Raw genomic sequence first — 57,671 nt, 5'->3', positions numbered from 1 at the left:
TGCGCGCAGAAGTTCGCCCGGATACCGGAAAGAAAGTCTTTGATTTTCCAACGGGAATTTCGTTATTATTATTTTATGCTTTTGCCATGCAGTGTGCCAGCACCCTGGCAATTACGAAAAAAGAAACCAATTCATGGAAATGGCCTGCAATGCAGTTGGTTTTTATGAGTGCTTTAGCTTATTTTGCTGCATTGATTGCATATCAACTTTTAAAGTAAAAAGTCATGATTCAGGAAATAATTGCCTTTACGATATTAGGATTAGCAGTCGCTTTTTTAATCAAAAAATTCTTTTTTAAATCTAAAAAGAAAAAGGATTGCGGTGATGGGAATTGCGGTTGCAGTTAGTTCAGAAAGATTTCACAGAGATTATAAAAAAAACAAAGCTTCACAGAGATTTTTAATTTCTTTGTGAAGCTTTGTTTTTACTTTGGCTTTGTGAGCCGATCAGCTATTTGATACCCTCCCACTCTGCATAAAACTGTGAAAGGAATAATTCCATAAAACGATGTCTTTCTGCAGCAATTTGTTTTCCTGTTTCGGTATTCATTTTATCTTTCAAAAGTAAAAGCTTTTCGTAGAAATGATTTATCGTTGGGGCGTTGTTCTTTTTGTACTCTTCTTTTGTCATATTGGTAATCGGGGCAATTTCGGGATTGTATAAAGTCCTGTCTTTAAAACCTCCATAATTAAATGCTCTCGCAATTCCAATTGCGCCAATTGCATCCAATCGGTCTGCATCCTGAACAATATCTAATTCCGCAGAAGAGAATTTCTTTTCAAAATTGCCGCCTTTATAGGATATGTTTTCAATGATGTTTACTACATGTGTGATGATATCTTCGGAGACATTTTCAGATTCCAGAAATATACGGGCTGTTTTGGGCCCTATTGTTTCATCTCCGTTATGAAATTTGCTATCTGCAATATCATGTAGCAAAGCACCTAATTGAACCACTGTAATGTCACAATTCGTGTTTTTAGCAATCAAAAGTGAATTCTTATACACACGCTCAATATGAAACCAATCGTGCCCTCCTTCGGCGTTATTTAATTTTTCTTTGACAAAGGCAATTGTTCTGTCTATTAATTCTGTATTACTCATAAGAAATTTTAAATTTTGTACCTCCGCAAACCTGAAATAAAATCATATACATTTCCCGGATTTGAACAGTGTACAATGTTGCATTAAGAAATTGGTAGAAATTTTGCCATAAAAAAAATGTTGATTGTCAAAGATTTACCAGCTTCTTCAGTCAACATTTTTTTATTTGCAATATTGTTGCGTTAAATCACGCTATTATATTTATCCTGAAAAAAATTCAGAATAATCCATACTCTATAATTTCGCAGGTTCTACCCATTTGAAAATATGAGACTCCTGAGGAATCACTAAACGTTCAGAAATTTTAGCCATACGCGCCGGTAATCTCATCAGATAATCACGGGCTTTTTCTGCTTCGTCAGTTAAATTAGAGATTTTATCAATCTCCCATTTATCAATTAATTTTTGCATGATATCAACATAATCACTTGCGGTATAAACACCAATACGCTGAGCAGAGTCAGAAAATTGTTCGAAGGCAGTGCTTATCTTTTGACCAGACTCTCTCAGGAAATGAGCCGGCATCACGATTTTCTGTTTCATCATATATTGAAATGCCAACATCATTTCGCTAGGATCAACCTGAAAAATTCTGGTAACAAATTCACTATAGGCATGATGATGGCGCATTTCGTCACCAGCAATCATTTTACACATTTTAGACAATTTATTATCGCCAAACTTCTTAGCCATCTGAGCTACTCTGTTATGTGATACATAAGTTGCCAATTCCTGAAAACTGGTATATACAAAGTTTTTGTAAGGATCAGATCCAGTCCCAATATCAAAACCGTCGTTGATTAAATGCTGTGTCGTCATTTCGATTTCACGCATATTAACACGACCAGACAAATACAAGTATTTATTTAGTAAATCTCCGTGGCGGTTTTCTTCTCCGGTCCATTGACGAATCCATTTAGACCAGCCATTTCCACCATCTTCCACCTGATTTATTCCTTCTACATCCATTAACCACGATTCGTAAGTTGGCAAGGCTTCTTCTGTGATGGTATCACCGACAAGCGTAACCCAGAAATCATATGGTAATTCTTTGGCAATTTCACGTAGCTCTTTTACCTCTTCAAAGAAGTTTTCTCCCTGAGAATTTGGTAAAAAGTCAGTAGGCTGCCAAATTTTTTCCACTGGAATTAAATACTGTTCAACGAAGCTATCCACGTTTTTCTCCAAAAACTGCATTACTTCTAATCTAATGTTTTTTATAGACATTACTTATTTTAGATTTGGGATTTAAGATTTAGCTTTCGCTAAAGCAAAAATCTATTTATATTCATTTACTCCTTCTACTACTGCCTTTTCAGTCAATGCCATTAATTCGGCAAAATCATAATCTTTCACTGCCAAAGCTTTATGAACGGTAAAGGACAGGCGATTTCCTAAACCTACAGGGAACATTCCGTATCTAACCATTTTCCATGAATTGTTAATACTTACCGGAACCACATACGCAGATGGCGCATATTTACATAAGATTTTTAAACCACTCTGAGCAAACTCTTTTGGTTTTCCGGTTTTACTTCGTGTACCTTCGGGGAAAATAACGGCAGATCTGGTATGTTTTTCGATATATTCAGACAAGCCTTTGATTACGGGAATCGCTTGTTTAGGATCTTTTCGGTCAATCAGTACAGAACCTCCATGTCTCAAATTAAAAGAAACACTTGGAATTCCGCTTCCTAACTCTTTCTTACTTACAAATTTACAATGAAATCGTCTAAAATACCAAATCATTGCTACGATATCGTACATACTTTGGTGATTAGACACAAATATCAAGGGAACTCCCACAGGAATTGTTTCCCTGTTCTCGATTTTATAAGTTGTTCCCACCAGATTTGTACATCTTAATAGGAAGAAATTTAAATAGTCAACACTCTTTTTATGAGCCTGATAACCAAAAACTTTTAGGCAAAACCATTGTATTGGATGAAAAACAGCCAAACACAATCCAAAACATAAATAATAAATTACGGATATGGGATACGAAATTATCTTCTGCATGCTTAAAAAAATTAAAGGCCAAAAGTAATAAATATATTTTTAGCGGTATTAAAATTAAAAACAATAACCGTTTTTCTGGTTTAATTGTACCTTTGCCCTATAAATTTGCAACTTTTTTCTGAATTAAATGAACTTTACCTATCCAAAAAACGAACGCTTAAAAAGTAAAACAACGATTGGCTTACTTTTTTCTGAAGGAAAATCGGTATCTAAATATCCGCTGCGTTTGGTTTATCGCGATGAAAAAGGAGAAGTTGATGAAAAAATTAAAATTGGAGTCTCGGTTTCTAAGAAATATTTCAAAAAAGCAGTAGACCGAAATTACTTCAAACGTGTTCTAAGGGAAACATACCGGTTAAACAAACATTTGCTTTGGGATAATCTGGAAGAGCCTTATTCTATTATGTTTTTTTACCAAAGTAAGGACCGTTTATCCTATGAAGAAATCAACACAAAAACCATTCAGTTGTTTGAGAAATTTCTTCAACAAGTAAACAAAACAAACGAATCTCAGAACAAAACAGATTTGTAAGTCCTGAAAGACAAGTTTGTTTGTCAAATTAGACAGAAAATTATAAAAAAATTGTAGTTTTAGCTCTAAATTGAACTTTATGCGATATATTTTTTCTGTAAACTTATTTTTAGTTCTTTTTCTTTTGTCCTGCAGTAAAACAGCAAACGAAGAGGCTTATTCCACCACCGAAGCAATTCAGGTTTCAAATGCTCCTCTTTCAGAAAGTAAGGATGAAAAGATTACTGCAACTATTCCGCAGAAAATAATTAAATCGGCAAGTTTAAGATTTGAAAGCAATGATTTAGAAGCTACCTACAAGCAAATTCAGGCAGCGGTCAAAGAAAGTCATGCTACTATACAATCGGATTCTGAAGGAAAAAATGATTATTCTCTTTACAGAAACATAATGATTCACGTTCCGAGTCAAAATTTTGATGTTTTTTTGCAATCCGTTTCAAAGGGTGTTTCTTATTTTGACCAGAAGGACATTTCATCTGAAGATGTAACGGCACAATATATTGACCTGGATTCAAGATTTAAAACAAAGCGTAAACTCGAAGAACGGTATTTGGAAATTTTAAAAAAAGCCAATAAAATCAGCGAGATACTAGAAATAGAACAACAGATTTCTCTTATCCGTGAAGAAATAGAAGCAAAACAAGGTCAGCTCAGGTATCTTGAAAGCCGCGTTTCGGAAAGCCGTATCTCTATAGAAATTTATAAACCTATTGCCGAAAAAGAAGGCGTTAAAATATCATACGGATCAAAAATCTGGACAGCCATAAAATCCGGATTCTTCAGCCTGTCTGAATTTTTAATTTCAATCATCAGTATTTGGCCGTTTATCATTATCATTTGCGTATTAGCCTATTTTATTAGAAAAAGATTTAAAAGAAAAAAACAATAGTCATGTATCCTTATTTAAAAAAGAAGTTTGTCATACCAGCCGTTGCTGCAGGATTTTTATTTGTCGGAACCAGTTTCAAGGATGATTTTTTTGAAATAGCCAAACAAATCGAAATTTTCACGACTTTATTCAAAGCTGTAAACACAAATTATGTAGATGAAACAAATCCGGGAGATTTGATGGACAAAGCCATTAAAAGCATGCTGGGAAGTTTAGATCCTTATACCGTTTACTTTAACGAGCAGGATGTTGTAAATTTTAAAATCAACAATACCGGAGAATATACCGGGATTGGTGCCATGATCGCGAGAAAAAAAGACCGCCTGATTGTACGCGAGCCTTATAAAAATTATCCTGCCGATAAAGCGGGATTAAAAGCAGGTGATGAAATTATACAGATTGGAGATATTCTGGTTGCTGATTATAAAGAGGATACCTCTCAGTTATTGAAAGGAACCAAGAATACTAAAATCAATATAAAATACCTTCGTCAGGGAAAACCTTACACTACGGTTCTTGTTTTGGATGAGGTTGATATTAAATCGGTTCCGTTTTATGGAAAAATAGATGACAAAACCGGTTATATAGTTTTAGCACATTTTAGCAGAAAAGCTTCTGCCGAAGTAAAAGATGCTTTGGAAAAACTAAAAGCAGACGGAGCTAAGCAAATTGTTCTGGATTTGAGAGGAAATCCGGGAGGTTTATTAAACGAAGCCATTGATATCTGTAACTTGTTTGTTGCGAAAAATGAAGTGATTGTAACTACAAAATCCCGAATTGAAAAACACAACAATACTTATAAAACACAAAACGAACCAATTGATACGGAAATCCCTCTGGCGATTTTAGTAAACGGAAGAAGTGCTTCTGCTTCTGAAATTGTTTCGGGTGCTTTACAGGATCTGGATCGTGCTGTTATTTTAGGAAGCCGCAGTTTTGGAAAAGGTTTGGTTCAGCGTTCTGTTGACCTGACTTACGGAACTCAGCTAAAAGTAACCATTTCGCGTTATTATACCCCTTCGGGTCGTTGTATCCAGGCTTTGGATTATGCTCACAAAGATAAAAACGGAGTTGCCGTACGAACAGATGCTAAAAACTTCAATGCCTTTAAAACCAGAAAAGGAAGAACGGTATATGATGGTGGTGGTGTTTTGCCGGATATTGAACTGGAGGAAACTAAAATGAGTCCGATCACCAATGCGTTATTAAAAAACGACGGTATCTTTGACTATGCCACAACTTACTATTACAAAAATCCAAATTTAGGAGATAAAATCCCTGTTTTGACTGATGCAGATTATGCAGGATTTAAGCAATATCTGAAAACAAACAAAATCAGTTTTGACACTGAAACTGAAGTAGCGCTGAGAAATACTCTTGCTGCAGCAAAAAATGAAAAAATAGACGAAACGATCGCAACGGAATATCAACAATTATTAAATGCCTTAGAAAAAAGCGAAACCACTTTACTTGACAAAAACCAAAAGGAAATCAAGGGACTGATTCAGGAGGAACTTATTAAGAGATACCAATATCAGGAAGGTTTGTATCAATTTTACATTAAAAACAATTCAGAAATCAAAAAAGCCGTGAACGTTTTGAATAATCAGACTGAATATAAAACGATTTTAAAAATGTAAAAAATGAAAATTTGTAAGGCAATATTTCTTTTCTCTATTTTGAATTTGTCCGCTCAGCAAAAGCCAATTGAAACCGTATATTTTGATTTTGACAAATATGATCTTAATGAAAAGCAAACAGAGATTGTTACAAATTTTTTAAAAACAATTGATACTTCAAAAATAGAATCGGTACAGATTTACGGCTATTGTGATGACCGCGGAAACGATCAGTACAATTTCAGGTTATCCAGAAACCGGGTCAATACAATTCAGCAGCTTTTGATTTCGAAAGGTTTTAACCAGAGTAAAATCATTATTTTGGAAGGCAAAGGCCGTGTTGTTATAAAACCGGATACAGTAGAAAATTTGACGGAAACCCGTTCTCAAAACCGGCGTGTTGATTTAATCGCAGTAAAACGAAACAGTTATGGCCGGGAAATTAGCAGTTCTTTTAAGAACAAACTAAAAATCGGCGACAAAATCTGTCTGGAAAATATCCTGTTTGATATCGGAAGTTCTAAACTAACCCACAGTTCAAAAAAAGAATTGGATAAGATTGCCAAACTCCTTCAGGAAAAAAAGACTCTCCAGTTCGAAATTCGCGGACATGTCTGCTGCACTCCCGAAATATACACTGACGGAATTGACAGGGCAACCAAAGAAAGAAGGCTTTCCTGGAACCGTGCTAAAAACGTTTTTATCTATTTACTGGATAAGAGAATATCTATAAACCGAATGACTTTTCAGGGGTGCGGAAATAAATATCCACTGGGCAGAGGTGATAATTTAGACAGACGGGTTGAGTTTGTGATTACAAAGATTTAGTCCTTTTTCTTAACCACGCTGCATTTCGATGTGCTCAATATCATCTTCCAGATACATCTCACTGGTTTGAACAAATCCGTGGCTCTCGTAGAATTTCTTCAAATATAACTGCGCACCGATTGTGATTTTATCTTTACCAAAGTTTGATTTAATTGCCGATATGGCTTCACGCATCAAATCGTGACCCCATTTTCTGTCACGGTAATTGGCATCTACCACTACCCTTCCTATTGAAGCATTATCAAAACTAATTCCGGAATCGAACAACCGTGCATACGCCACAACTTTACCATCATATTCGCCGATAAGGTGCAATGCAAGTTTATCTTTGCCGTCAATGTCCAGATAAACGCAGTTTTGCTCCAGTACGAAGATTTCACTTCTTACTTTGAGCAAATCATATAACTCGTGAACAGTTAACGCCTCAAAAGGCTTTATTTTCCATTTTAATTCCATTTCCATTTGTTTTATTATTGTGCAAAACAACTTTGAGGTTTTACTTTTCAAACATAAAAATTATTCCTCTTTTGATGCAATAAAAAAGCAATTATTTATAAAAGATAAAAACTATAAATAAATAACCCGATTACAACTGCAATCGGGTTTATTTGATTTAGAAGTGAAATCAGTTATTTTCTCTTCATAATGATTTCCATACTTTTAAATTCTTCACCGTTTTTGACATCAAACATTTCCATTTTTCGGGTATTAGCGTCAACAATAGTGTAAATTTCCCTGTAAGGTGTTTTTTTACCGTTAAGCGGATTTACCATGTCACCCTTTAATTCCATGCTTTTGCTTTTTTCATCAAATTTACCAGTTGCTATTATCATACCGGTTCCCATATTGTCAATAAAAGTAGTGGTGTATTCCTTGCTGGCATTATTATAAGCGAGTGTGCTTTTTCCTTCAAAAGGCTGTCCCATCATCGTTCCGCTATAATTTGCTTCCTGATATCGGCCACCCAATATCATTTTGATATTAGCTACAGAAGTCGCTTTCTCTGGTTTTCCTTTTGGTTCCATCCAAAAAGTCATATCGCAGTTCCAGGTTCCCGTTTCATCGGCCATCATTTTATGCGAACTGCCCGGTGTTGCATATTCTGCCCATGCCTTCATTTGTGCTGCAGAATCTAAAGGTACTTCTGCAATTGCTTCTTCGGTTTTAACACTATCAGTAACTTTAGTATTTTCTGATTCTGTTTTTAGTTCTCTTTTACAAGAAGAAAGACAAAATACCAACATTGCCAATGTGATACAAAAATTTTTCATAATTATCTGATTTAAAGTTAATTAAACAAAGTAACGAAAAATAATAAAACTATCTTTTATCCACCTTAACCGATTTAATGATCGCTTCGAGTTCTAACATTAAATCCCTTGCCTGATTTGATGGTGAGTAACAAAATCCTTCGATGACCAGGATCCTGTTGTAAGCCTTATCAATAATAGCATAATTGATGAAAGGTCCTGTCATGAAATCATTTCTTAATTCCCAGGTTCCTTTGGTTTCAAAAGTTTTCTTTCCGTCTAATTCTGTAACCGAAAAATAAGGAGCATAGGCTTCTCCGGTTATCATTTGGGTGTTAGGTTCACGTCCTTTGATGTATCGTCCAACAGAATCTCTCATTTTTACGATATTTTCTACGACATCGGGACCTTGTTTTAATTTTTGCAATGGAATCTGATAAATAAGTAAACTCGTGTTCCCGCTTATGATTTCTTTCTTAAGCCAAATGAAGTTTTTTTTGTGCAGCATGTATTCATATCCACTTGGAATTTTCAAATCGATATGGAATTTGTTTTTTATTACAGCAGGTTTGATAAGTGATTTGCTGTTGTCTTGTTGGATTTTCTGGATTTCAGCATCACGGATTACTTTAATAATCTGGGCAGAATTCAATTCTATACTACAGATAATATCCTCAACGGATTTCCCGTAAATACGAAATGTATTGTGTGGAAGGGATTTCGAGTTGTGTTTGATTTCAAACTTATCCGCAGCGGCTTTTTTAACTACAATAATACTTCGGCTGTCGGTAACAAAACCTTCAAGAAGTTTGGCCGGGTACTGGTTTATGGTAAATAATGGTTCTTCCTGTGTAAGACCCAGAACCGGAGAGGCAAATTTATTTCTGATGCTGTCACCTACTTCCCCATACCACAACTGATCGTCAATGATAATAGAAATGGTATTTGTTTTTCCGGAAACAGGCTCAGGCTGTTTTTCGTTTTTAAAACAAGAAACAAACAGGCACGAAAGTAAAAGCAATAAAAAATGGGTTTTATTCATTTTTTTAATTTATGAAATAAAACCCAAATTTAGTTAAGATTTTTTATTATCCGTTTATTTTAAGTTTCATTCCGGGTTTTAAATCATCTTCTTTGATACCGTTCCATTTTTTAATATCTGAAATAGTTACTCCAGGATATTTTTTAGAAATGCTGTATAAAGAATCTCCTTTTTTAACGTAATAATCTTCACCGATATTTTTAGCAGTGGTTGCTTTTTTCTTGAAAGTATCAATAGAGTTTGAAGCAACTGCTACAGTATTTTCTGCCGGTACTACTTCAATTTCTGCTGCATTTTTAGAAATTACCAAAGTTTTTCCTAAACCAAGATTATTTGAAGTCAGATCATTTAGCTCTTTTAATTCAGCAATAGTCGTACCGAATTTTTTAGCGATGCTTCCCAGATTATCGCCTGAAACGACAACATATTCTAAAGGTTTAGCACCAGATTTGTCTTTATTGTCTGTAGAAGCAACTGCTTCTTCAACTGCCTTTTTATCAATTTCAGGAGTTTTTATTTCTTTTGTTTTAACAACAGAATCAGCTGATTTGATTTTTATTGTTTTACCAAGAGCAAGTGAATTGCTTTTAAGATTGTTCCATTTCTTTAAATCTAAAATCGAACAGTCATATTTATCAGCAATTGATCCTAAGTTATCTCCTTTGCGAACTTTATAGAACTGAATGTCCTGAGTACTTTTTTCAAGAGTATTCTTTGCGCGTGGAGTAACTTTTAAAGCCAGTCTTGCCGGAAGTGATTTAAATTGAGACTGGTGTTTTACGTAAGCGTAAATTTGGTCTTCATTAGAAACAAATGTGGCAATTTTATCTTTTGGCAGACGCAGATAATGCGCTTCGTTTTGATAAAATGGAACTACATTTAATTTATAAGATGGGTTTAAAAGCTGAATTTGTGCTTGTGGCATATCCAGTAAATCTGCAATTTGTTTGAAACTCATTTGAGATTTGATCTGAACGGTGTCTGTTTCAAAATTTTTGACAACAGCTCTTTCCGGGTTTATTCCGTGTTCTTTGTGAAATTCAAAAAGATACATTGTAGCCAGGAAAGCAGGAACATAACCTTGTGTTTCTTTTGGAAGGTGGTTACGAATGTCCCAGTATTTGGTTTTTCCTCCGGAACGACGGATTGCTTTGGTAACATTTCCCGGTCCTGAATTATAAGATGCTAAAACAAGCTCCCAGTCTCCAAAAATATTGAACATTTTTGTCATGTATTCTGAGCAGGCTGCAGTAGCTTTCATCGGATCGCTTCTTTCGTCTATGTAAGAATCAATTTTAAGATCGTACTGTTTTCCGGTACCGTACATAAACTGCCAAAGACCCGTGGCGCCCATTTTAGAAACTGCTTTAGGATTTAAAGCAGATTCTACAACGGCTAAATATTTAATTTCTAAAGGAACATTTTGCTTGGCAAAAGCATCCTCAAAAATTGGAAAGTAATATTCTGATAAAGACATTAATCGTGAAAACGATTTTTTACGATTCTTGAGAAACGACTTTATTATGTTTTCAAGGCCTTGATTATATTCAATTTCAAAAGGCGATTTCTCATTCATAACCTGAAGTCGCTGTTTCAACAACTCAGTTGGCAATTCTTCATCAACAGAAACATCCGAATTGATGGTTTGAATGTCTTTCGTTAAATCATCGTAAATATCCAGACTTACTAATTCTTTCATCCAAAGACTGTCTACTTTGGTAGCCAGTTCATCTTTCTTAAAAGAACTTTTAACTGAATCTAAGTACGAGATCTTTACATCTGGTTTAATTTGAAAGTCTGTTTTGGCAACATCCTGCGCAAAACCGGCTATTGAAAATAAAACCGAAACCGCTAAAGAAACTTTTCTTATAATCATATAACATTTTTTTAAAATCCTATAAAACAAACAATTACAAGGACTTGTATTTTTGCAAACTTAAGGCCTTTATTGAAGAAAAATATCAAAAAAAATGTTAATTGTGATTTTTTAGTCTAAAATCGCAGCTATTCCAGGTAAGATTTTACCTTCTAACATTTCAAGCATTGCCCCGCCCCCAGTGGAAACGTAGCTCATTTTGTCTTCAAATCCAAACTGTTTTACAGCAGCAACTGAATCTCCGCCACCAACTAAAGAAAACGCACCATTTTGAGTAGATTCTGCAATATAATCTCCTAAAGCGATTGTTCCTTTAGAGAATGTTTCCATCTCAAAAACTCCTAATGGACCATTCCAAAGAATTGTTTTTGACTCTAAAATTACTTTTTTGAAATTTTCCAAAGATTTAGGACCTGCGTCAAGACCTTGCCATCCGTCAGGAATTTCTCTTACATCAACAACTTTTGTATTTGCTGTATTTGAGAAATCATCGGCAGCGATAACATCAACAGGAATATGAACCTGCACGCCTTTTTCTTTAGCTAATCTCAAAATTTCAAGAGCCAGTTCTTGTTTATCATCTTCACAAATAGACTCACCGATTTTTCCTCCCTGAGCTTTAATGAATGTAAAAGTCATACCTCCACCAATAATCATGTGGTCAACTTTGTCCAAAATATTTTCGATTACAGTGATTTTAGAAGATACTTTAGATCCGCCTAAAACTGCTGTAACTGGTTTTTCACTGTTTTTAAGAACTTTGTTTAAGCTTTCTATTTCTTTTGCCAGTAATGTTCCGAAACATTTGTCGTTTGGAAAAAACTGAGCAATGATAGTTGTAGAAGCGTGTGCTCTGTGAGCTGTACCGAAAGCATCATTTACATAGATATCTCCCAGTGAAGCTAATTCTTTTGCAAAATTAACATCTCCGGCTTCTTCTTCGTTATGAAAACGTAAATTCTCTAATAACAATACTTCTCCTGGCTTAAGATCTTTTGCAGCATTTTGTGCAACTTCTCCAACACAGTTTTCAGCAAATTTTACCTGAACTCCTAATATGTCAGAAGCAGTTTTTAGAATATGCTTTAATGAATATTTTTCTTCAGTTCCTTTTGGTCTTCCTAAATGCGACATCAAAATTACACTTCCACCTTGTGCCAGGATAGCATCAATGGTTGGTTTGGCAGCTTCGATACGTGTTGCATCTGTTACATTAAAATTTTCATCCAGTGGCACATTGAAATCAACACGGATAATTGCTTTTTTATTTTTAAAGTCGAAATCGTTTAAAGTTTTCATTTGATAGTTATTTAATTTTTTTGAAAGAATAACAAATATAGAACTTTTAAAGTAGTATTAAATTTGAAAAAAACAAAAATAACCTATCTCTAACAACGAAAACGTTGTAAATTATGAAAAAAAACAAATTTACTTTTAAAAAACAGAAAATTGGTTGCCTAATCGTGAACCGGACTTTGTGTACAAGGACAGTTACTGATTGATCCAAAGAAATCAAATCCGATGGTTACAACGTGAGTTCCTGTATTATAGTTACCAAGGTCGTTGAACATAACCTGGTATGAATAAGCAAAATAAAATTTAGATTTCATGAAACCTGCCATTGGCCCAACTGATAATGGTTTTGGAAACTGGTCGTTAAGGAAACGATATGAAACTCCAATCCAGTAATAATCTTCGTAACGGTTGTAACGTCTGTACTTAAAGTTAAAATCGGTAGTAGAACGTTTATCACTTGCAAAATACTGATAAAATACAGATGGTTCGTATTCGATACGTCTGTTTTCGCCATCTCTGAACGTATAACCTGTATATACCTGATAGTTGGAAAGTAAATCCGGTTCTATACCTCTGTACTTATTTGTATTTTTCTTTAAAACGTTATTCGCATTAAAACTGATGTAGAAGTCTTTATTACGATATAAAGCACTCACATCAAAGTTGTTATTTGAAGTATAACGATTGTCTGTAATTGAAGGGTCAAAAACTGGTGCTCCTCCGTTTGGATTAGTATAATCGAAATCATTTACATCAATACGGAAACTGTTGAAATTATACGAAAGACCAAAAGACAAATATTGCTTTGAATAATAATCTAAGATCAGGTGATGCGCAAAGGAAACTTTGGCACCCGTCTGTCTTGTGTATCCATTTTTATCATTATACAACGAAACTCCAACTCCGGAACGATCCAGAATTCTGAAATCTGCATACAAAGACTGGTTGTCCGGTGCATCTTTGATTCCAACCCATTGTGTAAGTCCATTGGCCCTAATTCTAAGGTTGTCACCAATACCGGCATACGCAGGTGAAAGTATAAAAGGGTTATCAGCTAGATACTGAGTAAACACTGGTAGGTTTAACTCTTGGCTGTAACTTGTTGTTACAGCCATGAGTACTAAGGATAATAATAATTTTTTCATTGTAATAATTTTTTTAGATAACATCACAGGGGCTATTATTTTGTTATCTGTATAAAGTGAAATGTCCAACAAACTCTCTTGCATCTTTCTCGTCATTTAGTTTAAGAACATACCAGTAATCACCTGTTGGTAATTCGGCACCGTCATATTTACCATCCCATTTTTGACCATAGTGATATTTAGCAATTACACGACCGTATCTGTCAAAGATTTCGAAAGTAAGGTTGTTGTAAATATTTGTACAACCAGGACCCCATTCGTCAAACTGACCATCTCCGTTTGGAGTAAAGTGATCCGGTACGCAAACATCAACATAAATCATTGGAACAACTATTGTTGCCTCACAACCATTTTGATCTCTAACCACTACTTTATAATCTCCGGATTTGTAGATTTTGTATTTGTTATCTGATGTAAATGGCTCATCGTTGAAGCTGTATAGGTAATCTTTTTTACCTCCTACACCGATAACTTCAATTACGTTCATTTCAGTTTTTCCAGCTGAAACTACTGTAATACCCAGTTTAGCAAAACCTTGAATTGTAAACGGCGCTGTTTCTAAAATACAACTATTAGTGTGTCTTACAAATATTTTGTGAGGACCGGCAAGAAGATCTTTAAATTCATTCTCAGCCTGGTAAGGACCATTTATATCATCAAGAGCATAGTCAATATCTGCAGGATCAATTGTTGTATCCAGAACATTTACAGTTACTGTATTCGTTTCACAACCATAAACAACTTCTACTGATGAAGTTAAATCTACCGGTAATGGAACATTAACAGTGATTGTGAATTCACAACCATTAGCATCTTTTACGAACACTTTGTGGATACCTCCTTTGATATTATCAAATGGATGAGGTATTGTTGTAACTGTTTCGTACGTTCCGTTTTTATCATCTAAGCTTACTGTGTAAGGTGTTGTACCTCCCTGGATATCAATTGTAAATCCACCATTAGAGTCACCTAAACATTCTTCTCCGTGTATAGATCCAGGCGTCACTCCTACGAATAATGGAGCTGTTGGTCCTGTAATTTCTACTTCTTGTCTAAATAAACATCCATTCTCATCGTTAGCCAAAATTGTATATGTACCAACTTCTAATCTCTCGAATATTCCAGTATCAAAATATTGGTCAGATCTTGGTGAGATAGAATAAACATAAGCACCTGTACCACCTGCACCAACAACTTCGATTCTACCTGTTTTTTCTCCAAAACAGTATACCGGAGTAACTGTTACTGTAGCAGTAAATGGTGTCGCTGGCTGGCTGATTGTAATTGCTCCCGAAATTTGAGAACAATCTTCACTGTCAACTTTTACGCTGTAAGTTCCTGCAACAAGACCTTCGAATCTGTTATCTGCCTGAGGTCCTGCTAAAACAGTACCAACATTATTATATAATGTATATAGATAGCTTCCTAAACCTCCTGTTGCTGTTGCAACAATAACGGCGCTGTTATCACCTGTACATTTTACTACTGCATTAGATTGATCTAAAGTAAGTGTTAATGGCTCTAAAGGATCAACTTTAATGTCATTTGAAACTACACTCACACAACCTTGTGCATCCTTAACAAAATACTTGTAAGAACCAGGAGCGACATCAAATGTTACCGAAGTAGTAAATGATCCGATCACTGTAGCAAAAGTAGCATCAGCACTGTATGTATAAGGAGCTGATCCTCCAACCGCACTTAACGTAAGCTGAGCTAATGTTGTACATGCTACACCTTTAGATTTCACTAAAGTTGCTTTTACTTCTGTTGGCTGATCTACTACGATGTTACCAGAAGTTGCAGAACAATTAAATCCGTCAGTTACTGTTATTGTATAAGTTCCTGCACCTAAATCAGTGAATACCGGAGATGCCTGAGGACCTGAAGAAATAACCGGATTAGCAGAAACAATATTTAAAGTATATAAATAATTACTTCCCTGACCACCTGTTACGCTTGTAGCAGAAATGGTAGCCGTTTTCTCTCCATAACATGTTAACATTACATCTGGTGATGTTACAATAACGATTGGTGCCGGAACAACTAATGTTGCAGTTGTCGTAGCGATACAATCATTACCATCTTTAACATTTATAGTGTAAACACCTGCAGATAATCCAGAGAATACAGACTGATCAGAATAATCGATCAATGTTGTTCCGCCTAGTACTAACTGGTATTGGTATTTACTATCCCATCCTCCAGTTGCAACAGCTGTAATTATTCCGTCATTGTTACCTGTTATACAAGTAATGTCAGACTGAGTTGTTACTAGTGTCAACGCTGCAGCCGGTTGTTCGATTGTGAACAATGTTGTTACAGTACATTCTGGATTGTTAACCAATTTTGCAACAACAGTATACTGACCTGCAATTAGATTCGCAATATGGAATGGACCTGCATTTGTTGTAGTTCCTGTAAGTGTAAGTGGACCAGTGATTGTGTAATCAAAAGCACCTGCATCATTTGTTGGAACCAGTTGGTTATCCACAAAAGTTAAATCTACACTTCCGTCAGTTGTACCGAAACAGATTTTTCCGTTTACTGTTACTGCTTTAATTTCGAAAGTATTAGGATCATTTACATAATGGATTTTCTCGATTGTACATCCTGTAGCAGGATTTTCAACTTTAATTAAGTAATCTCCTATTATTAAACCTGTGAAAACACCATTTGTATTAGTTTGGTTATAAGTATTTCCGTTCAGACCTGTTACAGTATAATTTAGTAATACCGGTGTTCCTCCTGTTGATGTTACAGATACTGTAATATCTTCATTAGAAATACATGTAACTGCTGTGTTTACCGCAACATTTACAGCATCCATGCTAATGAAAGGATTAATAGTAACCGGAGCTACCGTAGAACCAATACAACCATTATCATCATAAACATTTACAGTGTAATTACCTCCAAGGAAGTTTGATTCGCTATAAACATTTGAAGAACCTGTTTGAACTACTACTCCATTTTTAAGGAATTCGTAAGTAATATAATTTCCTGAACCACCTGTAACTGTGCTTACTGTAATAGTAGCATAATTTGAAGTGTTTGTTCCTGAAGCACAACCATATTGTGCAATTACCGGAGCAGCGACAACAATTGGCTGAGGCTCAGCAATTCTGATATCTTCAGAATCAACACAACCTCTTCCTGATGTAACTGTTACTGTATAATCTCCCGCTTCAAGGTTTTCAAATACATTTAAAGTCTGAGCCGGTCTGCTAACAGCAACACCTAAAACTGTCGTTCCTGTCAATGTATAAGTATAAACCGGGTTATCATTTACGCCTGGTCCGTTTGGAGCCAGATTTGTTGTGATAGATCCGTCTGCAAAACCTTTACATGATACATTTTTACCTGTTAATGTTAATCCTGTAATGATAGTTGCAGGAGCAATTTCAACAGTAACTTCAAATGAACATAAAGTAAGTACATCTCTAACTCTGATAATGTGAGTACCCGGAGCTACATTAATAAATACTGTAGGAGTAGTTGCATAACTAAAACCTCCGTCTAAAGTATATCTGTAATTAGCAGTTCCTGAACCACCAGTAGCAGTAGCAGTGATCGTACCGTTATTTGCCGTACAGCTTGGTAATGCTGTTACAACTGCATCAAGTTGTAATGCCGGTGCAATATTTACAGCAGCTGTTGCCGTAACCTCACAACCATTTGCATCACGTACTGTCACATCATATGTTCCTGAAGGCACTGTGAATGTTGGACTAGTTTGGAAACCATTTCCGATACTGTACTCATAAGGAGCCATACCTGAACCTACACTAACTGTGAATGTAAACTGACCTGTTGGTGATGGACACTGACTTGCAACAACCGCAGTGATAGCAGTTGGCAATGGATCTTCATCAATTACAATTGGAATAAATGTTACACATCCTTTTGAATCAAGAACATAAGCATCCCAGTTCAAACTTACCGCCTGATCTAAAACAGCATTATTACTGTTTGTATAATCTGTTGCAACAGGAGTTGCTCCACTTACAACAAATGCATATTTATAATCTGGTGTTCCACCTGCAGCAGCAACGCTTACCTGAGCTCCAGAGTTACAGTTAGCATTAATATTTCCTGTTTCAGTTAATGTTAATATTGCTGGTTGTCCTACCGTTACAGAGCGTACTGCTTTACAGCCAGTAATTGCATCTGTTACTTCAATTGTATAAGCTCCAGCCGGAAGGTTTGTTAGTGTTACCACTTTTCCTGCCTGAGTGATAGTTCCTGTAGTTGGACCACCAATTAATGCAACTGTATAAGTACCATTGAAATTATCAATATTAAATTTCACTGATCCATTAGCACCTCCATTACAACTAACATCATTTACTAACTGACCGTCAGCAGTAATGTTAACTAGTGGTGCAACTGTATAAGAAGCTTGATCTTTACATCCATTTGCATCAGTTACCTGGAATATGTAGGTATCTGCTGTTAATCCTGTAAATATTCCGCTTGTAGCTCCTGAAGTGTTTGTTACCGCACTTGCCGGAGAAAGAATAACAAAATTTAATGCCCCAACACCATGTGAAACAGCAACAGTAACTGTACTTGTTGTATTTGCAGTTGGTGCACACCAGATTGGTGTTCCGGTAACATTGTCAATTACTGGCGGATCGATTGCCGGAATAGTAATACTTACCGGTACAGCGATAATACAGTTGTTAGCATCTTTAACAGAAGCTGTTATTGTACCTGCGTTAAACGTTGTGTACGTATTAGTTGTTCCGTAATTTGTTCCTCCATTGAAACTATATTGGTAAGGAGCTGTTCCTGTTCCGGCAGTTACATTAATCGTAACAATTGCCGGTTGAGTTGCATTTCCTGAACCACAAGTCAATCCCTGAGTTAGAACTGCTGTCGCTGCAAGAGCTGTTGGCTCTGTAATTGTAGCTATTATAGCTACTGATGTACATTGTTTAGCATCTCTTACAATAATGTTATGAGTTCCGGCAGTTAATCCCGTGAATATATTAGAAGCCTGGAATGGTAATCCGTCGATACTGTACTGATATGGTAAAACACCATTTGCAGCCGTAACAATTACGCTTCCGTTATTTCCTCCAATACAACTAACATTTGTTTGTGTGAATGTTGCTGTTGGAGTTGTTATTGGTGTTACTACCACTGGCATAGATAGTGACTGACATCCCTGACTGTCTGTTACTCTGAAAGTATAAGTTCCGGCAGCAGTTGCAGTGTAAGGAGATGTAGCAGCAGTGTATCCGTTTCCGTTAAAGTCAACTTCGAAACCTGCATAAGTAAGCGTTCCCTGAGTTGCCAATAATGTTATAGTCGCTGCTCCTGCACAATCTAAATCTTTTGTCAGTGTAGCTTTTAATAATAATTCCTGGTTTAGAGTGTATGGACTTTCAACAATACAACCATTACCATCTTTGATATAGAATTTGTAGTTTCCTGGCGCATTCAATACAAAGTTAGGGCTAGATTGGTATCCGTTTCCAATACTGTAAGTTGGAGTTCCAACATATGTTCCAGTGATTGTAATTGGCACTGGCCCTCCAGTGTAGCAATATAATCCTGCAGATGAGTTGATTTTTGGTAAATCATCTGTATCAATTGTTACATCAAGTTTAACAGTACATCCGTTTGCATCCATAGCATAGAAATCCCATTCTGTACTTACTGTTGCATCTAAAACTGCATTGGCAACTGTATCATAATCTAAGATGTTTGGAGTAAATCCGTCAACACCATAAACATATTTGTAGTTTGGAGTACCTCCGCTAGCCAGTACAGTAACTTTTGCACCAAAATTACAATTGGCGTTTACATTACTTACTAAAGCTAAATTCAATACTGTCGGCTGACCAACTACAACAGAAGCCGGAGCAGTACAACCTGTGATTGCATCTGTAACCAGAACTGTATAAGTTCCCGGTACTAAACCTGTAACATTTACAGTATTACCTGTTTGAGTTAAGGTACCAGTTCCTGCTGTTAATGTAGCTGTATAACCACCTGCATAATCAGCAACTGTGAATTTCACAGCACCGTTAGCGCTTCCGTTACAAGTCACATTACTTACTAGTTGACCTGAAACTGAAATATTCGTAACCGGTTTCACAACGTAAGATTCCTGATATGTACATCCGTTAGCATCTGTTACCTGGAATAAGTAGGTATTAGGAGTTAATCCTGTAAATACTGCACTTGCTTGTTTAGCCACTGCAACTGGAGAAAGAATCTCATACTGAAGTGAACCTACACCGTTAATTACATTACTAATTGTAACTGTACTTGTAGTGTTTGCAATCGGAGCACAATAAATTGGTGTACCGTTAATATCCATATTTGTCGGCGGATTCAATGCCGGAATAGTGATTGTAACCGGTACTGCAATGATACAGTTGTTAGCATCTTTTACATAAGCTGTTACTGTACCAGCGTTAAACGTAGTATACGTGTTAGCTGTACCATAGTTTGTTCCTCCGTTGAAACTGTATTGGTAAGGAGCTGTTCCTGTCCCGGCAGTTACATTAACTGTAACAGTTGCTGCCTGAGTAGCATTTCCTGTACTGCTACAAGTTAATCCCTGCGTTAGAACTGCTGTTGCTGCAAGAGCTGTTGGCTGTGTAATTGTAGCTGTTATAGCTACAGATGTACATTGCTTAGCATCTCTTACGATAATGTTATAAGTTCCTGCAGTTAATCCTGTGAATATATTAGAAGTCTGGAATGTTCCTCCGTTAATGTTGTACTGATATGGTAAAACACCATTAGCAGCCGTAACAATTATACTTCCTGTATTTCCTCCGATACAACTAACATTTGTTTGTGTAAATGTTGCAGTTGGAGTTGTTATTGGTGTTACTACTACCGGAATAGATAGTGACTGACATCCCTGACTGTCTGTTACTCTGAAAGTATAAGTTCCGGCAGCAGTTGCAGTGTAAGGTGATGTAGCAGCAGTATATCCACCTCCATTAAAGTCAACTTCGAAACCTGTATAAGTAAGTGTTCCCTGAGTTGCCAATAATGTAATAGTTGCTGCTCCTGTACAATCTAAATCTTTTGTCAGCGTAGCATCTAATCTTAATTCCTGGTTTAATGTATATGGTCTTGATACGATACAACCGTTACCGTCTTTAATATAGAACATATAGTTTCCTGGTGCGTTCAATACAAAGTTAGGGCTCGCCTGATATCCGTTTCCAATACTGTATGTTGGAGTTCCAACATAAGTTCCTGTGATCGTAATTGGTACTGGTCCTCCAGTGTAGCAATATAATCCTGCAGATGAGTTGATTGTTGGGAATGCATCTGTAGCAATTACTACATCAACTTTCTGAGTACAATTATTAGCATCTTTTACGTAAACATCCCAATTTGCATCAGCAGCATTTAAAACTGCATTGGCAACATTAGTGTAATCGCCTGCAAGAGGAGTTACCCCGTCTTTAACGAATGCGTAAACATAATTAGGTGTTCCTCCTGTTGCTGCAACTTCAACTTTAGCACCGATGTTACAATTTGCATTTACATTTGAAACTACAGTAATCGCTAAAACTGGTGGCTGAGTAACATTTACAGAAGTTGAATTAATACAACCTGTAATAGCATCAGTTACCTCAACTGTGTAAGTTCCCGGTACCAGACCTGTAACATTTACAGTATTACCTGTTTGAGTTAATGTACCTGTTCCTGCAGTTAATGTAGCTGTATAACCTCCTGCATAATTAGCAACTGTGAATTTCACAGCACCATTAGCGTTTCCGTTACAAGTTACATTGTTTACTAGTTCACCGGAAATTGTAATATTTGTTACCGGAGCAACAGTAAATGATTTTTGATCTTTACAACCATTATCGTCTGTTACTTCGAATAAATAAGTATCAGGATCTAATGAAGTAAATATTCCTGATGAAGCTCCCGAAACATTTGTTGTTGCACTAGCTGGTGATAAAATCGCATAAGCTAATGTACCAACACCATTTGTCGTTGTAATAGTAACAGTGCTTGTTCTGCTGGCTACTGGATTACAATAAACTGGTGTTCCGGTAATATTTGTAATAGTTGGAGGATTTAAAGCCGGGATGTCAACTCCATTTACCAGAGTAAATATACATCCGTTAGCATCTTTGACAAGAACATTAAATGTTGTTCCGGCAAAAGCCTCATATGTATTTGTGCTTGTGTATGTAGCACCATTATCAAAACTATATAAATAGTTTGGAGTACCATTTGCACCTGTTACAGTAACCAACGCTTTAGTTGGTACATTTCCTGTTGCACAAGTCAACGGAGTTGTAAGAGTTGAAGTAGCAGTTAATGCAGTTGGCTGTACAATAGTTATTGGTGTACTTGGGTAAAGACAAGATTTACTATCTCTAACCGTAATGATATATGAAGTTCCTGCAGCTAATCCTGTAAATACATTTGATGTCTGGAAAGTTCCGCCATCTAATTGATATTGATAAGGACCAACGCCAGTAGTTACATTAACTGTAATGGTACCGTCTGCACCTCCAAAACATTTAACCGGTGCTTGTACTGTTGTGAAAAGTGTAGCCGGTATTGGGTCTAAAGTGAATGTTGCAGTAGCCTGACATGATGGTAAAGGCAACTTCGCATCGCTTACTCTGAAAACATAATTTCCTAAAACGCTTGTTGAAAGTACATTTGAAGGCATAGTAGTGAAACCACTTCCATTTACAGAATATTCATAAGTGTAAAGTGTGTTGTATCCACCAGTAGCAGTCAAAGTAATTGTTGCATTTGGAGTACCTGTACAATCTAATTCTTTTGTCAAATTAGCAGCTAATTGTAATTGCGGTTTCACTTCATAAGTAGTCGTTGCAATACATCCGTTACCATCTTTAATTGCTAAAGTATAGACTTTCGGAGCATTAAATGTAAAGGTCGGACTTGTTTGGAAAACGCTTCCGTCTACACTATAAGTTGCTGCGCCAACAATTGCAGGATCTACTGTTCCTGTTATTGTAAATGTAAATGGATTTCCATCATAACAAATTAAAGCCGGGGCTGTAATTGTAGGGTCTGCATCTTTATCTAATGTAATTGAAACTTGTTTAATACAACCATAAGCATCTTTTACATATGCAATATAATTTCCTGCATTTCTGTTGAAAGTATTAGCTGCAGCCCAACCAGCACTAACAGCCGTTGGAGCCGGAGCTGTAGCAAGCAATAACTGGTATGTATATGGAGCAGTTCCATCTTTTGCAATGGCAGTTATAACTCCTGAATTAGGGTTACAATTTGCATTTTTAGAAACAGAAGCTGTAATAGATAAATCAATTGCAGATTGAGTAATATTAAACGGAACAGTTGCAATACTACATCCTGCATGAGTTGCACCAGCCGTTTCTCTTACGACAACAATATAATTACCAAAAGATAATGGTCCTAAATTAGTCACATTCAATGTTCCATTTGGAGGAACAGATCCTGTACCTGAAATTCCGGTTGAAACTAATGTTTGAGAATTTAATATCTCATAACTAACCGGAGTTGCTGCTGGATAAACGCTGTTAATAGCAAAAGATACATTTCCGTTAGCACTTCCTCTACAAGTAACATTATTAGCCACAAGCGCACTTGTAGTTAATGTTGAACTTGTTGGAATAGCGAATTGAGCTGTTTCATAATAGTAACAACCTGTTCCGGCATCATGTACAATGAAAGTGTATTTAACACCTGGTAATAAGTTTGGTATAGTTGTTTTTTTACTTCCCGGAGTTCCTAAAACATCTTCATTATACCATGGTAAAGTAGTTGGCGAAGTGTAAGTCATTCCAGGACCTGTGTACACTGCAAAGTGGAATGGTCCATTACCTGTAATATTAGTAGATAATGCTCCAATTGCAACTACAGCAGAACCCAGACTAGAACAATCTGCAGGTGGCGGTGTTACAGTAATATCCAAATCTTCAGGCGGAGATGCCACTAATACATTTTGAATTAGTTTAGAACATCCGTTAGCATCTACTATATTAATTTGGTATAAACCAAAGTCTACAACATTGAAATTTACAGAAGTAGTTCCAAGGTTATTTAATTCAGACTGATTATATCCATTAACACCTGTTACAAAATAGTTGTAAGGACCAACTCCTCCAACAACGCTGTCAACAATCACTGACCCTTTAGAAACACCAGCACCAGTACAGGTAATTGGCACTGCATGATGAACCACAACAATATCAGCTGGCTGAGCAATAGGAAATGGGAAGGTATCTGTACAACCTTTTGCATCTCTAACAGTAATTATATAATTACCTGCTGCTAAACCAGATGTTTGAGTACCATAGTTTACACCAGTTGTAGTATTCAGTACAGTATATACAAATGGAGCTTGTCCAGCAGTATTATCAATAGTTATAGAAATAGCCGCATTTGTATCCCCATAACAAGAAATAAACTGAGTCTGAACAACATTCGTAATATCAGGATTAACCGGAGTGGTTATAATAACCGGAGTGGTAGTTACAAATATACAACCTCTTGAATCTGTAACTGTGAAAGTATAACTTCCAGCAACCGTAGTATTAAATACATTACTAGCCATTGCAGTTTCTGTTAGATCACCTGCTTCTTTATACTCGTATGTATAAGGAGCCGTTCCTCCATTTGGTGTTAAAGTAACCTGAGCAGCTGTTGGGACTGAACAAGTAATGTCTTTATCCAATACTGCTGTTAAACCTAGCTTATTATCAACAATAACAACATTACTGTCAGCAGTACAGCCGTTACCATCTTTAATTTTAATGGTGTAGTTTCCAGGAGTAGTTATTGGGAAAGTATTACCTGTCTGGTATGAAGCACCATTATTTATACTATACGTTAACGGTGCAACTAATCCTGTTCCGGGAGTTGCAGTAATTGTATATGTTCCAACTCCAAAACACTGACCTGTAGCCGAAGCTGTAACAGTAGGAACAGCATCTTTTGTAATTGTAATATCTAATTTAAATGTACATCCGTTAGCGTCAATTACATGAACGTCCCAGTTTAGACTAACTGCCGGGTCTAAGTTTGCTTTATTATTATTTGAATATGCTCCAGCTGGTAAACCGTCCTGTACAAATGAATATCTGTAAACTGGTGTTCCTCCTGATGGAGTAACTGTAACTTCTGATGTTGATACAAAACAATTTCCATTTATAGCAGCATAAGTTGCTGATAAAGCAGCTGCCGGCTGACTAATTGTGATTGATTCATTAGCTGTACATCCTGTTGCATTATCAGTAACAACGATAGCATAAGCTCCTGCAACCAGGTTTGTCAGGTTAATGGTTGGAGAAGTCTGAGCCAAAACGGGAGCTCCTCCATTGATTGTATAGCTGTATGTTGTAGCAAAACCAGAAACAGTATATCTGATAGATCCTGTGTTTCCTGCGTTACACAATACATCGCTTAATTTATTACCTAAAACAGTTATCGGAGTAACCGGGTTAATAGTATATGATTCTGTATAATAACATCCGTTGGCATCTGTAACTTTAAACATATAAGTACCAGGCGCAAGGTTTGCGAAAGCATTAGATGTTTGTTTTGCAATAATTACAGGAGATGGTGCAATAGTTTCAAATTGTAAAGTTCCAACACCATTAGTAGTTGTTAAAGTAACTGTTGTTGTTGTAGCAGTACATGTAACTGGTAGTGAAGCAAAAGCTAAATCTGTCGGAGGGTTTAATCTCAATAAAGTTCCTGAACCAGAAACGGTACATCCTTTTGCATCTTTAACGATATAAGTATAAGGCTGGTCAGCTCCGTTATCATTTAATGTTAATACATTATTTGATCCGAATCCGCCTCCGTTAAAACTATATTGATATCCTGCTGTTCCTGTTCCTGCTGTTACATTAACAGTAACTGTTCCTGCCACTTTTCCATTAGTAGTGTTACATGAAAATGGAACTGTAACAGTTGTTGCTGCAAGAGTTAGTGGCTGTGTGATTGTTACAGCTACTGAACCTGTACATCCTTTACTGTCTTTTACGTAGAAAGTATAAGCACCTGCAGCCAATCCTGTGAACGTTGGATTTACTGTAAATCCTGTTGTAGCATTGTTGCTATAAGTAAAGTTTCCTGATCCTCCTGCACCTGTAAGGGTTACAGAACCGTCTAAAGCTCCGTTACAACTAGCATTTGTCTGTGCTGCTGTAACTGTTGGGTTTGTAATTGGGGCAACAGTTACTACCGCAGTTTTTGAACATCCGTTTGCATCTGTTATAACAAATGTATACGTATCTGCATTTGCAGGTGTAACTGAATAAGTGAATGTCGGACCTGCAATTGGAGCACTTGCTGCGCTTGGCGTACCTGCACCTTTTTGAACGGTATAAGTAAACTGACTTCTTCCTCCGCCAATTGTAACTGTAATAGTCGCATTTGGAGTAGCAGTACAATCTAATTCTTTTGTAACGGTACCTGCAGCTGTTAGCTGAGGGTAAACGATTGTAGCAGCCGGAGCTGAAGCAATACATCCGTTTTTATCTTTTACATAAATAGTATAAGTTCCTGAAGCAACACTAAATACATTTGAAGTCTGGAAATTTGTTCCGTCTTTACTGTAAGTTAATGGAGCTAATCCTGTTCCTGTAGCGGTAATTGTAAATGTGCTTGCAGAACCAGTACATTGGTTGTTTACCACTGCAGTAACTGAAGGCATTGCGTCAAGAATAACCGTTGCAGTAGATTTAGCGATACAACCGTTTGCATCTTTTACATAAACATCCCATACTAAATCAGCACCTGAATTAGTATCTACTGTAAGTATATTACTGTTTCCATAACCTGATGATGGAGCAGTTGATGGGTTTTTCGCGAAAACATAAGTATAATTTGGAGTTCCGCCAGTAGCAGTAACCGTAATTTGTGAATTGTCATTATTACAATTTACGTTTGTAGCAACAGCAGAAGTAATTCCTAATGCATTTGCCGGTTCACCGATAGTAAGCCCTATAGAACTAGTACATCCTGTAGCTGAATCAGTAACCTGAATTGTATATGTTCCGGCAACAGCGTTTGTTAAGGTAAGGATATTACCTGCTTTTGCAATTGTAGCTGTATTTGGAGTTAAGGTATAAGTATAAGCTCCGGCAGTTGCATTACCAGAAACGGTATAAGTTCCTGATCCTGTATTTCCGCCTTTACATAAAACGTCGCTTGTTTTATTGCTGATAACTGAAATCGGAGTAACCGGATTTACAATATAAGCTTCAGTATAATAACAACCATTAGCATCTGTAACTCTGAATGTATAAGTTCCAGGCGCAAGGTTTGCGAAAGCATTTGAAGTTTGTTTTGGGATAATTACTAACGAAGGAGCAACTGTCTCATAACGTAATGTACCAACACCATTAACAGCTGTTAAAGTAACTGTTGTTGTTGTAGCATTACATGTAACTGCCGGTGAAGCAAAAGTTAAATCTGTCGGAGGATTCAATCTCAATAAAGTTCCTGAACCTGTAACCGGACATCCTTTTGCATCTCTAACCGCATATGTATATGGCTGATCAGCTCCGTTATCGTTTAATGTCAATACATTATTTGCACTGAATCCGCTTCCGTTGAAGCTATATTGATAAGGTGCAGTTCCTGTTCCTGCCGTTACATTAATAGTAACTGTTCCTGCTACTTTTGCATTTGAAGTATTACAAGAGAATGGTACTGCTGTAACTGTTACTGCCAAAGTTGTTGGCTGACCAATTACAACTGCAACTGAACCTGTACATCCTTTACTGTCTTTTACATAGAAAGTATAAGAACCTGCTGCTAATCCATCAAAAATGGCATCAGTAGTAAATCCTGTTGTAGCATTGTTGCTATAAGTAAATCCACCAGATCCTCCTGCACCTGTAAGGGTTACTGAACCATCTGCAGTTCCATTACAACTAGCATTTACTGGAACTGCTGTAACTGTTGGATTTGTGATTGGGTCTACTTTTGTTACTGCAGTAGTCTGACATCCGTTTGCATCTGTAATAACAAATGTATAGGTATCAGCATTTGCCGGAGTAACCGGGAATGTAAATGTTGGACCTGCAAGTGAAGCACTTGGTGCGCTTGTTGCTCCGGCTCCTTTTCTTGAAGTGTAAGTAAATGGACCTTTTCCTCCTGTGATTGTTACTGTAATAGTAGCGTTTGGAGAAACTGTACAATCTAATTCTTTGGTTACAGAACCAACAGCAGTTAATCTTGGATAGATAACTAATGCTGCAGCTGTTGTAGCTGTACATCCGTTTTTATCTTTTACTGTAACTGTGTATGTTCCTGCTGCAACACTAAATATGTTTGAAGACTGGAAATTTGTTCCGTCAATACTATATTGTAGTGGAGCTAATCCTGTTCCGGTTGCTGTAATATTAAATGTATTTCCAGTACCTGTACATTGGTTATTATTTGTAGCTGTTACTGTTGGTAAATTATCTTTAGCAATCGTAACCGTGTTTTTAGTAACACATCCGTTTACATCTTTCGTATAAACATCCCATGTTACATCAACACCTGAATTTGTATCTACTGTTAGTACATTACTGTTTGCATAACCAGCTGTTGGTACAGTTGATGGGTTTTTCGCAAAACCGTAAGTATAATTTGGAGTTCCGCCAGTAGCAGTAACCGTAATTTGTGAATTGTCATTATTACAACTTACATTAGTAGAAGTTGTAGTAAAAGTCAATGCATTTGCAGGTTCAGTAATAGTGATTGCTTTACTAGCCTGACATCCGGTAGCATTATCGGTTACCTGAATTGTATAAGTACCTGCTGTAGCATTTGTTAATGTAAGGACATTACCCGCTTTTGTAATCGTAGCAGTATTTGGGCTTAATGTATACGTATAAGCTCCAACTGTTGCATTACCGGAAACGGTATAAGTACCAGATCCTGTATTTCCTCCTTTACATAAAACATCACTTGTTTTATTAGCTGCAACATCAATTGGTGTTACTGCATTTATTGTAAAAGGTTTTTCAAAATAACATCCGTTAGCATCGGTAACCTTAAAGTTATAAGTTCCTGCAGCTAATCCTGCAAATACACCTGTAGTATTCGTAGCAACAGATGCTGCAGGTGACGTGATAGAATATGTTAATGCACCTACTCCATTTGTAGCTGTTGCAGTAACTGTTGTTGTAGTCGCTGTACAAGTAACATTTGCAGCACTGAATGTTAAATTCGTAGGTGGGTTTAATCTGTTTATTGTAATTGTCTGAACCGGAGTTTTACAACCCTGAGCATCTTTAACTACATAAGAAATAGTTTGGTTGGTACCATTATCGGTAACAGATAAAGTACGTGTACTTGTAAATACAGTACCTCCGTCAAAACTATATTCGTAAGGAGCCGTTCCGGTAGTTGGAACAGCTATTGTAACAGTAGCTGCCTGTTTTACATTTGATGCATTACATGTAAATGTTGTTGCAGTTGCAGTAGCTGTTAAAGTTGTTGGTTGCGTAATTGTTATACTTCCTACAGCAGATTTACATCCTTTACTATCCATTACCTGGTAAGAATAAGTTCCGGCTGCTAATCCTGAATAATCTGACTGAGCTATGAAAGTTGCACTTCCGTTAAAGCTATAGGTATATCCTCCTGATCCACCTGCACCAACTAATTGTACAGATCCTGTTGAAGCACCGTTACAGGTAGCATCAACTTTAGAAGCCGTTACCGTTGGATTTGTGATAGGATTAATAGTTGCGCTGGTTGTTGTAACACAGCCTTTTGAATCTGTTATTTCAAAAGTATAAAGATCAGCAGCTGGCGCCGGATAAACAAATGATGTTCCCGTTACTGCTACACTAGAACCGTAAGATCCTGTTCCTCTTTTAACTTTATAGGTAAAATTAGCCGTTCCGCCAGTAATTGTAACTGTTATTGAAGCATCTGGAGATGTAGTACAATCTAATGTTTTAGAAATTGCTGCACTTCCTTTTAATTCTGGTGCAATAACAATATTACTTACTGTTGCAGTACAGTTATTACTATCTCTAACTACTACATTGTGTGTACCAGGACCAACATTTGTAAACGTATTAGAATTTTGAGCAGGTGCTCCATCCAAACTATATGTTAAAGTTCCTGTTCCTGTAGCTGTAACTACAAGTGTAGATTGGTTTGTTGTATCATAACATAAATCTGAACTTGCTGCCAAAGATGCCGTTGGTAAATTTGGAGCATTGATATCAACACGTACTGAAGCCGGAGATGAACATGAATTAGCATCTCTAGCCACTACTGTGTAAGATCCTGTAGCTACATTGGTAAATACGTTAGATGACTGGAACGGAACTACAACTGTAACACCATTTGTCTGTCTTAATTCGTATTGATAATTAGGTGTTCCTCCATTAGCTGTTGCTGTTATAGAAGCACCATTTGTACAAGTTGGCTGTGCCGTAACCTGAGCTGTAACCGTCAAGGCAGATGGCGCTTTGATTACTTGTGAGAATGGGAATACACAACTAGATGCTGAAGAATCAAAACGAACTCTTATCGCATATGTTTTATCTGATAATCCTGTAGCTGTTACAGGAGATACTTTTGAGTTAACCCAAGTTGTACCGTTATCTAATGAATAATCAAATCCGTAAGGAAGATTAAAGTTTTGAGCTGCAATAGTAATTTCTCCATTATTAGAACCAGCACAAGTAAGATCTTTAAATCCTGTGATAGAAGCACTAAATGCTTTATTGCTGTCAATAACAATAGGGAAATCTTTTTGACTGATACATGATTTTGGAATCTGACGAACCCAGATATCATCAATAACCAGGTCATTTCCTCCGTAGTCAACACTTCCTGAACGAATTCTGAATGTTAGGTTTGTATTGTTACCCGGGTTTAATGAAAGGTTGATAGGTACCCATTTTGTTCTGTTTGGATCATTTGAAGCTTCTGCAATTTTTCCTGTATCCTGTGTTGCAACAACTACACCAGCACTGTTAACCAGCTCAAATCTTACAATCGGAGCTGCACCATCCTTGCCCTGGTTTAATAAATTGGCAACATATAAATCAACCATTACCGGCTGATTAGGAATAACATCTACAATAGGTTTGCTATATAAAATTCCGTAAGGACCTGCAGCAGAACCGATATTTACTAATAAATATCTTCCATTTTCATCAACTCCATTAGTAGTATGATCTTTAAATGGGAACCATGCTGTATCATTTCTCCAGAAGAAACTAGCAACAGAGTACTGATTATCTTCAACTGAACGTGTTGGATTTCCGTTTAGAGAACATGTATAAGGAGGATTTACTCTCTGGTCATTGAAACAATAAGCTGATGCAATACCAGGAGACGTTGTAGGTGAACCAGAACCGAAGTTTTCTATTAATAAGTTACTGTATGTTGGTACAGAAACTAAAGTATATTTTACACTAACGGTGTGTGATCCTGAAGGAACGTTTAAGAAAACATTCGAAGGAGTATTTGTATTTAATACGTTATCTAAATAATATTCGTAAGTATAATTTGCTCCACCACCGTTTGTTACCGTAACTGTACTAGTTGCTGTTCCGTTACAATTAAATACAGGAGCACCAACAGCGATTGTAGGATCAGCTGGTTTTGGATCTAAAATAACTCCAGGCATACTGTATACACAACCTTTTGAATCTTTTACATAAAGAGTATAAGTTCCGGCCGCAACATAAGCTTCATTAGAAGGACCATAGATATTACCTCCGTCAAAACTGTAAGTATATGGAGGTGTTCCTCCCTGAGGATTAGTGATACGAACTTTACCATAACCGTTTCCGGAAGGGTCACAACCTGCTAATTCTGAAACTCCTGCAGATGCTGATAATGCATTTGCCGGTTCAGTAATTGTGATTGATGTAGCAGGATCTGTACAAGTTGTTCCTAATAAAGTATATCTAACTACAATACTATAAGTACCGCCTGAAAGATTAGGGAACACAGGGTTGGTTGTAAATGTACCACCATTAATACTATATTCTAAAGTATATCCGTTGGCATTTGTTACATTAACTGTAATTTGTGTTTTTTCACCACTACAATTAATATCTGTTTTTGTTACTGTATAAACCGGTTTCGGATTTGCCGTTACAGTAATAGATGTTGTAGTACTACAGTTATTAGAATCTACAACTACTATATCATATTTACCTGGTGCGGTAACAATAATTTCGTTTGATGTTTCGAAAGTAGTAGATCCGTTTACAAAATAAAAATAAGGTGCAGTTCCTCCAGTTGTAGTAACAACAATTTTTCCGTCGCTACAAGTTGTAAGCGGAACAGTTAAAGCTGCCGTAGCGCTGATTGCTGCCGGAGCCGCCTGTAACGCCTGAGTCTCTACAACCTTACAATCGCTTGTAACCGTATTTCCTGCAATAGTAATATTTCCGCTATAAACTTCAATTGAATAGTTTATACCAGGATTTAAATTAGGAAAAACATAATGGCTGTCATTTGTTGGCCCAAAACTGTTTACCAGTGTAGTACCATTATATATTCTGTACAAATATTGTCCATCTACATTATTAGCAGCAACATCAATTGATCCTTTACCGTCAGAACATAAAGCATTCGTTACCGTTTTAGTAATGGTAAGATTTCTGTTTCTGATTTGAATTCCAGGAATTGTAAAATCACAAGGGTTTGTAGTAACACCAATTTGTCTGATGTGAACTGTATAAAATCCCGGAGTTGCGATAGAGAAAATGTTACTTGGCTGGTAAGTTCCAATTGCACCGTTAGGATCTGCACTAATTGCATATTCGTAACCGCTCGGAACACCACCTACAGTAATACTACCATTTTTAGAACAAGTAATATCAGTATGTGTTTCAGTCGCATTTAATTTGTTTTCGTAAACATTAAAATAAAAACGGTTGAAACAAGCACCTGCATAATTTATTGTTAAACGATACTGTCCTGCTGTATTTGCTAAGTAGTCAGGTCCTGTAAAAACATGACTCCATCCGGTACAGTCTTTGTCTTCGTTCGGACAAAGTTTATTATTGCTAGGACAAATTGCCGTATCTAATTTTTCCCAAACAATTGATGAAGTAGTTTCTGTAATGTTTGTTTTAATTAATTTCGATGCATTATTTCCACATAAGTAAATATTTGGAAATGGTTTTCCGGTATCAGGACAAGTTACTACCTCATCTGCAGACGCAATTACCGGGTTTGTCGCTGTATTACCAAATCGTGTAACAATAAATTCCTGGTAGATTGATCTACAAGGTGCCGCAGCTAAATTGTAAACATAATAAGTACCAGGGTTTTTTACATTTAATGTTTGTCCTTTTCCAATTACTACAGTATGAGCAGCATCACTATACCATGTGTAATCTGAATAGCCATTTGCTGCAACCAAGTCAACATCATCCTTACATAAAGTAACGTTTGCAGAAAATTTACAGCCATCAACACCAACTAAAAAGTTAGTCGCTTTTGGTATAAGGATACAACCCGTGTTGGTATTAACACTCGGGTCATCAGAAATTGTAAAGGTAGGGTTTAATGTTCCTTTGTATGTTGCATAAGCCGAGTTGTCAATACTGTTAGAACAAGCTTCGCTCAACATACTACAATCCGGAACTACTTGTACATTAAAAGTAATTGTTTTAACCGGGTCACCAACTTTTACTACTGAATTATTAACGTTAAAAACAATATTTCGAGTCGCTGCATTATAGCTTTGAACGGTTACTCCTGTTGGTAACGGACCAAGATCGGCAGGATAATTAAAAATAATATTTATAGGCAATTGATCTCGGATGGTAAAAGATGTTGCATTATCATTACCTGTATTTTGAAAACCAATTTCATAAGATAATTTTTGCCCTAAAGTAACATTCTGGCCTCCAATCTCAACTCCCTTATCATTTTTTACGATTTTGGTAAGTACAATTTTTGGCTCAATAATATCTACGGCAAAAGCATTAAAATAGAAATAATAAATATCTAAGTTACTTCCTAAACGGATATTAGCAGAAGTATCACCATTTTTGATAACACTTCCTCCCGGATTTCCTGTAGTTGCGGGATTCGGTATATTTAAAATTCCTGCATCAAAACCTAATGTATTACTACTGCTAGGATTACGATTAGTAAAAAGTTCAGGTGTATTTGTTACTGTATTTATATAAGAAACAGTACTATTAAAAAAGTTATTTGACGGACGGATAGCAGTTCCGGCATTATTCGTTGCTCCAATAGTAGATCCGTTGATTTGAAGGAAATCACCTGAGTAAGGTCTGTCACCCTCAATTGCACTAAACGCATATTTAGCACGAACCGGTCCGCTAGGAATAGTTTTAAATCCTGAAACCGGAATTGTTAAGTTGTTTGTACTACTGATAATACTAAAACCATCAAAAGACGTAATATATTTACTAGGCAGTTTTGGATCTTCGTAAACCACAAACAAAGACCAACCTGCAGAAAGACCTTCTTCATTCGGTCTTGCTCCTGTTAGAGTTGAAACATTCGCCACCGTATAAGTACCAGTACCCTGAGCACTAACTAAAGAAGTTACATCAGCATAACAAGCATAGGAATTTGTTTTTCCGTTTGTTGCATTCTGATAATAAATTCTTGTTCCTTTTATATTTTCGTATGCTGTAGCATTTGGAACTTTGAATTTAACATCTTCAATAGCTGCCGAACCTTTTACTACGGCACTCCAATACAATCCTGCATAAACAATTTTATAACAACCTGTATTACTTGGAACGATCAAGTCGGCACTACTGGAATTTACAGTAGTATTATCCGTATCAATATCGACATTAACCATGTTGCCAATATCGTTATTAGCTGTACCGGTCGTATTATAATTATTCGTTTTATGCTGGCTCAGAATGTTGTTTCCTATCAAAAGCATATCACCTTTAATAGAATTATCATACCTCGTTTTAAAAGGAACGACAGGCGTCTGGCCAAAAAACTCATGACTAATCAGCAAAAAGACAATTGCTAATAATACTTTGTTAATAGTAGGTTTTCTCATAATCGTATGGTTTCAGTTTAACTAACTATCTCTCTGAAGGGGCATTCAAAAAAACAATATGTAATCTTAATTTATTTTTAACTTTTTAATATGTACTTCTCAAAACAAGAAGTTGCCAGCCATATTTATTCTTCAATAATCTTTTATTAATTCTCCACTTTTACGATGGCCATTTTCCCGTTATATGGCTTGCTCCCTTTAGTTCCTAAAGCTTGCTGAGCCTCAGATAATCCTTCGAATTTATCGTAATAGATGTAATATTTACTTGTTGCGATATTGTAGAAGAAATTAATATTTGTAACTCCTGCAGCAACTGCTTTCGTTAAGAATTCATCTCTCTTTTCAACGCTGCTGTGTACCGCAACAATCATATAGTAACCACTTTCAGAATTTTTGATATTCTTGATAATCTGCATATTTGACTGGTCTTCTCCAAAATCAAAATCACTTGCAGTTAATGGTGTGCTACTAGGTTTTGTTGTTTCCTTAATACGTTTCAGAGCAGCCAGATCCTGTGCATATCTTCCCTGGTCATTTTCGTATGCCGCCTGTTTAATTCTACGTTTTTTCTCGATTTCAGTTTCAGCTTTAATACGCTCTAAATTTGCCAGTAAGTCTATACTATCCTGCTCCATTTTAAGCTGTGCCGCTTTCAGCTGATTTATTTTTTCAAGATAAGCTTTGTTTAAAGCATCATTTTTATTTGGTACTTTTTTAAGTCTTTCGTTATATAAATTAGTCAGTTTAGCAATCTCGTCTTTTTGTGCTTTATTCGCTTCAGCAATCTGTAATTTCAAAGCTTCTAACTGGCTGTTTTCTGCCGCAACACTTTTAAATGGTTTAGGTTCTTTATAAATACCTTTATCACTTAAGTCATTTTCTTCCCTTAAATCATTAAGGTCTTTTTGTTTGTTAGCCACTGTTGCATTAAACTGTGCCAATAAATCGCTTTGTGTTTTGGCTCCGGCATCCAGAGATTGCGTCAGATTATCTATAGCTTTTGCTGTTTCATCTTTTTGAGATGCCAGTAATTTTGCCTGAGCTTCTGCATCAGCTTTGGCTTTAGCTTCTGCTGCAAGTTTGGCTTCTTCTGCTAATTGTAATTGTCTTATTTCTTCCTGAGCTTTTAATTTCTCATTTGCTTCTGCATCGGCTTTCGCTTTGGCATCGGCTAATAATTTAGCCTGAGCTGCTTCCATATCGGCTTTTGCTTTTGCGTCTGCCGCTAACTTAGCTTGTGCTTCCGCGTCAGCTTTCGCTTTGGCGTCTGCTGCAAGTTTCGCCTGAAGTGCTTGTGCATCAGCTTTCGCTTTAGCATCTGCTGCTAATTTAGCTTGTTGAGCTTCCGCATCGGCTTTCGCTTTGGCGTCTGCTGCTAATTTTGCTTGTTGAGCTTCGGCATCTGCCTTCGCTTTGGCGTCTGCTGCTAATTTAGCCTGAAGTTCTTCTGCGTCTGCTTTAGCTTTGGCGTCTGCTGCTAATTTAGCTTGTTGAGCTTCCGCATCGGCTTTTGCTTTGGCGTCTGCTGCAAGTTTGGCTTGTAATGCTTCCGCGTCTGCTTTAGCTTTGGCGTCTGCTGCTAATTTAGCCTGTAATGCTTCTGCGTCTGCTTTAGCTTTGGCATCTGCTGCAAGTTTCGCTTGTAATGCTTCTGCATCGGCTTTCGCTTTGGCGTCTGCTGCAAGTTTCGCTTGTAATGCTTCTGCATCGGCTTTCGCTTTTGCGTCTGCTGCAAGTTTCGCTTTTGCGTCTGCTGCAAGTTTCGCTTGTAATGCTTCTGCGTCTGCTTTTGCTTTTGCATCTGCTGCAAGTTTTGCTTGTTATGCTTCTGCATCCGCTTTGGCTTTTGCGTCTGCTGCAAGTTTTGCTTGTAATGCTTCTGCTTCTGCTTTCGCTTTTGCGTCGGCTGCAAGTTTCGCTTGTAATGCTTCTGCATCGGCTTTCGCTTTTGCGTCGGCTGCTAATTTAGCTTGTAATGCTTCTGCTTCTGCTTTCGCTTTGGCGTCTGCTGCAAGTTTCGCTTGTAATGCTTCTGCATCGGCTTTCGCTTTGGCATCTGCTGCTAACTTAGCTTGTAGTGCTTCTGCATCGGCTTTCGCTTTTGCGTCTGCTGCAAGTTTTGCTTGTAATGCTTCTGCATCTGCTTTTGCTTTTGCGTCTGCTGCAAGTTTTGCTTGTAATGCTTCTGCGTCTGCTTTCGCTTTGGCGTCTGCTGCAAGTTTCGCTTGTAATGCTTCTGCATCGGCTTTCGCTTTTGCGTCAGCTGCTAACTTAGCTTGACGTTCTTCTTCTAATTGTATTTTTTTAGCTTCTGCTTCAGCTTGTAATCTTGCTGTTGCTTCTGCATCGGCTTTTACTTTTGCGTCAGCTATTAATTTCGCTTCCATATCAGCTTTCGCTTTGGCATCAGCTGCTAGTTTTGCTTGTTGTGCTTCTGCATCGGCTTTCGCTTTCGCATCGGCTGCTAATTTTGCTTGTTGAGCTTCTGCATCTGCTTTTGCTTTTGCATCTGCAACTAGTTTTGCCTGCAATGCTTCTGCATCAGCTTTTGCTTTTGCGTCTGCTGCCAGTTTTGCCTGAATTGCATCTGCATCAGCTTTTACTTTTGCTTCCGCAGCTAACTTAGCTTGTTGAGCTTCTGCGTCTGCTTTCGCTTTGGCATCTGCAACTAGTTTTGCCTGCAATGCTTCTGCATCGGCTTTCGCTTTCGCATCTGCTGCCAGTTTTGCCTGAATTGCATCTGCATCAGCTTTCGCTTTGGCTTCCGCTGCTAATTTTGCTTGTTGAGCTTCTGCATCTGCTTTTGCTTTGGCATCTGCTGCTAATTTTATTTTCAGTGCTTCGGCATCAGCTTTCGCTTTTGCTTCGGCAGCGATTCTTGCTTGTCTTGCTTCTTCATCAGCTTTCGCTTTTGCTTCTGCGGCAGCTTTTTCTTTTAATGCTGCTTCTTGTGCTGCTTTTTCTTTTGCATCTGCAGCAGCTTTTGCTTTGTTTGCGGCATCAATACTGGCTTTAGTTTTCGCGGCAGCGGCAGCTTTTGCTTTTGCCTCTGCTGCTAATCTTGCCTGAAGTGCATCAGAATCTGCTTTTGCTTTTGCATCTGCTGCTAAAATAGATTGTAAATCTGCAGCTTCGGCTTTCGCTTTGGCATCAGCCTTACGTTTAGCTTCTACAGCATCCGCTTTTGCCTGAGCATCTGCTGCTAATTTCGCTTGTTGAGCTTCTGCATCAGCTTTTGCTTTATTGTCTGCGTCTAATTTTGCTTTTGCAGCAGTTTCGGCATCTGCCTTAGCTTTATCAGCAGCCAGTTCTGCTGCTGTTTTTTGTGGTTCAGCAGGTGTATTTGTAACAGCTGGCGTTTTAACTACACCTTCTGCATCAACTTTACCTTTTGCAGCAGCCAGTCTTGCACGCTCTGCAGCCTGTGCATCAACTCTTGCTTTATTATCTGCAGCCAGTTTGGCTCTTTCTGCGTCCTGAGCATCAGCTTTCGCTTTATTATCTGCCGCTAATTTTGCTCTTACTGCTGCCTGTGCATCAGCTTTCGCTTTATTATCTGCAAGTAATCGTGCTCTTTCTGCCGCTTGTGCATCGGCTTTTGTTCTGTTGTCAGCCGCTAATCTTGCACGCTCTGCAGCTTGTGCATCAGCTTTTGCTTTGTTATCTGCTGCTAATTGTGCCTGAGTTTGCGTTTGTGTTCTTTGAGTCGCAGCAGGTTTATTTGCTACGGCTTTAGCTCTTGCTTCAGCTTCGGCATCTGCCTTAGCTTTAGCATCAGCAGCTAATTTTATTTTTAATGCCTGTGCGTCTGCTTTGGCTTTTGTATCTGCTTCTAATTTTGCCTTTACAGCAGCTTCGGCATCAGCCTTAGCTTTTTCTGCAGCTGCAAGTCTTACTCTTTGAGCTTCGGCATCGGCTTTCGCTTTTGCTTCAGCAGCAAGTTTTGCTTTTTCAGCTCCACTTGTTCTTGTAACAGGAGTGGCTGATGTTGTTTTTTTGGCCATTACCGGTTTTGCCTTGGCCGGATCTATAACAGACCCCTCTTCGTCATCACCATAATAATAGTTTTTGTTTTTGAATTTGTATGCGATAGCAAATTCATGAGAACCACCCAAATTAGTGAAGTTCCCCATTCCTCTTTCATAATTGTATTCTATGGCAATGTTTGGTGTGATATTGATACCAAGACCTGCAGAAACTCCATATAAGGTATTGTATCCTGCCTGTGCCCACACTCCTTTTGGAATAGCAATCATGGCAAGTCCTGAAATTACTGTTTTCTCTTCTTTGATTTCAGTTTTTACAATTCCTGAGAATTTACTTCTGTCAAAAAAGCCATACGTATCGATGTACCCAGTGTACATGGCATGCAGTTCGATTGCTCTTTCAGGGTCATTTTTTACAACGCCTGAACCGAAGTTGTAAAGAATCAGGTTGTTTACAGATACTCCAAAATCAAGAAAAGCAGTACCGTAGTTAATACCCGGGTTAATGGTAAGCATCGTGTTTGATGGATAATCACCCTCTAAAATTGTGGTGTCATCTGATATAATTTTTCCTTTGTCCAAGCCGCTTTGGTAAGCACCAACGTTAAGACCAAAAGTTAAATTACTGTCTTCCTGCAGAACAATATTATGAGCAAAGTTACCCACTCCGCCAAATACGGTCATTAATCCGTAATTCTGCTGGAATAACCCAAAAGCAAAAGCTTCATTTTCTCTAAAACGTCCTGAATACCCAAACAGATAGGTATTTGGAGCATTTTCAAACTGAGTCCACTGTCTTTTATTATAGAAACTTATGTAGGCATTTTGCTCGCGAACGAAACTAAATGTCGGGTTAATTAGATATCTATTAAACTTTAAAGAATTTCTGATAGGTAATGAAAACGAAACAACTCCATTCTCAGGGGCTTCCTGGGAATAGAGTAAAGTTGAAAAACCGTAAAATAAAGTTATGAATAGTAAAATTTTCTTCATATTATTTTATCACAGTTATTGATCCTTTTTTTTCACCTGTGTCGGATTGAATGACATAGTAATATACTGGATTAACATTTTTAAAATCTTTTATAAACGAATTAAGTTCAGGATCGTAATTACTTCCGACATCATCGAACATCACTTCTCCGTTTGAGCTAAGAATAATTATCTTAGTTGTATTTGTTTTATATTCATCAGGAATATTCCAGTAAGGATTGCTTTTTAAACTCACAATATTTGGAATAACTGTTGTAGGTCCTGCCGGAGCTTTTATTTTAAAATTAAACTCTCTTGTCGCCACACAGCCTGAAGCCTGAGAAATTACCACCTTATAATTTCCTCTTATAGACACCAAATAGCTTGTTGAATTTGCTCCAACGATAGCATTATCATTTAAATACCACTGAATTGTTGGGCTTGTAGCGTCTGTTGTTAATGAAACATTTAATGTCTCGCCTTCTGCAAGTACATATTCGTCAGCAACATCAATACTAGCCGAAAATCCGTTAACTTTTAAATCAATACTTCCTGTAGCTATACACCCGCCAAAATCAACTTCTACAGTATATATTCCGCTGGCATCTGCGCTGTAGGTACGAGTATTAACTCCCGGGATTAGAACTCCGTCCTTTTTCCATACATAACTGTTACCAGAGGTAGCAGTAAGGACTGTTCCTGTTCCGTTTGGACAGAAAGGATTCCCTAAACTGGAAGTAATGGTAACTGCGCTTCCTGAACTTGATGAAGTGACCGTAACACGATTTGAACTGATGTTTTCAGAAGTACAAAATCCGTAATCAATTTCAGCATAGTAAACACCAGTACTGTTAACAATAACTGAACTTGCCGATTGTCCAGGGATTAAGACATCATCTTTATACCATTTATATTTCAGGTTTGAACTGTTTGCAGGAGATGAGTCTGGTACTTCCGGAGTTGGGTTGTAAACTGATAATGTCAGGTTACCTCCAGAACAGATAGTTGCATTTTGATCCTTGTTATTAATAAAAAAGGAATTAACATACGCCATATAATAAGCTGAAAAGGTAGTGTTTCCCGAAAAGTTTTTAACGTTTTGGCTTTCTACATTTTTGTTGCTAATGATACGCAGACTGTAATTATCAGATCCCTTTAAATTGGTCGGAACTGCAAATTTGATTGTTTGCTGGGTTGCTGTTACCTGTATTCTGTCAAGTGTTGTAGTTGCAGTTGGGTTTGTAAAATCTCCAAATTCATCAGATAACTGAGCTTCGAAGACTACGTCTGCAGGGAAGTTTAAATAAGTAAATGTAACAGAGTATTCATTAAACTTAACTCCATCAACAATATCACCAGCACAAATTCTTTCAAAAGATACTTGTTGTGGTGATATCGATGATATTTGCGCATGCAGATTTGCTTCTGAAAATAAAAGAAGACTTAAAAATACAATGCAATGAGTTAAATATAAAGTAGTTTTTCGAATCATATAGTGCGTTTTCTAGCTAAATCTATATCCTCAAAAAACAAGATATCTATGAATGTTTCAGAAAAATCATATTTATAGTTCTCTATAATGTCTTTTGCAAGAGCAGAATAAGAAGCAGATAGTAATGAGTTTTCTTCGCATCCAGACGTTGTCTGATCGTTCTGATCAGCTGCCATACTAAGGCTATCCTTGGGGATGGATAGCCCTACTATAAACTGATTAGAATCCTCTAATTTGCTGATACGTTCATCAGCTATATCATTCTTTTGATTACATGTAGACGCAGTTTCACAATTAGCATTAACAGAAAATACAGGATTTTCTATTGCGCTTTGTGCATATAAGCTTAGCGTTACAGGCGAAACCAAAAATATTATATTAATAAAATATTTTTTTATCGTTGGGGCCATTATGTCTTGATCTTTATTTGAGTCCGGTATAAGACGAATACATAAATTGTGTCTGGGGACTTTATTAATAAAATTTACGCTCTGAAATAAAAATCTAAATCTATTATCTGTTTCCGCTAGATGCTGTAATTTTTCCTAATTGTAGTCTGAAATCTGGTTTTTTAGGATTGAAAATATCAATGAATGTTTCTTTGTTATCACTTTGTGAATAAACGTTAAAGAACACGCTATTTCCGTACCAGCTCTCTAAATCTTCGTTGTTTGAATTGTATTCTGTAAAGATGTTACCATTACATAGGTTAAAATACATTTCTTCAAATTTGATTTTTTTAAGGTTGGCATCATTGATCTCTGTTTTGCTGTCTAATAATACAGCAGGGTTGAATCCTGAGATAACGCTACGTTTCATTTCAAGTGAAGCAGTTTCTGCAACATAGATAGCTTCTTTTACTAAACCTGCCTGAATATCAGCTTTGATGTTCTCGCTGTCATTAAGCATAGTAATGTTTGAAGCCACAACTAAAGTAGTCTTTTTAGTAAAGTCAGTTTCGTTTTTCTTTTCGTATGTTTTTACTTCCATACAACGAGAACCGTCTTTGTTACTTGATAAGTAAGAAGATCTTACCGCCAATGAGTTATATAAACGACATTGAACTCCTTGTGTAAATTTAAAGTCATCATTGATTGATTTATAAGAAACCAGTTTAGTAGCATTTAAATCTCCTCCAAAGAAAGCAAATGAGTCACCACCAGAGTAGCTAACCATAACGTTTTCAAGAATTGTTTTGTTTCCAACACCAGCAATAGTGATTCCGTTGAATGAATCCATTCCTTTAACTTTTTTACCAGCGAACTCAATTCTAACATATCTTAATATACCAGAATTACCAGCAGCATTATCACCACCGTAAGTTGTTAGTGTAGGATCAAGGTCTAAGTTATAAGAACCAACATTTCCAAATTTATTGATTGGAGCATCACCAAGAAGTACAATTCCTCCCCAGTCTCCAGCTTTTTTCTGGCTACGGTTAGAAGTAAATACGATAGGGTCAGTCTCTAAACCATCTGCAACAATTTGTGCACCTTTTGTAACTACCAATGTCCCTTTTGTTTCGAAATCACCAATAATTAATGTTCCCGGTTCAATTGTTAAAACTGCGTTATTAGTTACATAAACGTTTCCTTGCAAAACATAAATATTCCTCTTCATCAATTTAGTATTAACAGAAATGTTTCCTGCTAAAATTTGATTTGCTTCTCCATACTCTACTTTGTTAGGCTTAAATTCGGTCCAGTTGTTCAACCAATTGTTGTAGCCCATAATTCCTTTCTCTTGTTGAGCACTCATAGTAGTAACTGTCAAAAGGATGCAAAAAATTTGAGTAATTTTTTTCATGGTAAGGTGGTATTAGGGTTAAAAATAAATTTGGGATATGCGTATTCTTAATATGATAAAAACTCTTCCCGAATTTTCTGAAATGATTTCAGATTCTTCGAGAACGAGTTATTATTTTTTAATCTTTCCCCAGATTGATTACACTTACGTAAACTTTCCGGAAAAGGTTTTAAAATATTTTCAAATTATTACATTTCGTTCAGGTCGTTGAACTCGTGTAAAGATTTTAATGTGCTTTCGTAAAATAAAATAGCTGCGATTAAGTTTCCTTTATCAGAGTATGGCATCATTTTTCTTTGGAACTCTACTGTAGTATCCAAAAATGCAGATGTACCTACTGCCTGATTATCTAAAACTTTTTTGTGCTCACTATCGTCCGGAATACCTAAGTCAGCCATTGTAACTCCTGGCTTAGTAACCAAAGCGATGTAAGGAAGGGTTTTAACTAATACTTTAATACGCTCAATGTACAATTCTAAAAGTTCACCTTTTTGCATACCGCTCAATTCTTTTTGATCGTGGTATTTGCGAATAAGTGCAGTTGTACTAATAATACTTCTTGGAGCGTTCTTAGCCTGAGCAGAAGCTGCTGCAGTAGTTAAGATAAAAAATAAACTAAAAAAAATAATTTTCCCTTTCATAAATTCTATTTAAAATTGGTTGTTGATGCAAACAAAAATATATAAATTATGTTAAATCGCAACTTTAATGTTTTTTTTTTTGAAAAATTGCCCTTAAAATTACCTTAAAAAATGGTCGCAGGTCGAGAAAATATGCGTTTCGCCGAGTTTTTTGTTAATTTTGTTAAAATTTTTTATTGTAAGAAACGGAATAGTTATATTACAACTTTACGCATTATTGTATATAAAAAAAAGACATGTTTTCAATAATTTTGTAAAAACTATTAACAAAAAAATCTTAATATCTCACCAAATGGATGCAGTGTTGATAAAAGATGACAGAAAAAAAATAAACATTTGAACTGAAAAATAGTTTTTGAAAACAAAAAAACAGGGTCATAATTATTCTTTATTCCGAAAATTTTTGCCTACATCATTTTCTTATATCTTTGCTTCATGCAATTTTCTCAAATTTTAGGTCAGGATTACATCAAAAGTCACTTGATAAAAAGTGCATCTTCCGGAAGAATTCCGCATGCACAATTATTTGTCGGGCCGGAAGGAAGTGGCACACTATCAACTGCTATTGCTTATGCACAATACATTTTATGCAGCAATACCGGAAATGAAAATTCAAACGGAAATGATTCCTGCAATCTTAAGTTTGAAAACATTTCGCATCCCGATCTGCATTTTATTTATCCGACAGTAACAACTGAAGACGTAAAAACAAAACCGAAAAGTTTAGATTTCATTCAGGACTGGCGAACTTTTATCCAGGAAATGCCTTACGGAGGATTATTTGACTGGTATAAAGTTTTGGGCGTTCAGAACAAACAAGGAGAAATAAGGGTAGAAGATGCACAGGAAGTTTTAAAATCGCTTGCGTTGAAATCATACGAAGGCGGCTACAAAATTATGATTATCTGGATGGCCGATAAAATGAATATCGCAGCATCCAACAAATTATTAAAACTATTAGAAGAACCATCTGATAAAACCATTTTTATTCTGATTTCTGAAAATGAAGAAGATATTATCCAGACCATTCGTTCCCGTTGCCAGGTAATTCACTTTAGTGCATTGCCGGAAAATGTAATTGCACAGGCTTTGGTTTCTAAGGAAAGTATTGATCAGAATTTAGCGCTCAAAATTGCACATCAGGCTCAGGGAAATTTCAATAAAGCGCTTTCTTTATTAAATCAAGACGACTCCGAATATCCTTTTGAACAATGGTTTGTCAATTGGGTACGTGCTGCTTTTAGGGCAAAAGGAAATGCGGCCGCCATTCAGGATCTGATTTCCTGGAGCGAAGAAATAGCATCACTCGGCCGTGAAAGCCAGAAAAAATTCATTCAGTTTTGTATCGAAATGTTCAGACAGGCACTTTTACTGAATTATCAGGCGCCTCAATTAGTTTATATTGAACCAAAAGTCGACAAATTCAAACTAGAAAATTTTGCACCCTTTGTGAATGGGAATAACATACATGACATTTTCAAAGAACTTTCTGATGCGATGTATCATATTGAAAGAAACGGAAATGCAAAAATAATTTTGACCGATTTATCCATAAAGCTCACACGTTTAATTCATAAAAAATAATTTGTAATGACCAATGTTGCTTCAATTTTACTTTTGATTTTTTTGGCCTTAACTTTTTTACAATCAGGCTATGAGAAAATTTTTTACTGGAAAGATAATGTTAACTGGTTAAAAGAACATTTTTCTAAAACCATTCTCAAAAACCAGGTTCCGCTGGCACTTCTCCACCTTCTGATTTTAGAATTAATTTCTGGAATTTTATGTGTTGTAGGAGTGATACAATTACTTACAGACAGCGGCCGTGAGTTTGGTTTTTATGGCGCTATTTTTTCCTGTATATGTTTGTTAATGATGCTTTTCGGTCAACGATTAGCCAAAGATTATGATGGTGCAAGAACCATTGTTATATATTTTATCCCAGCCGTAATGGCTGTTTACTGGTTGAATTAAATAAACCGAAAATTATTTAAAAATAAGCCACTGATTTAAAGGATTTCTTTATCTATTTTAAATTTTTTAATCCTTGAAATATGGCAAAAAATAAAATTTTACATTAAAAAAATGAATTCAAAACATCCTGCAGAGTCTCTTACTATTTTAACAGATTTAGTTTTGCCTAGCGAAACAAATCCTTTAAACAATCTTTTTGGTGGTGAATTATTAGCCAGAATGGATCGCGCGGCTAGTATTGCGGCCCGCAGACATTCACGCCGAATAGTAGTTACGGCATCTGTAAATCATGTCGCTTTCAACAGAGCAATTTCGTTAGGAAGTGTTGTTACCGTTGAAGCAAAAGTATCCCGCTCTTTCAAAAGTTCCATGGAAGTTTTTATAGATGTCTGGGTAGAAGACCGCGAATCCGGAAGCAGAACAAAAGCCAATGAGGCTATTTATACATTTGTAGCTGTTGATGATACCGGAAGACCCGTAGAAGTTCCTGCAATTGTACCTGAAACCGAATTAGAAATTCAGCGTTTTGATGCCGCTTTGCGCCGTAAACAATTGAGTTTAGTACTTGCCGGAAAAATGAAACCTTCTGATGCCACAGAATTAAAGGCTTTGTTTTTATAGTGTAAATTGTTGCAATTTGTAACAATTTGAGACAATCAAACTTCAAAAAAAGAAGTATTTTTACAAAATTATAAGTCGCTCAAAAAAGCAGGAAAACTTTCCTCTTTGTTTTTTGACGGCTAAAATAACCATTTAGATAATTTAAGAAAAGATGAGTTCAGACAAAGAAGCCAAATTAAAAGCGTTACAGTTAACGCTTGACAAACTTGATAAAACCTACGGAAAAGGAACCGTAATGAAAATGGGCGACAAAGCCATTGTAGAGGTAGAAACAATTTCTTCTGGTTCTCTTGGTGTTGATTTGGCTCTTGGAGTAAACGGTTACCCAAAAGGAAGGATTATCGAAATATACGGACCGGAATCTTCTGGTAAGACCACACTTACGTTACACGCAATTGCAGAGGCTCAAAAAGCCGGTGGAATTGCTGCTTTTATAGATGCTGAACATGCATTTGACAGAAATTATGCGGAAAAATTAGGCGTAGATATCGAAAACCTGATTATTTCTCAGCCAGACAACGGTGAGCAGGCATTAGAAATTGCCGAAAATCTAATTCGTTCCGGAGCTATAGACATTGTTGTAATTGACTCTGTTGCAGCTTTAACACCAAAAAGTGAAATCGAAGGTGAAATGGGAGATTCTAAAATGGGTCTACACGCACGTTTGATGTCTCAGGCATTAAGAAAATTAACCGGAACAATCAGCAAAACAAATTGTACTGTTTTCTTTATCAACCAGCTGAGAGAGAAAATTGGTGTAATGTTCGGAAATCCTGAAACTACAACGGGAGGTAACGCCTTAAAATTCTATGCTTCTGTACGTTTAGACATCCGTCGTTCTTCTCAGATTAAAGACGGTGAGAACGTAATCGGAAACAGGACGAAAGTAAAAGTCGTTAAAAATAAAGTGGCTCCGCCGTTTAAAACTGCAGAATTCGACATCATGTACGGAGAAGGAGTTTCTAAAACTGGTGAAATTCTTGATTTAGCGGTTGAATTTGAAATCGTTAAAAAAGCAGGATCATGGTTTAGCTACGGTGATACCAAATTAGGACAGGGCCGTGATGCCGTAAAAGCATTAATTAAAGACAATCCTGAATTAGCTGATGAATTAGAGATTAAAATCAAAAATCATATAAAAGAATTAGCTAACGCTTAAAATAATAAAAGTCTGCAGGTTGCAGACTTTTTTTTTTGGCTTAAATTGTTTATCCCTGACAAACTTAATTCATCTAGTTCAAAACTTTCAAAAAAATACGCAACCTTTTTTTAAAATATCAATCTGATAAATAGAAGCTAAATATGTAGGGCATGCGCCATAATACCCTCATTAACATTGTTTCACGAAATTTGGTTGGTTAAGTTCAATAGAAATCCGTTAGTTTTATACTGACGGGTTTTTATTATTTTTTAAAAAAATCATCTTTTAGACGCAACCTTTTTTATTTTTAGTTATCTAATAATTATCTCGTTATTGCAAGACTTTTCTAAGTCAATTATTAACCGTAAATGTTTTTAATTATGAAGGAGAAAATAGTGCAGTTGCTTATTAAAAACCGCAAAATAACCAGAAAAAAGATTAAAAAAGTATTGCGTTTTATTTCTGAAAAAATAATTCAACGATAAATTTTTGAATATAAAAGGGGTTTTAAATTCAAAAGAAAACCCGGCATGATTCATACTCTGTGCCGGGTTTATTATTTTAAAATATTTAGTTTTGGTCTGTTTTCTTAAACTGAAGCAATCCTTTGTAAATCAGTTGTCTGACCTGGTCTCTTAGCTCTTTTCTGTTATCCCCTGTCAGTCCTTTAGTGTCAATAAAACTCAATATTCTTCCACGCATTATTCCCGGGCTTCCGCTCAAAAAAGTATAAGAAAATCGTTCTTTATTGTCTGCATAAACAATCGGAACAATTGGAATCTGATGATCAATAGCTAACCGGAAAGCTCCGTCTTTGAACTCATCAAGCAAAATTGATTCATCATCCGGAACTCCTCCCTCAGGAAAAATACAAATACTTAACCCCTGATTCAGACGGCTTTGTGCACGTTTGAAAACCTCGTTTTTACTTTTTGATGAATTCCTGTCCACCAAAATACAGGTTCTTTTATAGAAAAATCCAAACAGCGGAATTTTTACAAGTTCCTTTTTTCCAACAAAAACAAACGGGTTTTTAATAATGGCAAGCGTGAGCATAATGTCTGTCATTGAAGTATGATTGGCAACAATCATGTAGCTTTTATGCTTTTCGAGCTTTTGTTCCCGTTTAATTTTATAATAAAATCCCATTCCGAAAAGAATGAATTTTGCCCAGATACGGGCCATCTTAAAAAAATACGGATAACCACTTTCGGTTAAAATTGAAATCACCAAAAACGGCAGCATAATCAATATCGGAATGGCCATTAAGATGTAAAACCAGATACGCCACAAGATCCAAAAAACAATTTTTATTCCTTTCATGGTTTCAAAAGTAAGAAAACAGAAGTGAATATAGATTTTAGTCCGTCAGATTTTTTAGATTATTGGTTTAAACTTAAAATAAACACGAAATCTGACAGAAATATTAGAAAACTTTCTAATTTTTGCAAAAAGAAAAAAACAAACCTTGCGGGCTTTGCGAAAAACTTTGCGAACTTTGCGGTTAAGAAACAAAACTAATGGCAAAAATACTTACTGGTGTTCAGAGTACAGGAACGCCGCATTTAGGCAACTTGTTGGGAGCAATTATTCCAGCAATCGAATTATCAAATAATCCGGCAAACGAATCATTTTTGTTTATTGCTGATTTACATTCGATTACACAGATTAAAGATGGTAAAACATTAAGAGAAAACACATACAGTACAGCATCAGCCTGGCTTGCCTGTGGTTTGAATCCTGATAAAGTTACTTTTTACAGACAATCTGATGTTGTACAAACTGCTGAATTAACCTGGTATTTGAGCTGTTTTTTTCCATTTCAGCGTCTGACGTTGGCACATTCTTTCAAAGACAAATCAGATCGTCTTGATGATGTCAATGCCGGGCTTTTTACTTACCCGATGCTAATGGCTGCAGACATTTTGCTTTATGATGCAGAGTTTGTTCCGGTTGGAAAAGATCAATTGCAGCATTTGGAGATTACCCGTGATGTTGCGTCCCGATTTAACCATCAGATGGGAGAAACTTTTGTTATTCCTGAAGCTAAAATTCAGGAAGACAGTATGCTGATTCCGGGAACAAATGGCGGAAAAATGAGTAAATCTGCCAACAATATTATCAATATTTTCCTGGATGATAAAACGCTTCGTAAACAGGTAATGAGCATCGAAACGGATAGTACACCACTTGAAGAGCCAAAAAATCCGGATACTTGTAATGCATTTGCAATTTATTCGCTTTTGGCTACAGAAACTCAGATTGCAGAAATGAGAGCCAATTATTTGGGTGGAAACTATGGTTATGGTCACGCTAAACAAGCTCTTTTTGAATTAATTACAGAAAAATTCAAAACAGAAAGAGAGAAATATAATTACTACATCAATAACCTTGAAGAAGTTGATGCTTTATTAAAAAAAGGAGCTGAAAAAGCAGCAGTAGTTGCTAACGGTGTTTTAGTGAAAGTCAGAGATGTTCTTGGATTTGATAAATAGACATCCTAAATCAGATAGGTTTCTTATCCTATCTGGTTTTTTAATTTGTCTTATTACAAATTAGAAATTAATCCTTTTTTAAATCTATAAATTATCAAATAAAAGCATGAAAAAAATATTTACAGAATATATGTTTCTGCTAGTATTATCAACATTTGGAGTATATTTTATTGTTATTTATTTCTTTGGCAATAATCAGTCTTACGGGATAAATAAAACTGTAGGTTGGGCATATGATATTTCAAATCAATTTTTTTATAATGCATTAATTGATTTTTTTTCAAAAACCTTATTCCTTATTGGATATTTCCTGATATTTCTTTTTCAGAGAAAGACAATTTATCATATTTCCATAACTCATTTTTGTATAATTTTTTTAAGCTGTATCTCAATATTTTTCAAAAACTACATCATTAGTACAATATTTTTATTAATATCTATAATTGTATTTTTTATAAATGTTTTAAAATCACATACAATTAAACGCTAATTTTAATGCTTAAATTGCCTCAAAAAGTTTTCCCGGCAAAGGCCGAATAACACCTTTCAGTTCCATGTTAATCAGAATCCCTGAAATTTTATAAATAGGAAAACCACACTCAAGTGCAATAGTATCAAGCAATTCCTTTCCATTTTTAAGAAGAAATTCATAGATCTTTTGTTCATCCTCTTCCAATTCAACAAACAGTTGTTTTTGAATTGTTTTCGGTTTGTTCTCAATATCCCAGTTAAGCATATAAACCAAATCGGCAGCACTTGTAAGTACACTTGCTTTTTGCGTTTTTATTAAGTTGTTGCAGCCTCTGCTGTAAGTATCTGTAACACGCCCCGGAACAGCAAAAACATCACGGTTATAATCGTTTGCAAAATTTGCTGTAATTAGCGAGCCGCCTTTATCGGCAGATTCAATAACAATCGTGGCCTCAGTCATTCCGGCTACAATACGATTTCGTCTCACAAATTTTTCCTTATCAGGATTAGATGAACTCCAAAATTCGGTAATGAATCCACCGTTTTCCATCATTCTGGCAACGTATTTTTTATGTGTCCTGGGGTAGATCTGATTAAGTCCATGCGCCAAAACACCAATCGTCTGCAGGTTGTGTTCCATTGCAAACTGGTGTGCTACTATGTCAACCCCATAAGCAAAACCGCTCACAATTACCGGATCTAAAGGAGCGAGGTCTTCAATTAGAGATCTGCAAAATTCTGTTCCGTAAGATGTTATCTGCCGTGTACCAACAATGCTTATAATTTTTCTGTTTTTTAAATCAATATTTCCTGAATTAAATAGCAATACAGGCGAATCAAAACAATGTTTTAACCGGTCGGGGTAATTTTCATCCTGAAAAAAAGAAACATTTATATTGTTTGACTTTATAAAATCAAGTTCCTTATTTGCCTTTTCAAAAATGGTTTTATCTTTTAAGTTCTTCAACAGAGAAGAACCAACACCATCAATAGCCGCAATTTGATTTGTTTTTGCTGAAAAAATTGATTCTGCGTTACCGCAGTGAGTCAACAATTTTTTGGCCATAATATCTCCTACTCCATCAACTTTTAACAGAGCTAATAAATAAAATAAATCCTGGTCTGACATTCTTAGAAAATATTATGTAAAATAGATAAAAGTAAAGTTCGAATTTAAAACCGCAAATATCATTAAAATAAAGTAATTTCTTAATAAAAATACAACTATTAAAAAAAATTGGTCTGTGATTTATCTGACTAAAACTTTTAACTATTTGAGAATTAATTGTCTATAAAATTATTCCAATTGTTAATAAAAATTGTGAATAAAATTTTGATAACTATATTCATTACATAACTTTGTTACTATGAAAATCGAGACTTATATATCGCAGTTATTGTACCGTTATCAGTGTGTAACGGTTCCGGGATTTGGTGCATTTCTTACTGAAACTCACCCGGCTAAGCTTAATGAAAGCACAAATTCGTTTTTTCCACCAAAGAAAACTATCTCTTTCAATAGTCTTTTAAAAAATAATGACGGGTTATTAGCAAATCACATTGCGCAGGCTGAAAGCACATCTTATGGTTTTGCTGTAAGTGCTATTGCTTTTGAGATTTTAAATTGGAAAAAAACATTAGAAGAAACCGGTATTTTAAATTTAAAGAACATTGGTGATATACGCTTAAACGCAGATCAAAATATGGTTTTTACTCCAAATGACCATGCTAATTATCTTTCAGCATCTTTTGGTTTAAGTCCATTTGTTTCGCCTTTGGTAAAGAGAGAAATTTTTGAGAAAAAACTGGAGGAAATCGAGCAAAGAGAAACGGTTAAGTTATATGAAACTGAAGAGGAAACAAGATCTTCAAGATCTTATTTAAGATATGCTGCCATTTTTGTTTTAGGTCTTGGAATTACAGGAAGTATCGGATATCCTATTTATCAGCAGCAATTGGCAAATGAAACGCTTATTGTTGAAAGTGCTATGCAAAAAAAAGTTCAGAACAAGATACAGGAAGCAACTTTTATGATTCAAAATCCGTTGCCGGCTGTAACGCTTTCTGTAGATTCATCTAAAACTGATTCTGTTGAAATTAAAACAATGCCGTACCACATTATGGCAGGAGCTTTCAGAAGTGAGCAGAATGCCAGAAAGGCTTATAATCAATTGATAAAAGATGGTTACGATGCCCGAATGCTTGGCGAAAACAAACATGGTCTTTTCCCTGTTTTATACGGAAGTTACGCAACTATGTCTGAAGCCGAAAAAGCACAAAAAGAAATTCAAAAAGGAGAAAATCCGGATGCATGGATTTTAGTTGAAGCTTTATAAAAATATCTTTTTTAAATTCGTATAAAACCTTTTTTCATCACTGAAAGAAGGTTTTTTTTTGAAAATACATTCTAAATTCAATATTTATAGTATAAAAGCTGTTAAATTTTGTTTTTGCCTTCAAGAAGCAAAATTAGCCCTTATAAGTAAATTTTAATGCTGTCAATGACTCATACTGAGTTTTTGCCTAAAACTACGTTTTAAAACATCTAAAATTCCGGTTTTAGCACTATATGGAATTCTAATCTAAAAACACATTTCTATAATCTAAAGTAAGAATATTTATTTGTAATACATTTATTACAAAATGGAATGCTATTTGATATTGTTTTCATAAACATAAAAAATAGCATTACAATGAATCGAGTACAAAAATTAGTTTTATTTACGAGTCTTTTATTCTCCACACAAGCTTTCTATTCACAACAAATGGCATTCAATAGTGAAAATAAAGAAATTGAAAATAGAAAGGAAAAAGCTTTAACAGAATACAAAAGATTAGAAAAAGAACAAAGCGATTTAAAAGACAACAGTAAAAAATTAGAACAGCAGCGAAAAGAACTAAAAGATGCGCTGAAAAAAGTTGAGAAACGAAAATCTGACATTGAAAAAGCGGAAAATAATATTGAAAAAACGACAAAAGAGATCGCTAAAACACAAGAACAAAATCAGAAATTAAAAAACCAAATAAACACCCGAATGTTTCAGGATGAAAAGCTTAACAAAAATGAAATAAAATTGAAAGAGCAGGAAATCGAAATCTTAAACCTTCAAAGTAAGCTGTCACAACAGCAGAATGACCTTGATAAAATACTTCAGTCAAAATAGTTATTTGTCAAAGTTTTAAAAGAATTGTAACTAAAAAATCCTATTCGCACTGAATAGGATTTTTTTTATTTTGAAATAATTCTGGCCGTTTGCGAAACGATTTTTTTCCCGTTTTGAGAAACCTCTAATGTTGCATCAGGGGAATCTTTCTCACCTAAAACGATGATATAACATCTATATAAAAAATTTCCTTTTTTGAAATCGTAATAATGGTTTCCTCCCGTTCCATCAGCAACAAACTTTCCGTTATTGATAATCAAATCCGGTTTTTCACTCATCTTTTGATTCGGTGACCATGAGGCATATCTGTATCTATCATTCCCCATATCATCAATCCTGATTTTGAATTTTGAAGTTTCCAGAACACAAACCGGTGTTTTAAAAGTAGCTACAGAAGAATGCAATTTGCTTTTGTCTGAACTTACCAGTTTGTTTTTCAGATTCTTTTCATATTTCGACTGATAATTAACCGCAGTCAAAAATCCATCCTCATCCATCCACAGATCACCCTGATTAAGCATAATGCCACGCCATCCCACCTGCGACCAGTCCTTTGCCGGATTAGAGTTTATGATTTTGTTCTTCAGAGTAGTGTCAAAAACTTCATTGTATCTTTTTACAAATTCAGCTTTTGTCTTAATTGCCGGAATTGGATATTCCCGGTTCAAAGGGTATTTAACTATGTTAGCAACAGCTTCTTTTTTGTTATTTTTTATATAATCAATAAAGTTAATGATCCCTTTTTGATATTCCTTTTTTAATTCCTGGCCAATAGCAAAATTTACGGACAATGCGGTTAGGAACAGGAATATAATTTTTGTTTTTTTCATCATAAATTAATTAGCATTCCATGTTTTACGTGGAACAATTTTACTAAAGATAATTAATTTACTTTTTTAAGGCAATTCATTAAAACAATATTTAACAGGTTTTAAAAATAAAATCATCAAAGATTTAGAAATGAAAGTTTCTGTTAATTGATGCTGGCTTTAAACATTTTAAGCTCATCCCAGGTAAATTCCTCGCCATGTTTTTCTTTTAGGCCATTTAGCGATTCTTCCTGATAAAACTCAAAAGCATCACGCAAAGCCACGATTTTATCATACGGAAGAACGTCTGAAATTTCTATTTTCTTAGCCTGAATCAATTTAATCAAATGTGTTTCGACAGTTTGCACCGTAAGCTTTCTTAGCCTGGCAATATCTTCAACAGAATTTTTTTCGATCCACAAATCGTACGTTTCTTCAACAGTAGTTTTTTTCGCTGTTTTTGGTTCGTTTTTATCGAGTTTTTTTGCTGTGTATCGAATGACAGGTTCATCAAGTTTAAAAATATCCGTATTGGTCATTTTGAACTCTTCCCTGATTTTCTCAAGCTTATTTGACTTAAAATTTTTTATGGCTGATGAAGTCAGTTTTTCTTTGCATATAGTTTCTCCGGCAACGACAATTTCGATAAGCAATTTTGCTTTCATCAATTGCAATACTGCTTTGGTCTGTAAATCGTCGAGAAAAGCCAATTCTTCATAAAATTCCTTTACTTTTTTAAATTTCTGAATTTCAGCCATTTTCTGCAGCAAATCGGTCACCAGTTTATCCATTGGTTTAAAGAAATAATCATAAGCCGCTTCTACCCTTTCTTTCACAAAAAACAAATCGACCGTTTCTTTATTAAAGATTTTATTCAGCTGATTAATGAATTTCTGCGCAGGATCTATAAGCTGCTCAATTGTGTCTAATCTTTTGTGAGCCCAAATGGCATGTTTTGATTTTTCTGAGGCTACAGCATTTTCGTTATAGCTAAAACGATGATTTCTCCATTCCTGGGCCAAATCTGTCCAGTTAAAACTGTTAATCAAATAATTATGAATAAAATTTTTGGTTTCAAAATGTAGTGATTTTTCCAAAATTTCATCTGTTGCTTTGTTTAAAGCATAATCCATAACATCCTGATCATTAGAAATCCCATTCATCTTCATCGGAGAAAGCAAAATAAGCCCGTTTAAAGAACGTAAACGCGATAAGGCAACATATGCCTGTCCGGGAAGAAAAACCTGCGATACATCGAGCGCAGCTTTGTCAAAAGTCAAACCCTGACTTTTATGTACGGTTATAGCCCATGCCAATTTGATCGGATAGTGCGCAAAAGTGCCCAAAACTTCTTCTTCAATCTCTTTTGTGAGCTCGTTTACTTTATAGCGGATGTTTTTCCACTCGTATTTTTCAACCTCAATGGTTTTATTTTCTTCCGGAAAGTGTACAAAGATTTCTTCAGACGAAAGCGATTTGATGACACCCATTTTTCCATTAAAATAACGCTTTTCAAAAGATAAATCGTTTTTAACGAACATGACCTGTGCCCCTACTTTCAACTTTAGATTTTCCTCTACCGGATAAATTTTTTCAGGAAAATCGCTTACAATAAACGGCAGGTATAAGTATTCATTTCCGGCTAAATCATTAATTGACTGCTCGTTAATAGAATCTGCTTTGGCATTATGTGTTGTGAGCGTGATATAGCCTTCGTTGTTTTTTAAATCGAAATCAGGTTTTACAAACTGGTTTAAAAATGTAACATCCTCAGGAGAAATCTGGTTGTTGCGCAGGTTGTTTAAAACTGAGATAAAATCATCATCTGTCTGGCGGTAAATCTTAGATAATTCGATATACAAAGGCGGATTTTGCTGAATAACATGTGAATGGAAAAAGAATTTTCCTTTGTAATAATTGCGTAAAGTCCGCCATTCTTCATCACGAATTACGGGTGGCAATTGCAATAAATCACCGATAAAAAGTACCTGAACACCGCCAAAAGCGTATGAACTCCTGCGAACAGTCTGCATCATAAAGTCAATGGCATCAAGTAAATCGGCACGCAGCATACTAACTTCATCAATAATCAGTAATTCCATGTTTTTGATTACATTACGCTTGACGTTATTCATCTTAAAATGTCTGCGCAAAGTATCTTTGTTTTCGAATTTTACAGTCTCTGTAAACTGAGGATTTGCGTCATAAGACGGAATAAATGCCGAAAAAGGCAGCTGAAACATCGAATGTATGGTCACACCGCCCGCATTTAAGGCCGCAATACCGGTTGGTGCTACAACTACAGTATTTTTGTGGGTTGTAGCAATAATTTCGCGCAAAAGTGTTGTCTTTCCGGTACCGGCTTTACCGGTAAGAAAGATTGATTTTTGCGTCTGATTGATGAATTGTAAAGTGTAAGCTGCCGCTTCTGAAACATTTTGCATTGGACCTGTATTGAAAAAGCAAAGTTCGTGCTTTTATAAAAAGAAAAAACCTAAATCTGCAGTAGATTTAGGTTTTTAAAATTTAGTTAGTTTGGTAGTTTATTTTTTAGCTGCTTCACCTTCTTTTGCAGGAGTTTTTTCTTCTGTTTTAGGTTCTGCTTTATATTTGTCATTCAAAGCTTTAATGATTTCTTTTGTGATATCATATTTTTCTTCTGCGTACAATACAGTGGCAGCATCACCAGTTCCGTAGATATAAGAATAACCGTTTTTCTTACCGTAATCTTTGATGAATTTTTTAACTCCGCTTACAAGAGAATCCATTTCAACGCCGCTTTCTTGTTGCAATTGTTGAGATAATTGTTGTTGTGCATAACCCAATTGTTGCTCTCTTTTTTGCAATTCAGCGCCTCTTTGTTGTGCCCAAGCCTGGCCATTTGCCTGTGCCTGACTTTGAAAATTAGCAGCGTCTTGTTTGAAACGAGTAATTTCCGCTTGTAACTGTCTTCCTTTTTCTTCTGCCTGAGCTTTGTATTTTGCTTCAAGATCTTTTGCTTCAGTGTACTCTTTCATTAAAACTGAAGTATCAACGTAAGCTGTTTTTACTTCCTTAACTTCTGCTGTTTTATTACATGAAACAACCAAAACTGAAAGCGCGATAATTACTAATGCTTTTTTCATTTTTTAAATTTCTATTTTTTTTAATGTATTGAAGACAAAAATATAAAAAAATAAATAGCATCAACATAAAGTTTAAAAAATGGGCGAATTTTATGATATTAGTTTTACTTATCGTATAAAAATCAACCATAAGAAAACACTATTAAAACCGGCTTTAATAACTCGTTTTTGGGGTGATTTCTTGAAAAAGCCGATATTTCTCCTCAATTGAGGAGAAATATCGGCTTAAATGAGCTTAAAATAAGTTTCAGCTGTTTTTTATAACATAAATGTGCGATGAATACTCTTTTGTACTTGATGCTTTCAGATTTGATCTCAGCCCAACAAAAAATGCACTGATAAAATTCATTTTTCCGGTTTTCTATTT

33 protein-coding genes and 1 pseudogene (1 of these 34 running past the window's edge) are annotated in these 57,671 nt (G+C 36.0%); 12 read left to right on the top strand and 22 right to left on the bottom strand.

The genetic code is table 11. The features are described from left to right. Positions 1–218, top strand: the end of a protein-coding gene (feoB, locus tag DCO46_RS00180; protein WP_116750573.1) for a ferrous iron transport protein B. 1,882 nt of this gene lie to the left of the window's left edge; 218 of the gene's 2,100 nt are visible here — the last part of the coding sequence; its start codon lies beyond the left edge, outside the window; its stop codon occupies positions 216–218. A gap of 232 nt (positions 219–450) precedes the next feature. On the opposite strand, the gene DCO46_RS00170 is transcribed toward feoB, so the two are convergent. From DCO46_RS00170 to DCO46_RS00160, 3 genes are all read right to left on the bottom strand, one after another. After that, positions 451–1,104 (bottom strand): HD domain-containing protein, encoded by a 654-nt coding sequence (locus DCO46_RS00170; RefSeq protein ID WP_116750571.1) that lies wholly within the window; start codon positions 1,102–1,104, stop codon positions 451–453. A gap of 234 nt (positions 1,105–1,338) precedes the next feature. Next, positions 1,339–2,331, bottom strand: coding sequence for an acyl-ACP desaturase (locus tag DCO46_RS00165; protein WP_116750570.1), 993 nt, complete (start codon positions 2,329–2,331; stop codon positions 1,339–1,341). Positions 2,332–2,382: 51 nt separating this feature from the next. Further along, complete coding sequence (locus DCO46_RS00160) at positions 2,383–3,123, bottom strand: lysophospholipid acyltransferase family protein (RefSeq protein ID WP_116750569.1); 741 nt, start codon at positions 3,121–3,123, stop codon at positions 2,383–2,385. 127 nt (positions 3,124–3,250) lie between these two features. Here DCO46_RS00160 and rnpA point away from each other — a divergent pair, with 127 nt between their 5' ends. The 4 genes from rnpA to DCO46_RS00140 all read left to right on the top strand — a co-directional run bounded on the left by rnpA (position 3,251) and on the right by DCO46_RS00140 (position 6,991). Next, positions 3,251–3,655: a ribonuclease P protein component gene (gene rnpA, locus DCO46_RS00155; RefSeq protein ID WP_116750568.1), complete on the top strand. Its 405-nt coding sequence runs from the start codon at positions 3,251–3,253 to the stop codon at positions 3,653–3,655. A gap of 79 nt (positions 3,656–3,734) precedes the next feature. After that, entirely contained in the window at positions 3,735–4,544 is an 810-nt protein-coding gene (locus tag DCO46_RS00150) for a DUF4349 domain-containing protein (RefSeq protein WP_116750567.1), read from the top strand. 2 nt (positions 4,545–4,546) lie between these two features. Further along, positions 4,547–6,184 (top strand): S41 family peptidase, encoded by a 1,638-nt coding sequence (locus DCO46_RS00145; protein ID WP_116750566.1) that lies wholly within the window; start codon positions 4,547–4,549, stop codon positions 6,182–6,184. Between the two features lie 3 nt (positions 6,185–6,187). Then, positions 6,188–6,991, top strand: coding sequence for an OmpA family protein (locus DCO46_RS00140; protein ID WP_116750565.1), 804 nt, complete (start codon positions 6,188–6,190; stop codon positions 6,989–6,991). Positions 6,992–7,000: 9 nt separating this feature from the next. Here DCO46_RS00140 and DCO46_RS00135 read toward each other — a convergent pair whose 3' ends face one another. The 13 genes from DCO46_RS00135 to DCO46_RS00080 form a co-directional block, all read right to left on the bottom strand. After that, positions 7,001–7,447, bottom strand: coding sequence for a GNAT family N-acetyltransferase (locus tag DCO46_RS00135; protein WP_116750690.1), 447 nt, complete (start codon positions 7,445–7,447; stop codon positions 7,001–7,003). A 173-nt stretch (positions 7,448–7,620) separates the two neighbouring features. Then, positions 7,621–8,262 (bottom strand): DUF1579 domain-containing protein, encoded by a 642-nt coding sequence (locus tag DCO46_RS00130; protein WP_116750564.1) that lies wholly within the window; start codon positions 8,260–8,262, stop codon positions 7,621–7,623. A 49-nt stretch (positions 8,263–8,311) separates the two neighbouring features. Continuing rightward, entirely contained in the window at positions 8,312–9,283 is a 972-nt protein-coding gene (locus tag DCO46_RS00125; RefSeq protein ID WP_116750563.1) for a DUF4837 family protein, read from the bottom strand. A gap of 46 nt (positions 9,284–9,329) precedes the next feature. Further along, positions 9,330–11,159: a LysM peptidoglycan-binding domain-containing protein gene (locus tag DCO46_RS00120; RefSeq protein ID WP_116750562.1), complete on the bottom strand. Its 1,830-nt coding sequence runs from the start codon at positions 11,157–11,159 to the stop codon at positions 9,330–9,332. A gap of 111 nt (positions 11,160–11,270) precedes the next feature. Further along, on the bottom strand, positions 11,271–12,458 hold the full coding sequence (locus tag DCO46_RS00115) for a phosphoglycerate kinase (protein ID WP_116750561.1): 1,188 nt from the start codon (positions 12,456–12,458) through the stop codon (positions 11,271–11,273). 158 nt (positions 12,459–12,616) lie between these two features. After that, positions 12,617–13,600: a type IX secretion system membrane protein PorP/SprF gene (locus tag DCO46_RS00110; RefSeq protein ID WP_243416223.1), complete on the bottom strand. Its 984-nt coding sequence runs from the start codon at positions 13,598–13,600 to the stop codon at positions 12,617–12,619. Between the two features lie 43 nt (positions 13,601–13,643). Further along, positions 13,644–34,607, bottom strand: a complete 20,964-nt coding sequence (locus tag DCO46_RS00105; RefSeq protein ID WP_116750560.1) for a T9SS type B sorting domain-containing protein — start codon at positions 34,605–34,607, stop codon at positions 13,644–13,646. 146 nt (positions 34,608–34,753) lie between these two features. Beyond that, positions 34,754–35,806 (bottom strand): sprD domain protein, encoded by a 1,053-nt coding sequence (locus DCO46_RS23155; RefSeq protein WP_243416222.1) that lies wholly within the window; start codon positions 35,804–35,806, stop codon positions 34,754–34,756. A gap of 621 nt (positions 35,807–36,427) precedes the next feature. After that, entirely contained in the window at positions 36,428–39,586 is a 3,159-nt protein-coding gene (locus tag DCO46_RS00100) for a type IX secretion system membrane protein PorP/SprF (protein ID WP_243416221.1), read from the bottom strand. 1 nt (position 39,587) lies between these two features. After that, on the bottom strand, positions 39,588–41,057 hold the full coding sequence (sprC, locus tag DCO46_RS00095) for a gliding motility protein SprC (protein WP_116750559.1): 1,470 nt from the start codon (positions 41,055–41,057) through the stop codon (positions 39,588–39,590). Continuing rightward, positions 41,054–41,467 (bottom strand): hypothetical protein, encoded by a 414-nt coding sequence (locus tag DCO46_RS00090; RefSeq protein WP_116750558.1) that lies wholly within the window; start codon positions 41,465–41,467, stop codon positions 41,054–41,056. The genes sprC and DCO46_RS00090 overlap by 4 nt, the downstream gene beginning before the upstream one ends. 103 nt (positions 41,468–41,570) lie before the next feature. Further along, positions 41,571–42,863: a hypothetical protein gene (locus DCO46_RS00085; RefSeq protein ID WP_116750557.1), complete on the bottom strand. Its 1,293-nt coding sequence runs from the start codon at positions 42,861–42,863 to the stop codon at positions 41,571–41,573. A gap of 188 nt (positions 42,864–43,051) precedes the next feature. Further along, entirely contained in the window at positions 43,052–43,504 is a 453-nt protein-coding gene (locus DCO46_RS00080; RefSeq protein ID WP_116750556.1) for a hypothetical protein, read from the bottom strand. Positions 43,505–43,939: 435 nt separating this feature from the next. Between DCO46_RS00080 and DCO46_RS00070 the strand changes: the two genes are divergently transcribed. From DCO46_RS00070 to recA, 4 genes are all read left to right on the top strand, one after another. After that, positions 43,940–45,088, top strand: a complete 1,149-nt coding sequence (locus DCO46_RS00070; protein WP_116750554.1) for an ATP-binding protein — start codon at positions 43,940–43,942, stop codon at positions 45,086–45,088. 6 nt (positions 45,089–45,094) lie between these two features. Continuing rightward, positions 45,095–45,478, top strand: a complete 384-nt coding sequence (locus tag DCO46_RS00065) for a DoxX family membrane protein (protein ID WP_116750553.1) — start codon at positions 45,095–45,097, stop codon at positions 45,476–45,478. A gap of 111 nt (positions 45,479–45,589) precedes the next feature. Then, complete coding sequence (locus tag DCO46_RS00060; RefSeq protein WP_116750552.1) at positions 45,590–46,099, top strand: acyl-CoA thioesterase; 510 nt, start codon at positions 45,590–45,592, stop codon at positions 46,097–46,099. A 151-nt stretch (positions 46,100–46,250) separates the two neighbouring features. Further along, the gene (recA, locus tag DCO46_RS00055) at positions 46,251–47,258 is read left to right on the top strand and encodes a recombinase RecA (protein ID WP_116750551.1); all 1,008 of its coding nucleotides are present in this window, start codon (positions 46,251–46,253) and stop codon (positions 47,256–47,258) included. A gap of 552 nt (positions 47,259–47,810) precedes the next feature. Here recA and DCO46_RS00050 read toward each other — a convergent pair. Beyond that, positions 47,811–48,563, bottom strand: a complete 753-nt coding sequence (locus DCO46_RS00050; protein WP_116750550.1) for a lysophospholipid acyltransferase family protein — start codon at positions 48,561–48,563, stop codon at positions 47,811–47,813. A 197-nt stretch (positions 48,564–48,760) separates the two neighbouring features. Here DCO46_RS00050 and trpS point away from each other — a divergent pair, with 197 nt between their 5' ends. Beyond that, complete coding sequence (gene trpS / locus DCO46_RS00045) at positions 48,761–49,735, top strand: tryptophan--tRNA ligase (RefSeq protein WP_116750549.1); 975 nt, start codon at positions 48,761–48,763, stop codon at positions 49,733–49,735. 499 nt (positions 49,736–50,234) lie between these two features. Here the strand turns inward: trpS and dprA are convergent, their stop codons facing one another. After that, positions 50,235–51,335 carry a DNA-processing protein DprA gene (dprA, locus tag DCO46_RS00035; protein ID WP_116750547.1) on the bottom strand — a complete coding sequence of 367 codons (1,101 nt, stop codon included), beginning with the start codon at positions 51,333–51,335 and terminating at the stop codon, positions 50,235–50,237. Between the two features lie 238 nt (positions 51,336–51,573). Between dprA and DCO46_RS00030 the strand changes: the two genes are divergently transcribed. Next, positions 51,574–52,542, top strand: a complete 969-nt coding sequence (locus tag DCO46_RS00030) for an SPOR domain-containing protein (RefSeq protein WP_116750546.1) — start codon at positions 51,574–51,576, stop codon at positions 52,540–52,542. Positions 52,543–52,899: 357 nt separating this feature from the next. Continuing rightward, complete coding sequence (locus tag DCO46_RS00025; RefSeq protein ID WP_124019536.1) at positions 52,900–53,370, top strand: hypothetical protein; 471 nt, start codon at positions 52,900–52,902, stop codon at positions 53,368–53,370. A gap of 65 nt (positions 53,371–53,435) precedes the next feature. Here DCO46_RS00025 and DCO46_RS00020 read toward each other — a convergent pair whose 3' ends face one another. From DCO46_RS00020 to DCO46_RS23150, 4 genes and pseudogenes are all read right to left on the bottom strand, one after another. Beyond that, complete coding sequence (locus DCO46_RS00020) at positions 53,436–54,203, bottom strand: hypothetical protein (protein ID WP_116750544.1); 768 nt, start codon at positions 54,201–54,203, stop codon at positions 53,436–53,438. 140 nt (positions 54,204–54,343) lie between these two features. Next, positions 54,344–56,623, bottom strand: a complete 2,280-nt coding sequence (locus DCO46_RS00015) for a helix-turn-helix domain-containing protein (protein WP_116750543.1) — start codon at positions 56,621–56,623, stop codon at positions 54,344–54,346. Positions 56,624–56,722: 99 nt separating this feature from the next. Further along, positions 56,723–57,304: an OmpH family outer membrane protein gene (locus DCO46_RS00010; RefSeq protein ID WP_116750542.1), complete on the bottom strand. Its 582-nt coding sequence runs from the start codon at positions 57,302–57,304 to the stop codon at positions 56,723–56,725. Between the two features lie 247 nt (positions 57,305–57,551). Next, a pseudogene (locus DCO46_RS23150) lies at positions 57,552–57,665 on the bottom strand (methyltransferase); the annotation flags it as partial. Between the last annotated feature and the right edge of the window lie 6 nt (positions 57,666–57,671).

Origin of the sequence: Flavobacterium sp. HTF (assembly GCF_003105115.1) — a bacterium.
Lineage (GTDB): Bacteria > Bacteroidota > Bacteroidia > Flavobacteriales > Flavobacteriaceae > Flavobacterium.
Note: the sequence above shows the minus strand (reverse complement) of the source record. Positions and strands in the feature narration are given on the sequence as shown.

What these genes read in the sequence shown, in the direction of transcription:
- DCO46_RS00170 (WP_116750571.1), bottom strand. Translation starts at nt 1,104, where the DNA reads ATGAGTAATACAGAATTAATAGACAGAACAATTGCCTTTGTCAAAGAA.
- DCO46_RS00165 (WP_116750570.1), bottom strand. Translation starts at nt 2,331, where the DNA reads ATGTCTATAAAAAACATTAGATTAGAAGTAATGCAGTTTTTGGAGAAA.
- DCO46_RS00160 (WP_116750569.1), bottom strand. Translation starts at nt 3,123, where the DNA reads ATGCAGAAGATAATTTCGTATCCCATATCCGTAATTTATTATTTATGT.
- rnpA (WP_116750568.1), top strand. Translation starts at nt 3,251, where the DNA reads ATGAACTTTACCTATCCAAAAAACGAACGCTTAAAAAGTAAAACAACG.
- DCO46_RS00150 (WP_116750567.1), top strand. Translation starts at nt 3,735, where the DNA reads ATGCGATATATTTTTTCTGTAAACTTATTTTTAGTTCTTTTTCTTTTG.
- DCO46_RS00145 (WP_116750566.1), top strand. Translation starts at nt 4,547, where the DNA reads ATGTATCCTTATTTAAAAAAGAAGTTTGTCATACCAGCCGTTGCTGCA.
- DCO46_RS00140 (WP_116750565.1), top strand. Translation starts at nt 6,188, where the DNA reads ATGAAAATTTGTAAGGCAATATTTCTTTTCTCTATTTTGAATTTGTCC.
- DCO46_RS00135 (WP_116750690.1), bottom strand. Translation starts at nt 7,447, where the DNA reads ATGGAATTAAAATGGAAAATAAAGCCTTTTGAGGCGTTAACTGTTCAC.
- DCO46_RS00130 (WP_116750564.1), bottom strand. Translation starts at nt 8,262, where the DNA reads ATGAAAAATTTTTGTATCACATTGGCAATGTTGGTATTTTGTCTTTCT.
- DCO46_RS00125 (WP_116750563.1), bottom strand. Translation starts at nt 9,283, where the DNA reads ATGAATAAAACCCATTTTTTATTGCTTTTACTTTCGTGCCTGTTTGTT.
- DCO46_RS00120 (WP_116750562.1), bottom strand. Translation starts at nt 11,159, where the DNA reads ATGATTATAAGAAAAGTTTCTTTAGCGGTTTCGGTTTTATTTTCAATA.
- DCO46_RS00115 (WP_116750561.1), bottom strand. Translation starts at nt 12,458, where the DNA reads ATGAAAACTTTAAACGATTTCGACTTTAAAAATAAAAAAGCAATTATC.
- DCO46_RS00110 (WP_243416223.1), bottom strand. Translation starts at nt 13,600, where the DNA reads ATGAAAAAATTATTATTATCCTTAGTACTCATGGCTGTAACAACAAGT.
- DCO46_RS00105 (WP_116750560.1), bottom strand. Translation starts at nt 34,607, where the DNA reads ATGAGAAAACCTACTATTAACAAAGTATTATTAGCAATTGTCTTTTTG.
- DCO46_RS23155 (WP_243416222.1), bottom strand. Translation starts at nt 35,806, where the DNA reads ATGGAAGCAGCTCAGGCTAAATTATTAGCCGATGCCAAAGCGAAAGCC.
- DCO46_RS00100 (WP_243416221.1), bottom strand. Translation starts at nt 39,586, where the DNA reads ATGAAGAAAATTTTACTATTCATAACTTTATTTTACGGTTTTTCAACT.
- sprC (WP_116750559.1), bottom strand. Translation starts at nt 41,057, where the DNA reads ATGATTCGAAAAACTACTTTATATTTAACTCATTGCATTGTATTTTTA.
- DCO46_RS00090 (WP_116750558.1), bottom strand. Translation starts at nt 41,467, where the DNA reads ATGGCCCCAACGATAAAAAAATATTTTATTAATATAATATTTTTGGTT.
- DCO46_RS00085 (WP_116750557.1), bottom strand. Translation starts at nt 42,863, where the DNA reads ATGAAAAAAATTACTCAAATTTTTTGCATCCTTTTGACAGTTACTACT.
- DCO46_RS00080 (WP_116750556.1), bottom strand. Translation starts at nt 43,504, where the DNA reads ATGAAAGGGAAAATTATTTTTTTTAGTTTATTTTTTATCTTAACTACT.
- DCO46_RS00070 (WP_116750554.1), top strand. Translation starts at nt 43,940, where the DNA reads ATGCAATTTTCTCAAATTTTAGGTCAGGATTACATCAAAAGTCACTTG.
- DCO46_RS00065 (WP_116750553.1), top strand. Translation starts at nt 45,095, where the DNA reads ATGACCAATGTTGCTTCAATTTTACTTTTGATTTTTTTGGCCTTAACT.
- DCO46_RS00060 (WP_116750552.1), top strand. Translation starts at nt 45,590, where the DNA reads ATGAATTCAAAACATCCTGCAGAGTCTCTTACTATTTTAACAGATTTA.
- recA (WP_116750551.1), top strand. Translation starts at nt 46,251, where the DNA reads ATGAGTTCAGACAAAGAAGCCAAATTAAAAGCGTTACAGTTAACGCTT.
- DCO46_RS00050 (WP_116750550.1), bottom strand. Translation starts at nt 48,563, where the DNA reads ATGAAAGGAATAAAAATTGTTTTTTGGATCTTGTGGCGTATCTGGTTT.
- trpS (WP_116750549.1), top strand. Translation starts at nt 48,761, where the DNA reads ATGGCAAAAATACTTACTGGTGTTCAGAGTACAGGAACGCCGCATTTA.
- dprA (WP_116750547.1), bottom strand. Translation starts at nt 51,335, where the DNA reads ATGTCAGACCAGGATTTATTTTATTTATTAGCTCTGTTAAAAGTTGAT.
- DCO46_RS00030 (WP_116750546.1), top strand. Translation starts at nt 51,574, where the DNA reads ATGAAAATCGAGACTTATATATCGCAGTTATTGTACCGTTATCAGTGT.
- DCO46_RS00025 (WP_124019536.1), top strand. Translation starts at nt 52,900, where the DNA reads ATGAATCGAGTACAAAAATTAGTTTTATTTACGAGTCTTTTATTCTCC.
- DCO46_RS00020 (WP_116750544.1), bottom strand. Translation starts at nt 54,203, where the DNA reads ATGATGAAAAAAACAAAAATTATATTCCTGTTCCTAACCGCATTGTCC.
- DCO46_RS00015 (WP_116750543.1), bottom strand. Translation starts at nt 56,623, where the DNA reads ATGCAAAATGTTTCAGAAGCGGCAGCTTACACTTTACAATTCATCAAT.
- DCO46_RS00010 (WP_116750542.1), bottom strand. Translation starts at nt 57,304, where the DNA reads ATGAAAAAAGCATTAGTAATTATCGCGCTTTCAGTTTTGGTTGTTTCA.